The organism is Dactylosporangium vinaceum, assembly GCF_019904175.1.
In the GTDB taxonomy this organism is placed as follows: Bacteria; Actinomycetota; Actinomycetes; order Mycobacteriales; family Micromonosporaceae; genus Dactylosporangium; species Dactylosporangium vinaceum.
Window position 1 is genome coordinate 3773396 of the sequence record NZ_CP061913.1, and the last position, 56753, is coordinate 3830148.

Here is a 56753-nt window from a genome sequence, read left to right on the forward strand (position 1 = left end):
GGTGATGTCGATGATCGGCCTGAACCTCGACAGGTAAAGCCCACCGCACCGGCGGCGCTGACCGGCGCATGTACTGCCGGGCGATGTCCGTTGGGGCCGGCGTGCGTCATTGAACGGGTGTCAGCCAGGAGTCGTTCCGGAAAATATCGGGGCGGCGGGCCCGGGGCGGGCGCACTATGGTGCCGCAGATGACGACAAGCACGGCGATCGCCGACGCCAACGCACTCACGGCCTGCTGGGCGTCCAGATTGGAAGGGCAAGGGACGGTACTGTCCGGGGCCGGGGTGCACGTCCTGCTGGCGCTCCTCGCCCCGTTCGCCGGTGGGGCAGCCCGCGACGAGCTCATGGGTGTTGCGCCCGAGGCGTTTGAGCTGCCCGAGTCGCCCGGCATCCGGGTTGCCACCGGCGTGTGGATGCGCGACACGGTGCCGCCGACCGAGGCGTGGCAGGCGGCCGTGCCCGCTGGGTTGCGCGGGACGCTGACCGGGGACCCCCGCCAGGACCAGTCGGCGCTCGACGCCTGGGCAGCCGCGCAGACCGGTGGGCAGATCGCGGCGATGCCGGTCAGGGTCTCCGAGGAGTCTCTCATGGTGCTGGCCAGCGCCTTGTCGGTGCAGACCACGTGGGTGGAGCCGTTCCAGGAGGAGCGCGGGCTGATCTCGCGCGGGCCGTGGGCGAGACAGGACGTGGCGACGCTGTACCGGTACCTGGATGGCATCGAGGGACTGCGCACGTTGCGGGCCGTGGACACGGATGCCGGGGTCATTACGCTCGTCACGATCGAGGGGCGCGACGACGTCGACGTCGTGCTGGCCCTGGGCGAGGAGGATCAGGCCGCGTCCGCGGTGCTGCGCGCCGCCCTGCACGCGATCACCGGCGCCGCATCGGGCGGCGTGACCGGTCGCGACGGCTGTGTCCTGCGGGACAATGCCCGTCCGGACCGGGGCCCCCAGCCCGACTGGGACGACGACTGGACCGTGACGGTCGCACCCGGCGTCACAGTGCGGGAGCACAGAGCGCTGCATCAGGACACCCCCGGTCTGTCGATGAGCACCGTGCGGTTCCGGGTCGCCGGCGCACACGACCTGCTCCAACACGCCGAGCTCTTCGGGCTCACCGCGGCCACTGACACAACCCGCGGGCACTTCCCCGGGATCAGCCTGGAGCCGATGGCGGTCTCCCAGGCCCGCCAGGACGCGGTCGCCGAATTCACCGGCGCCGGGTTCAAGGCGTCGGCCGTCACCGCGATCGACGAGGCCGCCGGAGGGTTGGAGGGACCCGAGCGATACCACCGGGTACGGCACTTGAGCGTGTGCCTCGACCGGCCGTTCGGGTTCGCGGCCGTGCACCGCCACACGAAGCTGATTCTGGTCGCCGGCTGGGTGGCCGAGGCCTATCAATATTGAGCCGTGCCCGACCGCTCGTGCTGCCGACCGCGAGCGCGAGGCTGGCGGCGGATGTCACGTTCTGCAGTCACCAGTGTGCGGCCGGAGGCTCCGGAGTGGGGTGATCCAGCCGGGAAGAGTGATGGCCCGAACCGGTTTTGGAAGGCGTGAATTGCTGCGTGTCGTCCGTGGCGTCGGTGCGGTGTTGCTGTGGCTTCAGAGCTCCAGCTACCCGGGTCACGCGCCGTACTTCATCAACATCGGCGCTGCCTCAGAGCGTTGGATCGACTACCGGGGTGGCATCGAGCAAGGCCTGGGTCAGCTGTCCGGACGCGTGCACCCGCCGCCGGAGTTCGCGTTCGCTCCAGGCGCTGACATGTGGGTGCTGCGGACGGCGGAGGCCGCGGCTGAGCACGGCGCTGGGCTGTGTCAGACGTTCGACGAGGTGGTGTTCCCGCGGCTGGACGCGCACCTGGAATACAACGGGAGCGTCCAAGACGGCGAGGAGGGAGTGTGCTCAGGCCGGAGACCGCATAGGAGCCCGGGTCATGATGTCGCGTTATACGTCCACTGCAGGGTGACGTCGGGCTTCAAGCGCAGCCACAGCGTGGCCGCCTGCGCTTCTTCCGGGAACTCGATGCGCAGCAGTTCCCGCCCCTTCGTCCGGTCGACCCCGACGGTGCGAACACCAGCCAGTTGGAGATCGACGATGTCTTCGCCACCGGCCGCGGCCCGCATCCTCAGCCCGACCTGTCCGTAGCCAGGCTCCACATCCAGCTCGATCTCGTATCCGCCCCGCACCGCCAGAAATTTCACCGAGGTGTACGGCCACGGATACCGCCAACTCTCAAGACCGTCCGCGGCAAGGCCGCCTGCCGCATCTGTGTAGCGCGGCTCAGCCCCGAAGAGCCAGACCAGATCCTCAAAACTCGGGAGCGGCTCCATGACCACCACCGCATCTTCGCACTCGTGATCCGCGGCATAGCCCATTCATGCCGATTCGACGTGGCGGACACGAAGGTTGACCGTGGCCGGGACGGTGGAGCACAACGGGCGACGAGCTCAGTGTTGCAGCCAGGCGTCGATGCCGTGCAGTGCCGATTCGACCAGGGCGCGGGGCGCTCCGCTGTGACGGAGTGACGTTCGCGCGCACGTGGCCAGTTGTGCGGCGGTGAGGCCGAGGTGATCTCGCGCGAGGGTGTATTCATTGAGCAGATCCGTGTCGAACAGCAGCGGGTCGTCGGCGTTGATGCTGCAGGGCACGCCTCGGGCGAGTAGCGCCGGGAGGGGATGCTGGGCGATCGAAGGCACGACGGACAGCATCACGTTGCTGGTCGGGCACACGTCGAGCGCGACGCCGCCGGGCGCCAACCGGTCGAGCAGGCCAGGGTCGGCGATTGCTGCAACACCATGCATGATCCGGTCGGCGCGCAGCACCTCCATCGCGTCGCGCACCGACGATGGGCCGGTCAGCTCACCGGCATGCGGTACGGCAAGGAGGCCGCCCTCGCGGGCGATGGTGAACGCCTCGGCGAACAGCGGTCCTGGTGCCGCGGTCTCGTCGCCGTCCAACCCGAACCCGACGACACCATCATCGTGGCGGCGGACCGCGAGCCGTGCCAGCGCGACGGCCTCCTGCACGGGCCGGTCACGGTTGGCCGCCACGATGAGTCCGAATCCCACGCCGTAGCGATCCTGGGCGGCCCGGCCGGCGTCGAGCACGACGTCCAGGACGTCGGCGTCGGAGCCCAAGCGGCCGCCGAACAGGCCCGGCCACATCGACGGCTCGATCCACACCGCCCCGGCCAGCGCCGCGTCCTCGACGATCTCGTGGACCAGCCGCTGCGCGTCGGCCGGCGTGCGCAGGCACGCAGCCGCGGCGGTAATGGTGTCCGTGAACGCCGCGAATGAGCCGTACGCCGTGGGCAGGGTGGCGACCACTCCGGCCCGATCAGCCAGCTCCAGCAACGTTGAGCGACGCATCGCCCCATCGAGATGGATATGAAGGTGAGCCTTGGGCAACGCGGCGAGGGTCCGGCTGCCTGACATTCGGCCATGATCCCACGCCACATGTATCCACCGCGACCCTGCAACGGCAAGATGCCCGTCCGCCGTAGCCCAGACGGACCGGCGCCATAGCAGGTCGTGCGTTAGGGTCCGTCGACATTTGGGGCCAGCACTTGTCCGGTCACGTAAGAGGCTTGATCACGGTTGCGCTCATGCCGCTGATGGTGCGCGATCGCTGCCGACGCTCCTCGCTTGTGGCCCCGGCGTCGGCCTGATCGAGTCCTATTGCGGTGTCGCCCGCTGCGGCACCCAGCGCAGCAGGCAAGTCGACCCGTTTGGCCGGTGGACGCCGCTTGATGGGCGGGCCTGTTCGGGTGCTGGTTCGCTGCAGGAGGGCCACGGCCGTACCGGATGTCCCCGTAGAGTTTCGACATGTTCATGCTCCATGGCCGCCTCGGCGCGAAGCCCGGCAAGCGCGATGACCTTCTGAAGATCATGAGCGAGGCGGGCGAGTCCTTGCCAGGCAATCGGCTGTATGTGGTCGCGATCGATGAGACGGACGCTGACGGTGTGTGGGCGACTGAGATCTGGGAATCGCAGGAGGCTCACGCGGCGTCGTTGCGTCTGGACCACGTGCAGAAGCGCATCGCGCGAGCGATGCCACTGATCGACACCGGCGGCATTAGGCAGCAACGACTCGACGCCCGCGCAGGGATACCCGACTGAGCCGGCGGCCGAGTCCTCGACACTCAAACCCAGCGACCGGGCCACCGACCGCCCTCACCATGATGCGCGTTCCAGCCGCAACGTGTGGCCACCCCGATCCGGCCGCCCGTCAAACGTCGATCGCTGGTGGGACTGCCTGATCAGATTCACGCATATGCCGCGATCCGCGTGGGCGGTCGTCGTGTGGCGCGCTCGGCGGTGTTCACGGGCGTAGTAGTGCCGGCCGAGCGGCGAGTCGCCCGTAGGTCAAGATCCGTGCCAAGTACTCCCGGAATGTCGCGAGCGACTGCGGATCTACTGCCAGTTCGACGATGATCTCGGCGTCCTCCAGGCCGAGGTCGACGAGGGCGGCTTCGCTGACGACGACGCGCATACGGTTGCCGTCGATGCTCAGCTCACGGACGCACCCGTATGCGGTTCCGTGGCGCTCGGTGAGCAGGCAGTAGGTGTCCATGCCCAACCGGACGTCCTGGGCGTCAGGGGGATCGTCGCCGGCCTGGAAGATCAAGGCGCGGCCGGTGCCGTCGTCTCGTTCCGCGACGGCGGCGACCAGGCACTGCTCCTCATCGACGCCGGCCGGGGACGCGACGAACTCAATCGGCATGGCGCCGTTCTTACCACAGCCGGCCGAGGCGCCTACGGCGAGATCATCAGGACCTCCGCTATGCCGCCGATGGTGCGCGCGAGACGGAGCATACGTCTGTGGTGTGTGGAGGCTGTTGGCGATCCGAACGCGAACCACCGGGGCCTCGTTGGTGAAGCAAGCCACGGAGTCGGCCCGAGGGCGTAGTGGGACGTGACTCGAGCGCGCTGGTAGCCGAGCCACCTCAGAGGGCCGCCCCTGGCGATCGAAGTCGGCCCGAAACTGTGGGGGCCGAGCCGGCACGCTCTCGGGCCGTCGTGCCCGGCCCGGGACCGGGTGCCCGCGGGCGGCGCCGGGTAGCTGCACCGCTCCTCGCGGCGCGGTGCCGGATCCGTCCGGTACCGCCGCGCCTGTCGCCCGGTTGCGTTCCAGGTGGCCAGCCCGGCGCCGTCACGCTGTGGTGGTGCGCGGGGCGACGATGTCGGGGGTGCCGAAGCGCACCGGGACGCCCGGGGAGTAGAGCACGCTGTCGGGCGGGCCGACCGGGGCCGGCAAGCCCGCCGCCAGGATCAGGGTGTCGTCCAGGTCGAGCAGGTCCGCGCGGTACAGCGGCCAGCGCGGATGCTCGTTGGGCAGGTGCAGGGTGCGGCCCCACGCTCGGGTGTGCAGTCCCCAACGGGCGGTGACGAAGTGCTCCAGCGGCGTCGGCTCGGCGATCGGCGCGCCGATCCGCACCGCCATGGCGTTGCCCGCCGGGCGGGGACCCGGCCAGCGGCGGCGGCTGGTGTATGACACGACGTCGCCGTCCTTGCGCATGCGCATCCTCGCCCACTTGTAGGGCAGCCGCAGCGACACCTGGGCGGTCAGCACCGCCGGCAGCCGCTCCGCCTCCAGCGACAGGAACACCACCGCCCGCCGGCCCGACCCGTCGACGCTGTAGAGGCGCACGTTGGTCTCGCAGAACGTGCCCAGGTAGGGCAACCCCGGCCCGCGGAACAGGCCGAGCCCAACCATCCGGAAGCCGATCAGGCCGATATACGTGACTCCGCCGAGCGTGTCGGGCACCGCCCCGGTCGGCAGGAAGGGCGCGACGGTCTCCGGCGGCACTGCCCAGTGCAGAAACGCCAGGTCGTGCCAGCGCTGGACCAGCATCGAGCGGCGCACCGGGCGCAGCGTCTCCGGGGTCACGTCCTCGATCCTCACCATGCCATCATCGCTCAGCCGGCCACCGTGATCCGCGCGGTCCGGTCCAGGCCGGCGTCTTCGGTCATCGAGGCGAGGCTTGGCAGATCTCGCGCTCCAGGATGACCGGCAGCCGCCGACCCGCCTGCCCGTCGTCCCTTGTCGATCGGGTCACTCGGCCTCAGGCCGTTCGCCGGCGCCCCGCTCCGCGTACTGCCCGGGCGGGCGGGCGGGCGACGAGCATCGGCGAGCCGGCGGCCACGTCGCACCGATCGCTTCGAGCCCGAGTGTGTACGAGGCGCCGGCCAACGAGGACGGCACGATCCCGAGATCTGCCAGGGGCTGTACATCGACCCCGAGCGTCACCGGCCGACGGACCGCCCACGTTCGCGCGGCGATTTGGGGGCCCGCCGCGGCCGTGTTCGTTCGCGCCGCGGCTCGAACGGATTCTGGGCCGGTCACGAATGCCTGTCGCCGTTCGAGTACGACTTGGCGCTGTTCGCCGGCGGTCAGCCCTCTCCCGTCCTGGCGATTCGACGATCGACTGGTGGCGTCACTCCTGGGGCACATGGACAAGGAGCTCCCGAGCGTCATTGACGCTGGCCGCGATCGCCCACCCGTGACCGTGCCGCGCACAAGCTCGACGGCATCGCGACCACCACGGATGCCGGCATCCGCACATGCCGCCGACCGTGCGCTGGCGGCGACGATCGTCACGCTCTGTAGATCGCGTTGCGGCCTGATCGTCGGCTGGTGCGAAGTGATGCTGCGGCGTGGCAGTGATGTTGCGTCGGTACACGTCAAACATGGGCGACATCGTTCGAGGTTTATGGGTCAAGTGAAACATCGGTTTTCGGGACGATCGGGTCGATCGGTTGGGTGGGACCGTTCTCCGCTTCGTAGCTGTCGGCGAGAGGAAACCTGCACTCGCACGCGCTGCAGGTGGCGTGGCCGAACAGGTAGGTAATGCCGTTGGCGAGAACGGTGTCGCCGCCGGCGATTGCGGTGCCGTACATCCATCGGCCGATCCCGGTCAGCTGATCGGGATCGGCCGGGATGAGCGGGCGCCGACGGATGTCGCCGTCGTTGTAGTGGCGGATCGCCGCGTAGTGGCCGTAGTCGCCGATGACGATCGCCAGGCGGGTGGCGCAGCTGGGGCAGCCGAGGTGGTAGTGCTCGTCGGTGAAATTCAGGCTGATCTTGGCCCAGAAGGTGTAGCCGGCGAAGCCGAGCGCGTCCTGCATCACGTGCACCAGCGCAGATGCGGCCGAGGGTGCCCTGACACTGGCCAGACGGTCCTCGGCGAGACGGTACAGCGCGGCCGGGACGTGCCGGTTCGCGCGGACCAGGTCGTCGTGCTTGTGGTTGCGGTGCAGGCTCCGCACGATCACGGCGGCGAGATCCAACGCCCGATCACGGTCGGGCCGAGCAGCGGCCCGCGCGATGCCGGCCAGACCCGGCAGCGCGGCGAAACCGGCGGAACACCAGCACTCGCCTTCTACAACGAGCCGCCGTTCGAGGTCCTTCCAGGTCCTGGCATCCGGCCGCTGTTCGAGCCGGCCGAGCAACCGCTCGACGAACACGCCGGGACTACCCCAATGATCCTGCACCGACCACCAATCGATCACCGCGCTATCAAACACCGCCGAGGAGAACGCATACGCATCTGCGATGGTCATCCGCCGCCCTAGCCGGGCCGGTATCCCGGAGTGATGGACCTTGCGGCTTGCCGACGCGCTGATCTGCCGAATTGAGCGCACGTGATCAACGTGGTGGGCGTCGGATTTTCTGGCGGTGAACGCTTCATCCCCCGATCCTGCTGCCGAAAATCGGGGGGTATCGGTCAGGGTGTTGTGGCAGGGTATCGCGATGGCCTCCGAGGAGCAGATCGGTCCACCCGGACGACGTGCCGAGCAGCAGGTACGGATAGTGCATCTGACCGGGCCGGTGTTCCGGGCTCTGGCCGATGGTGACCTCGCCGCCGCGAACGCGGTGAGCCCGGTACCTTTGTCGCCGCTGTTCATCGATGCGTCGTCGAGATACGTGTGGCAGATGCGTGCAGAACAGATCGCGATGGATCCGGCCAGCGCGGACTGGGTCAACGGCGTCATATGGTGTGAGCGGGAGAGACTGGCCGTCGGCCATGCCGGCTACCACGGACCGCCCGATCCTTCCGGAATGGTGGAGATCGGCTATACGGTCGACCCGGTGTACCGACGACGCGGCTATGCCCGCGCCGCATTGGAGACGCTGCTCCGGCGGGCGTCCTGCGAGCCACGCGTACGTACGGCGCGGGTGAGCATTCGACCGGACAACGTCGCCTCCTTCCAACTCGCGTCGCAGTACGGCTTTGTCAGGGTCGGTGAACAGTGGGACGACGTTGACGGTCTGGAGATCATCTACGAAGTTGAGATCCAGCACCCCTAGGCAGACAGAAGGCGTTTGGACATGCCGCGATCCGCTTGGCACGCCGAGACGTTCTTCGTCGCCGGTCGCGTGCACAAGCGCCAGCAGCACCTCGGGCGCGTGCGGGCGGCCGGCGGCGCCGCGCACGAACCGGTCGGTGTCGGCATCGAGGCGGGACCACGCCTCGGCGGGCAGGTCCGAGGCGTTCCTCGTGTACCGTCATCTGGAGACGGGCAACGCCTCAGGCGGGTGCTCCGTTCGGGTCGATCTTCCACCGCTGCAGGAACTCGCGGACGGTCAGCACGTCGAGCTGGTACCGGATCTGGTCGGCCAGGGTGCCATCCGTCCACGCGGGCATACGCAGCAGCGTCTGACCCGTGTCGCGGCGCGTGACTACGAGGTGGCCCCGGACGGCCGGGGTGGTCGCATCGGTGTTGGGGCTGCCGTCAGCGGCGAGCAGGAGCGCATCGACCACCTTGCCGGCGAGCGCCCATCGCCCGGCTGCCGGTGTCGTGACCAGCTCCATTGCGAGTTTGCTACGGGCAGGTGCGTCGAGGTCCACGTCATCTCCCGCCGTCTGCTCCGGGGTTCGCAGACAATCAGGCTAACCAGCGACGGCAAGCTCGGCGGCTAGGGCGACCCGGCGGCCGGGAAGCCGAAGTCGTGCAACCACCGGACCTTGACCAGGTGCACACTCGGCCGGCCGGAGGGCACGGTGAAGTCGGACCTGTTCCACGCGAGGGCGCGAATCCGAGCAGAACGGGACGGCACCGATGACTGAGCCCGAGGACCGGTTCGACGGCTGCCTGGAACAGCACCGCATCGAGCCACTTGGTCCGCCGCAGGGCGCCTACGAGCGCATCGCCCGCACCGCGCGCCGCCGGCGGGTGGCAAGGGTCGCCGCCATCTCCGCCACCGCGGTCGTCCTGTTCGCGGGCATCACCGGCCTTACGTACCGGATCGTCACCGCCCCCGCCCCGGTGCCGCCGCCCGGCGCCTCCAAGTCACCGTAGGTGCCGTCCCCGAACAGTCCTCACCGCCGCCACCGGGCGTGACCGGTTCACCGTCTGCGGCCGGCTCGCCGCTGACCCCGACCGCCGGTGTCACGACCCCGCAGCTCGTCCGCTGCCACACCGGCGACCTGCAGGTGACGATCGGTCCGGACCGGGCGGCGGAGCGCAGGACAGCCGCTACGTGTGGCTTGTCTTCACCAACGTAAATGGCGTCAACGTCCCATCCGTCTCGCCGATCGTCGCCGGCCTCATCGAGTGGCGATCGGCAATACGACAGACCTCAACCGGAGCCCCTCCCAGGCGTCATAGCAATCGTTGCACTCGATATCGACGCAGGGAGAAGCACTGATGAAAAAGCACTTGGCGGCACTTGTACTCGTCCCGCTCCTGCTGGCCGCCTGCGACCCGGTCGACGAGGCGGCCGGCGGGCCGTCCACGGCCCCTGGCGCCCCCTCCTCCGGCGCCGCCAGCTCCGGCTCGCCGGTCCCGGCGCAGTCCGCCCCGTCCAGCTCACCACCGCAATCCGGGCCCTCCCCGTCCAGCCAGCCCCGGCCCACGCAGTCGTCCGGCCCCGGCCGCTGCAGGACCGCCGATCTCCAGATCACGGCTCAGGGCGCTCCCGGCGGCGGAGCGGCGGGCTCGCAGTACAACTGGCTGGTCTTCACCAACATCTCCGCCCGCACCTGCACCCTCAACGGCTACCCCGGCGTCTCCCGCCTGGCCGGTCCGACCGGTCCGCAGATCAACGACCCGCTCCGCCGCGAAACCGGCGTCACGGTGGCCGAGGTCGTGCTGGCGCCCAACGCCGCCGCTCACGCCACCCTCCGCGAGGCCAACGTCGGCCAGTTCGACACCAACTGCAACCCGGTCGACCAGGACGGCTTCCGAATCTTCCCGCCCGGCGAGACCACGTCGTTCTTCCTGCCCTGGCACGAGCGGGCCTGCTCGGTCAATGGCACCAACGTGGGCGCCGTCTTCCCGGTCGTGGCCGGCCTGAGCGAAACCTCCTGACCGGCCCGCGGGCGTCCCGGCATTCCCGAGGACGCCCGCCCCGGGCACCCGTGGGCTGCTCGGCGCGCGGTCGTGCAGCGCCTCGTGCACGAACGAGTACCGCACCCCCAGGAATTTTTGCGTCGCGCAGCACTCGATGCGGATCCGAACGTCCGATCGGGCCGAACAAGGCGTCCATCACTGCGCTCTCGGCCCGACGCACGTCCTCTTCGACCTCGACCGAGTCACCCGGTTGCTCAGCTGCCATCGCCACAGTGTGACTGCCCAGCCGGCTTTGGTCACGAAACTTCGCGACGGCCGAACCGGGCGGTCCGGGATACATACGTCTGCCGCTGATGGTGTACCGGGCCAGTGCAGCCTGTCACGTTGCGTATCGCTTGTAGGGTGCCGGTGTGCGCTGCCTGTCTGAGCTCGTCGACGCCGTCGATCCGGCGTGGCCGGAGGTGGAGGCGGCTGCGGCCGCCGCGCCGTACCAGGTCGTCGTTCTGGCCGCCGACCCGCGCCGGGCTGACGAGGAGCTCCAGTTGTTGCAGGTTACAACGCGGTCGTGGTTGGGGGCGGTGGTCCATAGCAGCGGCGGCCTGGTGCTCGATCATGGGTGGCTGCGTGTCTTTGGATCAGAGCACGACGAACGTCGCCTGGCCAGTCTGAGCCAGGTCAATGACCACGTCGCTGGCGCAATGATCGTGGCGCAGGACGTGCTGGGCGGTCACCGCGTCGGATCGTCGTCACAACGAGCGGCAGGGCGCTGGCAAACGCCACGGCTCCCGGTACTGCCGAGTCCGGTGAGCTACGTGGTAGGTGCGCGCTCGGCTTCATCGAGGAGCACCTGGAGCCGATCCCGGCAGCGCAGCAAGAGTCCGGCGATCTCGTCGAAAGTCGCCGCGTTGACAGTGCTGTTGTCGAACCACATCGCCGCACGGCGGCCTGACTCTGCGCCAAGTAGCCTCCTGCGGCCTCGACCAGTCCGATGAACTCGTCCCGGTTGCGTGGTGACGCGAACTGGACCGACCCGCGCGCCGCTCGCAACGATTCCCCGGGAACGGCGAAGACCGCCGCCTGGTCGCCGCCCGCCTGATCAGCTCCGATCCACGCCAAGACATACTCAAGCTCCGCCGCGGCCAACGTCAGCCTGCCGACAGCCAGAATCATTTCATCGGTGACCCGCCGCATAGGCCAACCGTATCGGAGACCCTCTGAGGGAGCTCGTGCGCCGGCCGGCCAAATATCGTCAGGCTTCGTGGCATTGCTCCGGCCCCGCTGGTGCGAGCCGACCGCGCTCGGAGTCGGTGAGCGGTGGGAGAGGGATGCCTGCCTGGCGGGTTTGCCGGCGCGGTTTCCCTTTCGATCTTCTTTGGTGTGTCTTACATGTCCCTGAGGCCCCCGGTACTGCTGAACCGCTTGCCGGTGGTCGCGCGTACGGGCTTGCGGAAGGGTCGAACCGAGTACAGGAGGTCGCCTTGAAGCATGCCGCACCGGTGCCTGCGACATCGCTCGCCGAACTGTCGAAATCGTCGATCCGCCGCCGGCAGATCCTGCCGCGCCGTCATGCCGCCGGCCCGCGACCGGCCGTACCCACCGGCGGGACCGGGCTGGCTGTCGCCGCATTCGCGGCCGACTCGGCGAGTCTCGACCCGGTCATGGCGAGTTGGCTGAGTGTGGAACTGGGTGAGGGCCCGCCGCCGGAGCAGGTGCTGGACCGTGTCCTCGAGGCCCTGTCGAGCCTCTGAGCCAAGCCTTCTGCAGGGCCCCGACATGCATTGAAGGCCGCGGCGACGCCAATGTGAGCACGAGCAGGACTGTCTCCAAGGCGAGGAGTCTGCGGGCCCGGCAGCAAGGTGACGGTGACCGGGTCGATGCTGAGCAGGCGCTGGACCAGCGATGCACAAGTCTGGAAGCCCACGACTGTGCGTGGCCCCCGGTGTGCCATGCCCGCCAGGGGTCAAGTCCCCGCCAGTCCGCCGGCATCCGGATCTGCTGCATGGCGTGCTCGCGTTCGGACCGTGTTGACCGAGTGCATCGGCCAACACGACAGCTACGGTGGTCTCGTGCTTGAGCTCAGTCGCGTTGACCTGGAGGAGATCGCCGTCGCGTTGGCCGATCAGTCCGCCTACGAGCACCGATACCTGATCAACCCGCAGACCGGGGAGATCGTGTTCTGGACCTCGGATACCGGCATCGATGGCGAGACGCCCGTTGCCCTCGAGGAGCTGGACCTGATCTGCATTGATCCATTGCCGTCGCACGTCTGGTACCAGGACATGGCGGACTTCGCCGGCCAAGTCGGTGATGAACAGGCCGGGCGACGGCTCGAGCGGGCCATTCGCGGCAAGGGCGCGTTCCGCCGGTTCAAGGACGAGCTGCACGAAAGATATCCAGACCTCCTCCCGGCCTGGACCGCCTTCCGCGACACCCGCGCCCGCCGACGCGCAGTCGACTGGCTGGAAAGCAATTCACTCATCGACAACAACACGGCGACGCGATACCGCGACGAGCATCCCGAACCCGACGTACCGGCAACCACCGCTTGATCACGCTCGCGCTCATGTCGCCGTTGGTGCGTGGCGGCCGGCCAGATCTCATCACCGACGGTGGCCGTCCTCGCCGAGGGCGCGGCCGCCTGCCCTGCTGATGAGGGCTCACTCGATCGGGTCGGCAGGCCGGCGTGCCATGCCTCTGCGGAGGCTCACTTCCCGCATCCTGGCCGACGTCGAGGGTTGCACGTACCGCCGATGTCGGGTCCACGGCGTCGGCGATGATAGATCTTCCATGGCGAGATCGACCGCCGGAACACGAGGGGCAGTGGCGCGATGAGGACGAGTCGGCTCGAAGCGTTCAGCGATGGAGTGCTGGCCATCATCATCACGATCATGGTGTTGGAACTGAAGCCGCCGGGCGGGCACGAACTTTCGGACCTGGTGCACTCGACCGGCATCGGGCTGTTGACGTACCTGCTCAGCTTCGCCTACGTCGGCATCTACTGGAACAACCACCACCACATGTTCCACCTGGTCCAGCGGGTCAACGGCGCGACGCTGTGGGCGAACCTCGCACTGTTGTTCTGCCTGTCGCTGTTCCCGCTCACCACGGCCTGGGTGGACGAATCGAGGTTCGCGCAGACCCCGGTTGTGATCTACGGCGTCAACATGCTGGCCGCGGCTGTGGCGTACTACGTGCTGCAGATGGTGATCATCCGCTCGCAGGGCGCCGAGTCCCCGCTCCGGCGGGCGGTCGGCAGCGACATGAAGGGCAAGATCTCACCGGTGGTGTACCTCACCGGGATCGTCAGCGCACTGGCGATTGACCCCGGTGGGCACGTCGGCGTGGGGATCGCCCTCGCCTGCTACATCGCGGTGGCAATCATGTGGATCGTGCCGGACCCCCGCATTGACCGTATCGTCCGCGACCACGAAACCTCCGACTGACGCATGCCCGCGAAGGAGACATCCGCATCTGCGCCGTTGGTGCGGGCGGTCGACCGGAGCTCGTCACCGCCAGTGACCCGCGTGGCGAGGTCCTAGCTCACGGACATCTTGCCCCGGGCATTGGGGCCTTTCGGTCGTTGGAGAAGGTTCCACGACCGCTACTTCTGGTCTCGGGTTCGGCGCCGCACAGCTGCTGCCACCTCCGGCGGTAGCTCGTCGGCTTGGTCCGTGGTCCGTCCAGGCCGTAGAAAATCGAACAGCAGCACCGTGCGCGTGTGCGCGGAATAGTTCCACGCCTCATGAACGACGGTGTCGTCGAACACGAGCAGGTCTCCTTCGCGCCAGAGCCGGGTCTGCGAGCCGACCCGCAAGGCGCAGTCGCCGTCTGGCACCACCAAGCCCAGGTGAGCGCGGTGGACAGTCGTGACCCAGCCCTGATGGGGCTTGATGTGAGTCCCGGCATCCATGCGGGAGAAGCCCGCGGTCGTGAGGCCCGGGATCTGACTCAGCGCATCTGCGGTGCGGGGGCAGTTCATCAGCGCCGCGTCGATACGGGTGCCGAACGCGACGAGTCCGTAGACGCTCCAGCCAGTTCCGTACATCTCGCGTTGGACCCACGGCTCGAACGATTCGTCGCCCAGCGTCAAACACTCCGCCCGGATGTCTCGCCAAGCTCGCCGAAGATCGGCCAGGAACGGAAACTGCTCACCGTCAACGAACACACCGAACCTCCACCACCCGCTGTTGGCGCACATCGAACGACCGGCGGCCAGCGCCCCCACTCGCGCGCTGGACAGTACCGCACCGTACCGACGTTCCCGGTCCAAGATCATCTGCGCGGACGTAGCTGCAGAGGTTGCCTCTCATGCCGATGTGTGTGCGCGCCGAAGCCGCTGCCGTCCGCAGAAACGATCGAAGATCAGGCGGTTGGCGGAGGCTCTGCACCGTGCGGTAACGACCGATAATCGCACAATGAAGTACAGTCATGCGTGTCCCAAATGTCATGCGTCGGACATCATTCGCATTCCGGGCCACACAGGTCCGTACGGATCCGGTAACAACATCCCGGTAGGCCCGTTCACAACGCCTGTCCCGGTCGCTCGCTATGTATGCCTGAACTGCGGCTTCGTCGAAGAGTGGATAGACGCGCCGCAGCATCTTGCCAAGCTTCGCGAAAAGTTCGGGCCGAGGAGCCCAGCCTGACGGCCTGGGTGTCCCGCCAGGTCGACCACTGGTGGCTGCACGCCCGCCCCTCTTGCCGCGACTAGGCAAATTCAGCGGTCCATACCCTGCCACCGGTGAGGCGCCTGGCAAGCGCTCTTGGTTTCCGCATCTGCCGCGATCCGATCGCTGCGGAGGGTGATGGTTGGCTCGCCGGCTTCGGCCGATGGATGCGGCGATGGGTCTGCACCCGAGTCCCCGGTCTCGCTTTCTCGGCAAGTGATGCTTGCTCAAGCCTTGATAATGCAGGAATGCAGGAGCCGGTCGGGGAGTTCACGTCCGCGGTGGACGGTGATGTGACGTCGGTCAAGACCGTGCCCGGGTGGGTGGGGCCGGTCTTCGCGTTGCTAGCGCTGGCCACGGTACCGTGGGTGGCCTTTCTGGCGGTCACATTGCCGAGACATGCCACCTTCGCACACTATCGCGGGGTTTGGGTGGGTTTCGATACGGCGCTGGTCGCGGTGCTCGCGCTGACCGGGTATATGGGGTGGCGCGGTCGGCCCTGGGTCGCGCTCGCGGCGACCGCGGCGGCCACGATGCTGCTGGTGGACGCGTGGTTCGACGTGATGACCACGCCGCTCGGCTACGGTTTGCTGTTGTCCATCGCGCTGGCGATCCTGGTCGAGCTGCCGCTCGCGGCGATCTGCCTGTGGATCGCCCTGCACGCCGAAATGGTCATCGCGAACCGATTGGTGATCCTGCGCCGCCGGGCGCGGCGGACCGGGGCGCGATCGGTCCGCGGGGCGGGTCGGCGTTAGGCCGTGTTTCGTAAGGCGTTGATGTTCCGGCGTGGCCGTGATCGATAACTGAGGAGGTCTCCGGTAGGTGGTTTAGCGACCAAGCAAAACCGAATACCAGACCGGAGACCTCGTGCCGAGCGTAGCGGTTGCGAGGCGTCATGACCTGACCGACGCGCAGTGGGCGGCGTTGGAGCCGTTCGCGCCTGCATGGCCCAGTACGATCTGGACCCGGACCGGAACTGATACGTGATCGCCGACCAGCGTCCATCGGTTATGGCTCGGGGTGCCGCCGTTGCCGACGCGGGTTTGATCCCATTAGCGATCGCGGCTGCGACCCGGTCGATGACATGCCTGGTCAGTTCGCCGTGCAGCCAGGTCTGGTCGCCGTCGGCGCGTTCGGCGGCCTGGAATTCGGCCATCCGTCGGACGCTGGCTCTGAAGCCAGGGTCCTGCAACAGCTCCGCCGGCTCGATCAGGCTTCGACGTGCTCGGCGGTGGGATCGTCAGGCAGGTCCGGCACCGCCGCACGCAGCAGCTCCACCAGCCCCGGGTTGGCGTCGACGGCGCCGAACGTGCTGTCGATGAAGTCGTGGATGAGCCGGTGACGTTCGGCCTCGGACTGTTGCACGATGCGGTGCATGAGTTCCATCTCCTCAGGACTGGAGTTACGTTTCGCCACTGCCCGCAGGACCGCCCGGCGCAGCCGGAGCACGCGGATCTGCACGTCGAGCGCCTCGGCATGGGCGGCTGCGGCGTGTGCCACGGTGAGCTCGTCGGCGAGCACCCGGTTGATACTGGCCAGGTCGACCCCGAGTTCACGCAATGTGCGGATGAGGTCCAGGCGGGCGCTGCGGCCGGGTCGTAGCGGCGATGGTTGGCGGAACTACGATGTGCGGGCGGTAGAACGCCGGCATCGGAGTAGAACCTGATCGTGCGGACCGGCAGACCGGTCCGCCGAGCCAGGTCCCGATCGAGTACAGCGCCCTGTGATCCGCGCCAACGATCCTCATACCTCCACCAGGTGGAGATGCAACCCGCCGGTCATCTCCCGGAACCCGTCGATTGAGCCGCCGTCGATCGAATCCGACCCCAGCACCCGAACTCGTGCCCAGGCTGCGATCCTCCGACCTGGACCCGACGAATTGTGCATCCGTTCACGGCTGCGGTTCGTTCGCCGCAGGTCGTCCGGTCAATCCACTTCTGGTCCCGCATGCCCCGACAGGCATTGCCAACCGGTCGCCGAGTTCACCCAGGTCTGGGTCAACCGCAGACGGTAGGTTTCCTGCGTGCCGTCGCGGCTCACCACGTCCACGACGAGTGCTGTCAGCACTGCGACCGCGTCTCCAACGATCTGTACATCGATGTCCTCCAGCATCTGATCGACCCACACCAGACCGCCGCCAACGTTGCCGGCCAGGTAGCCCTCGCGATCGAGAACGACTCCTCGGTACGTGGTTCACCGCAGCTGCGGATGCAACAGGGCCGCCAGCTGGCGCCGGTCACCGACCACGAGAGCCGCCGATCGTGCTCGCGCCGCTGTCATTACCGCCTGCATCGCTTCGTCAATGGCCATGCTGCTGATCCTGCCCGACGCACTCATTTGGCGCTGGCGCAGTGCGGATCTTGGTACGCGGTCGACGGACAGAGCGTGCGCTGCTGGGCGGCGGCCAATGGCTCGCACTGAGGCGGGCCGCAACGGGGCAGGTAGTGGCCGCGGTCAACAGGGTGGGGCGGGAGCCCGGCTCACGGGACGCAGCGGCGGGCGGCGCATGGCAGGATAGGCGCTCGCATGGAGCCATCTCCGTGCTTCGATCCCGCTGCCAGGCACCGGAACCGAAGTCTCACCATCGAACCCGGAAGTGAAGCCCCGATGCGCAACACCAAATCCGCCCTCCTCGGCGTCCTCGCCGGGGTGGCCATCCTCGCGTCCGGCTGCAGTGGCGGCGCCTCCAGTGCCCAGCCGGAGGGCCAGGCCACGACCACGACCACGACGGCGACGACGAGCTCCGCCAGCGCCAAGGCCGAGAGCAGCGCCGCCGCCGACGACACCAAGGCGGCCTGTGCCACCGTCAACGGCGACGTGCGAAGCACCCTGGCCAAGGTCGCCGATGCCGAGAAGATCGGGCCGCCGGCCGGTTACAACGCGGTCAGCGCCCAGTACTCCGCCGGTGCCGCCGTGCTCTACTCGCACGCGTTCAACACCAGCGCGCAGGTCAACGACGCCGCCAAGAAGGTCGCCGACGCCATGGGGGCGATCGCCGACGAGTGGGCGAAGAATCCGCAGCAGAAGCCCAGCACCGCCGGCCTCGACGCCGCGCTCGACCAGCTCAAGGCCGTCTGCGGAGCGGCCTGAAATTCGCGTGAGCCCGTCGATCACGGCACCCACCGCGGCGCGGCAGTCGGCCGGCCCGACAGGCGACTGGAAGAGCGGGCAGCACGAGCACTTCGCGACCGGCGGCGGCGCTCGGCAGCAGTTCTTCCCCGGACACCTGGGCTCCGTTGGTCATGAACGAAAGTCTGGCCTATGCCGAGGTGACCCCGTCAGGCGCACGCAAATGCCGCGAGGTGCCCTCCATGGCGTGCGCCGCTGACGCCCGGCGTCCCGCTTCGGACTGCACTTCGGCGAGGCCGGTTGTATTTTCTCGGCTGCCCGGTGCTCTGTCAGGAAGGAACCGATCGGAGGAACAGATCATGCAACCGTGGCAGCAGGCCCACCAGCAAGCCGCTCAACGCGCCCACAACCAGGCCGCCCAGCACGCTCAACAGGCCCATCAGCACGCCGCGCGCCAGCACCACGAATCGTCGCGGCGCTTCCGCGACAATGGCCACCCGTACCCGGTGAACACAGACTATCGGCCCCGCACAGCCGCCGGCCGCTTCGCCGCCGGGGTGTTCACAGTCATCGGGGTGCTCTTCGCCCTTGCGGTGGTCGGCTTCATCGGCACCATCGCCTATCTGATCATCACCGGGCGCTGATCCGCCCGCGCAGTCAACCAGCTCGGCCAACATATCGGTGCTGCCCATGACGAGCCTGGCGCTACCGTGCTGTGGTGACGGAGCCGGGCCCAGTACTCGTCGAACTACCGCAACCAAGGTCGCTCACCGAAGCGGAGCGTGCCCTGGTGATTCGCCTGGTGGAGTTCGCTGCTGTCGCCGACCTCGTCGAGCAGGTCACGACGGTGCGTGTCGTATCGACCTGCCGCTGTGGCTGCGCATCGGTAGGCCTGCGCAGCGATGGACCGCCGGTCCCCGCGACCGTGGTTGCGCGGCTGAGCGCCACCGGACGCGACGACTACTTCGCCATAGCGGCATCCGGCGACGATGTTCGCGTCGTGCTGCACATCCTCGGCGGGTTCGTCGAAGAGCTGGAGATGTTCGCGGGTGAGGGGGTCCAGGTCGCCGCGCCGCACGTCGACAGCGTGACCCGCCTCTGGATCGGATGACGTTCACGCCGAACCGTGCCGCCGATCGTGCGCGTCGGCCGGTTCTGGTGGGGGACGGGCCGAACCTCCTCGCCGGGCCCCCGGATGCGGGTTGTACCCCAGCACCACCCTGAAGCCGGATGGGAGCGCTACTGCCTCTGGGGCGGTGCCCGAACGGCGGCCGCGGGAGGGAGTCAGGTGTCGCCGGCTGACCGGCCAGTACCGCGCTCTGCGCGGCTGAAACCGCCGGGGACGAGCTAGGGTGGGTGGTGGTGCGCCGGGAAGTCTGGTCGGCAGTCGGACGATGCTGCCTGGAGGACACTCGTGAACGCCACCTCACCCAGCCGGTTCACCGTGTTCGGTCGCGGCTCCTGGCTCGAAGCCCGCCGTATCGGGGACGTCCTGCGTACCGAGACCATCGGCGGCGCGCTGCTGCTGGCCGCCGCGGTCGTCGCCATGATCTGGGCGAACTCGCCATGGTCGGCTTCATACGACACGGTCCGCGGCTACCGCGTCGGCCCGGCGGGTCTGCACCTGGACCTGTCGATCGCGGCGTGGGCCGCCGACGGCCTGCTGGCGATCTTCTTCTTCGTCGCGGGCCTCGAGCTCAAACGCGAGTTCGTCGCCGGCGATCTGCGCGACGCGCGCCGCGCTGCGGTGCCCATCGCCGCCGCGGTCGGCGGTGTCATCGTCCCCGGGTTGTTGTACACCGCGATCGCCGCAGGCGCCGGGGCCGACGCAGTGCGGGGCTGGGCGATCCCGACCGCGACCGACATCGCGTTCGCCCTTGCCGTCCTGGCGGTGATCGGCCGGCACCTGCCGACCGCGCTGCGCACGTTCCTGCTCACCCTCGCCGTCGTCGATGACCTCATCGCGATCGCGATCATCGCCGTGTTCTACACCACCAGCCTGGCCGTCCTGCCACTGCTGGCTGCGGTGGTGCCGCTGGGCGCGTTCACGGTCCTGGTCCAGCGCCGGGTCCGGTCGTGGTGGATCCTGCTGCCGCTGGCCGCCGTCACCTGGGCGCTGGTCCACGCCTCCGGCATTCACGCGACCGTCGCCGGTGTCCTGCTCGGCTTCGCCGTGCCCGTGCTGCGCAGTGAACGGGCCGGCGGCCCCGACGCTGGACCGGGGCTGGCGGAGCACTTCGAGCACCGCTTCCGCCCGCTGTCGGCCGGGCTGGCCGTGCCGGTGTTCGCACTGCTGTCCGCCGGCGTGACCATCGGCGGGCTGTCCGGACTCGTCGACGCCTGGACCGACCGGGTCGCGATCGGCATCATCGTCGGGCTCGTCGCCGGCAAGGTCATCGGGATCGTCGGCGGCACCTGGCTGGTCGCCCGGTTCACCAAGGCGCGCCTCGACGAGGGACTGAACTGGGCCGACGTCGTCGGTGTCGGGCTGCTCGGCGGCATCGGCTTCACCGTGTCCCTGCTCATCGGCGAGCTGTCGTTCGGGCCCGGCAACGACCGGGAAGGCTACGCCAAGATCGCGGTGCTCAGCGGATCGCTGCTCGCCGGACTTCTCGCCGCGGTCCTGCTGCGGCTGCGGAACCGTACCTACCGGCGGCTGCACGAAGCGGAAACGGTCGACGCCGACCACGACGGCGTCCCGGACGTCTACGAGGCGACATAGGCGTGCCTCCGCGGCTTGGCCGCAGCAATGACCCGGTGCACGAATCCCTTGGCGCCTCAGTCGGCTCCTGGACAGGACGCTACCGATGTCGGTGGCACGCTGTGCGGTATCTCGCGATCGGAGGCCGAATTGAAGATCAGCGTGCGGGAAGTGCTGAGCCTGATGATCGGCCTCGGCGGCGTCGCTCTGCTGGCAAGCGGGATCTACCACCTTCTCGACGTCGGCACCTGCGGGACGGGCGGCCCCCACGTGATCGCTCGCGAGTGCCCGCAGGGCTCCGGGATCTGGGGCGTGCTTCTGCCCATCGGCCTGTTCCTGTGGTTCATCGGCCTGTTCGTGAGCAAGCAGGGGCTGGTCAAACCCGGCGCCGGGCAGATCGTGTGGAGCGCGCTGTTCGCCGGCGGCGGCTTCGCCCTGCTGTACCTGGTCCTCACACAGCCGGACCTCGGCCCCGGCGCGGAGCTCGCCGCCTACATCATGGCCGCGGTGTTCCTCCCCCTCGGCGTCGGCATCTGGATCCCCAGCCTGCTCAAGCTGCGGCGCAAGCCGCCCGGCGGCCCGGAAGCGCAGACCACCGAGGCCACGGTCGCCGGCGACCGCACGGCCTGGATGCAGCAACTGCACCGGCTGCTCGGCGACGAGGCGCTGACGCGGGCCGAGTTCGATCGGCTCGCGCGCGATCCCGCCGGGTCTGGCGGCCGGGTTGCTCTGATCCAGCAGCTGGCCGACCTGAGGGCGTCGGGCCTGCTGTCCGCGGAGGAGTTCACTGCCAAAAAGCACACCGTCCTGCTCGGCGATTCCGGCCGAGCGGCCGGATGACGCACAGACCACGCAGCCGCGGGTCGGATCGGCGGAGGTACCCATGCCCAAGCTCCATCGAGAGCCGTTCGGAGCGGGAGTTGCGGCCCTGGTCGCCGAGGCTGCAGCCCGATTTGCCCGCGGCCGGCAGCGCGATCTGTGGAAACGAGGTGGCGGCGTGAAGGCTCCGGTGGATTGCCGGTCCGCGGGGCGGGCCGGGGATCCGGCGCATCGGCGTGCGCCCGAGTGCCGGGTGGGCACCAGATGACCCGGCGCAGTACGTCCCGGCTCGGACGCTGGATGATCAACATTGTGCTGTTCGGCGTCGCGTTCATGGTCGCGTGCATACCGGTCGGCATTCTCGGCTCGTCGAACATCGTCTGGGGCGAGGACAACCAGTACGGCCGAGTCCCCATTCCCGGCAACACTGTGCTTCATCTGCCGGCCGGCTCCGTCCGGGTGAGCGTGGCGATCGCCCTGCCGGGCCGGGGCAACGCGACGCCGGATCTGCCGTTCCCGCCTGACCTGGCGCTGACCCTGACCCCGCTGGACACCACGAGCGGACAACCGGCCGTGACTCGGATCGACGCGACAAGCAGCAACGCCGACGACAACTCGGTCAACACCCAACGGCAGGCGTGGACGGTGCACATCCCGCAAGACGGGTCCTACCGGGTGACGGTGCAGGGCAGCTTCGACCGCGTCGGCGTCAACCCCCAACTGTGGTTCGGGCACGGGCCGCCCCTGCCTGGCCGGTTCGTGCCGCTGGTCGGCCTGGGCCTGGTCATCGTCGCGTACACCCTCTGGTTCGTCGTGGTGCGGCCACGCCGCCGGTCGTCCTCGCCGGCGACAGCGGGGCCGGCGGCCGGGCTCACCACCTGGCGCCGGCCGCTGCGGTCCGCCGCCGGCCCGGCGCGTGAGCCCCGTCCGTCCGGCGAGCCTCCCGAGCGAGGAGCACGGCCCGACCCCGCCATCGCGCCGGCCGATTCAGTCGACCGCCTGGCGAAGCTGGCCGACCTCCACGACCGGGGCGCACTGACCGACGCCGAGTTCGCCACCGAAAAGGCGAAGATCATCAATGGTCCGTGACGCCACCCCGCTGGGCGCGCACGTGGTGTGCCTGGGCGGCAGACCGCGATGCGGCCAGCCGCCGAGCCCTCAGCAGCCGGACGTCAGGCCAGGCGGGCCGGGAAGCCGCCGGTCGCCACCGGACCCCAGCGCTCGATGGTGACGCGGATCAGCGATTTGTTCTGGTCGCGCATGGCCTGGCGGTACTCGTCCCAGTCCGGGTGCTCACCGGAGATGCACCGGAAGTACTCGACGAGGGGCTCGAGGGCCTCGGGCATGTCGAGGACCTCGGCGGTGCCGTCGACCTGCACCCAGGCGTCGTTCCACTCGTCGGACAGGACCAGCACCGACACCCGTGGGTCGCGGCGCAGGTTGGCGGCCTTGGCGCGCTCCGGATACGTCGAGATGACGATGCGGCCCTCGGTGTCGACGCCGCAGCTCACCGGCGACGCCTGCGGGCGGCCGTCGGTGCGGGTGGTGATAACGATGCCGTGGTGTCGGGTGCTGAGGAATTCGACGAGCGCGGCCCGGTCGACGGTGTCGTTCGTCGCGATTTTGCGTGCCATGCCTGTGACGGTACCCAAGCAGCGATCTGGCTCTTGAGAGGGAGGCTCTTCCCCGGCCGGCCGGTACAGAATGACGGCATGCGTGTGAGGGCCGTCGACCTGCTCATCGCCGTGGCCGTGGCCGCCGCGACGACGTTCCCGCCGCTGTGGTATCTGCCGTTCGACTGGCGCACCCTGGCGCTGGGGCTGCTGGCGTCGCTGCCGCTGATCTGGCGGCGGCAGGCGCCGATCGTTGTCGCGTCGCTGATCGGCATCGGCACGACCTGGCTGTCGGTGCTGCACCTGCTGCCCGACATGCCGTACGGGCAGCTCGTCGCCACCTACACCTGGGCCGAGCTGGCCACGCCGCGCTGGCGGGTCGCGTCGATCGCGGCCACCACTGCCGGCGTCGTGTTCTCCCTGGTCGTGCCGCAGGAAAACCCGCCCTCCTTCGGGTACGTCGGTCTGATGTTCGTCACCGCCTACGCCCTCGGCGCCGGGGTGCGGGGCCGCCGTGACCGCATCGCGTTCCTGGAGGAGCGCACCCGCCGCCTCACCGAGGAGCAGGCGGCCGCGGCGACGAACGAGCGGGCCCGGATCGCCCGCGACATGCACGACGTCCTCGCCCACTCGGTCGGGCTCATGGTCGTGCAGGCCGAGGGCGGCGCGTCGGTGGTGCGATCGGACCAGGACCGGGCCGAGGCCGCCTTCGACGCCATCGCCGAGACCGGCCGGGAGGCGCTCGTGCAGCTGCGGCACGCACTCGGCGTCTTGCGGGAGCAGGCCCCCGAGGCCGCCGGGCTCGACGCCATACCGTCGCTCGTCGAACGGGCCCGCCGCACCGGCCTCGACGTGCGCCTCGAACGGGGGCCGGTGCTGGCGCTGCCGGAGGAGACGGGCGCGACGGCGTTCCGGGTCGTACAGGAGGCGCTCACCAACGTGGTCAAGCACGCCGGCGCCCAGCGGGTCCTCGTGACCCTGCACGGCGGCGACCGGGCCGTCGAGATCACCGTCCGCGACGATGGCCGGGGCGGGACAGCGGTCTACGGGCACGGCCTGTCCGGCATGCTGGAGCGGGTCCAGGCCGCCGGCGGCACCCTGCGCACCGGGCCGCGCGGCGACGACGGGCCCGGCTTCGAGGTGGCCGCAACCCTGCCGATCGGTGGCCGGCAGTGACCCTGCGTGTCGTCGTCGCCGACGATCAGGACCTGGTCCGCGGCGGGCTGTGCATGATCCTCGGCTCGCAGCCGGACATCGCCGTCGTCGGTGAGGCGTCCGACGGGCGGCAGGCAGTACACACCACAATGACCGAAATGCCGGATGTGGTACTCATGGATGTCCGCATGCCCGTGATGGACGGGATCGCGGCGACCCGGGAGATCTGCGCGGCGACACCGGCCCGGGTGCTCGTGCTGACCACGTTCGACCTCGACGAGTACGTCTACGACGCCCTGCAGGCCGGGGCCAGCGGCTTCCTCCTCAAGGACATGCACCGCACCGCCCTCGTCTCGGCCGTGCGCACCGTCGCCGCCGGCACCTCCCTGCTCGCCCCGGCCGTGACCCGCCGCCTCATCGCCGACGTCCTGCGCCAGCGCTCGGCTCCGGCCGCCCCCGACCGCCGCCTCGACGCCCTCACACCCCGCGAACGCGACATTCTGCGCGAGGTCGCCCGCGGCCAGTCCAACGCCGAGATCGCCGCCGCCCTGTTCGTCACGGAGCACACGGTGAAGACGCACGTGTCGAATCTGCTGGCCAAGCTCGGTCTGCGCGACCGGGTCCAGGCGGTCGTCCTCGCGTACGAGTCCGGGCTGGTCCGTCCGGCCGGATAGTCAAGTCTTGCCGCTGCCGGGTTTCGTGCCGATCCTGAGCCGCATGACTGTTCCGAGCCGGATGACCGTGACGCGCGTCGAGGTTCCGTTCGCCGCACCCGACGCCGGGGTCGCCGAGCTCACCTGGGGTCAGCGCGCGATGGTGCAGGCGATGCGGCGCGAGGACTCCTGGCTGCCGATGGGCGGGCACCGGCCGGTCGCACCCGGCACGACCATCGCGGACGTGGCGGCGGAGCTGCGGTACACCATGCAACGCTGGCAGTCCTTCCGCACCCGCCTGCGGCCCGGCTTCACGGCACAGGAGGTCTTCGCCTCCGGCGTGGCCACCCTCGACGTCGTCGCCGCTGAAGGTTCGGACCCGGACGAGGTCGCCGCCGCCGTGGAGGCCGGCTACCGCGCCACCCCACCCGACCTGACCGCCGACTGGCCCATGCGGATGGCCGTCGTCTGCGACCGCGACACACCCCTGCGTCTCGTCGCCGTCATGCCCCACATCGTCACCGACGGACTCGGCGCCGCCGTCATGGTCGACGAGGCCACCCGCCGCGTCACGACCCCCATCGCCGGCCTCGACCCACTGCAGATCGCCGCGTGGCAGGCGTCCCCGGCGGGCGTCCGTCAACATGCCGGCGCCAGCCGGCACTGGGACCGCCGCGCCGAGGGCCTGCCACAATTCTCCAATCCCAACACCCTGCCGCGGTACCGCAAGTGCGTCCTCGAGTCCCCGGCGCTCGCCGCCCACCTGCCGCAGGCCGCCGCCCGCTCCGGCACCGACCAGTCCACCGTCCTGCTCGCCGCCTACTTCGTCGCCCTGTCCCGCGCGACCGGCGCGACCACGCTCGGCGTACGCCAGGTCGTCAGCAACCGGTTCCGCAGCGGACTGTCCGATGTGGTCAGCCCCATCACCCAGCTCGGCCTGTGCGTCGTCGACGTCCCACCGGACTTTCCCGGCGCCGTCACCGCCGTCGCCCGGGCCGCGCTGCCCGCCCGCAAACACGCCTACTACGACCCGTACGCCGTCCCGGCCCTGGCCACACCGTGCTTCAACGACCGCCGCACGGTCACCACCACCGCGTTCGGCGCCGAACCCTCGTCGAGCGTCCTGACGTGGAGCGAGCCGCCGGGCCCGACCGAGCCGCTCTTCCTGCACGCCGACGACGTCCCGGGCGCCGTCCGCCTGATCCTCGACGTCGACACCGCCTGCTTCTCGCCGTCCACTGTGGAGAGCATCGTGCACACCATCGAGTCCGTCGTCGCCTGACCCGGCCCAGCCGGTCGCCGCCAGCCGCCGCGATCAGGCTCTGCGCTCGCGATCCTCCGCCTGGACCGGGGGAAGGGCCGACACCGAATCAATCATGGAGAATGTGGAGTCGAGGCGCGTCAGCTCGAAGACCTTCATCACCGGCGGGGCCGGGCGGACGACGTGGAGCGACCGGGCGGGGACGGCAGCTACCCGTTTCAGCACATTGACCATGACCCGCAGCCCCGACGAGTCGATGAAGCCGGTATCGGTAAGGTCGATGACCAGGCTGGATGCCCCGTCGAGCAGCGCTTGGTACGCCGCGTCCTGCAGCTGCGGGGCGGTAGCGATGTCGATCTCGCCGGCCACCGCGATCACTGTACGGCCGGCGTCCTGACGTACCGTGATGAGCATCGAGCGTGCCGTCCCTCCCGGCCGGCAGCTGCGGCCGTCTCCACGCCAACTCGACACGCGATGTGCGCACGCCACGGTCAACCACGAACGGCCGGTCGCCGCGCCACGTGGCGTTCGACCAGCCTTGACGAAACCTAACCGGCCTGCCGGGCCCGCTCATAGGGCCGGGCGACCGGACCAACTGGTGTCCTTCGGCCCTTGTGTCAGGCCGGAAAATGATCTAGCGAGAGCCCCGTCTGTCACATCGGGCCGGCAGTCCACGGCGTGGCTCTGCCGCAACGCTGGGCCGGGGCGCTGCGCCCGACCTGGTCAGTCTCCCGCCGCATGGCTCCGCGACGCCGCAACGATGCGCAGGGTCGCCGCCGGGATGTCCTGCTCGTCGGCCGTGAAGTCCTTGCCGAAGCGCCGCCGGTCGGGCAGCAGTTCGGCGATCTGCGCACTGAAGCCGGCCAGGGCAGCTCGGATGCGCAGCTGCGACAGTGCCTGACCGGTGGCGAACCACGCGTCGGGCCGGTTTGCCCGTGCGCACAGGACGAGCCGTTCGGCGCCCGGCGACTCGCCCGGCGACGGGTGCGGACTGCGACCCGGCAGTGGGTGGGCGACAGCATCGCAGCCGCGCGCCGCCTCCCGGAGCTGCTCGATCATCGAGCTCGGCACAACGCGGAGCCGGGTCGGAGTGCCGGACCGGTAGATCGCCCGGTAGAGCGACCAGTCCATCGGTCCGGGGTCGCCGCGCCGCAGGACGGCAAGCGGTTCGCTGCGGTCGAAGCGGTGGCCGCATTCGACCCGTGGCTCGTAGCCGCTGCAGCGCAGCACGGCGGATGCGTGGTGCACCGCGAAGCCACCGGCGAGCATCGTGAGCCGGCTGGTGCCGTCCGCCCGGCCGGGCCGGCTCAGCCACAGCTCGGCCGCGTCCTCGTGCAGGAGCCAGTGCACGCCGGCATCGAGCAGTTGGCGAGGTGTCGTCGCGGTGGGGATGACCGCTTCGGCGAGCAGGTCGAGCCGGTTCGGTTCGTACGTCGTCATCAGTGGCCTCCATGCGCTATGACCGCTACTGAGCGTCATGGATCAGTTGCCCCGAGTGAAAGTGCCGGTGGGCCCGATGTGGGGGGTCGAAGGTCCCGATCCGGTCGGTTCCACCCGCGAGTGCCCGGTTCGGGACCTTCGGCCCGCAAGGTCGGGACGTTGCGTGACTCAACCGGCGGGGGGCGACGACCGATTGACGACCGGCGGCACCTGAAAGTGCCCTCGGTCGGATCGCAAGGACCTGACCGGCCGCCGGCCGGCAAACCACGTGGAATCGGGGGAACGCAATGCGAAGCGCCGCAGTGATGCCGAGCGGTCAGGTCCGCACGTTCGGCCTCGACGAGGTGATCGTGACCAAGACCGACCTGCAGGGACGGATTTCGTACGCCAACGACGTCTTCCTGCGCGTCTCCGCGCTCGGCGAGCACGACGTCCTGGGCAAGCCGCACAACATCGTCCGGCACCCGGACATGCCCCGCTGCGTGTTCAAGCTGCTCTGGGACTCCCTCGGCGCGGGAACGGAGATCTTCGCCTACGTGCTGAACCTTGCGGCCGACGGCGCGGAGTACTGGGTCCTGGCCCACGTCACGCCGAGCCGGGACGCCTCGGGTCGCGTGTGCGGGTACCACTCCAACCGGCGGGTGCCGGCACCGGCCGCGCTGCACCGCATCCGGCCCCTGTACGAGCAGCTGCGCGCCACCGAGCAGGGCGAGCGCAGTGCGGACGCCGGGCTTGCGGCATCCGCTGCGGCGCTGACCCGGGCGGCGGACGGCGACTACGACGCGTTCGTGTGGTCCCTGAGCTCGGACCGGGCAGCATGATGGGCCGCCGGAAGACGGCCGAGCCCGGCGACCGTACCGTGGCCATCTCCACCGCGGTCCTGGCGGAGCTGATGCGGGTGTGCACCGCGGTGGCCTCCGGTGACTTCGAGGCACGGGTCCAGGACGTCGCCGGGATGTCCGAGCACGACGACACGATCCGCCTGCGGCACGAGCTGAACCGGATGATCGACCGCACCGACGCCTACGTGCGCGAGTCGGCGGCGGTGCTGCAGGCGGCCAGCGACGGGCGGTACTACCGCCGGTTCCTCACCGGTGGCATGCCGGGCATCTTCGGCGCGGCGGCCGCGGCGATCGACCGCGGCCGCGAGGCGATGTCCGCGCAGGCCGACCAGGTCGCCGCCGCGAACCGCCGCCGGCTGGAGCTCGCCGACGCCTTCGAGACGCGGGTCATGGCGGTCGCCGAGCACGTCGCGGCCGCCGCCACGGAGCTCGGCGCGGCCGCCGCCGGACTTGCGGCGTCCGCGGCCGCCGCGGTCGGGCAGGCCGACGACGCCCGGGCCGGCATGTCGGCAATGCAGGACAGCGCCGTGGCGATCCACGACGTCGTCGGCGTCATCACGGCCATCGCCCGGCAGACCAGGCTGCTCGCGCTCAACGCGACCATCGAGGCCGCCCGGGCCGGTGCGGCCGGCCGCGGCTTCGGGGTGGTGGCCTCGGAGGTCAAGCAGCTCGCCGGGCAGACGGCCGATGCGACAGGGACGATCGGCGGGCAGGTCGAGCAGGTCCGAGCCACCTCGGAACGGGCCGCCGAGGGCGCCGACGGCGTGGTGGCCACGGTGCGGGAGATGGCCGCGACCGTGCACGGCATCGCCGTCGCGGTCGACGGCGACGCGGCCGGCGGCCCCGGCGACGGGCTCGCCCGGCTGGCCGAGCTGATGCGGGCCGAGGTGACCGACTTCCTCGAGGTCATGCGCAGAGGCTGACGGCTCCTGACACGCTGCTCGATGGTCCGCGTCGAACGGTTGATGCGCGGCAGTGTCGCGTCGTGCGTACCGGGGGAGCGGCCGCCCTGGACGGTGCCGGGCGGGATGCGGGCCGGCTGCCTCACTCGCCGGCGGGCAGGGGCAGCCAGTGCAGCCGGTCGCCGAGGCCGTCCGGCGCGGCGGCGAACGCCCGCTCGACCTCGGCCCGGCCCTCGCGGAAGTGCTCCCAGCCCTCGTAGTGCACCGGGATGATCGTCCGGGGCCGGACGAGTGCGCACAGCTCGACCGCCCGCCGCCCGGTCAGGCTGTACCGGATCGGGCCGGTCAGCGGGAACCGGACCCCGCCCAGGTGCAGCAGGACCGTGTCGACGGTCAGCCGGCGCGGCACCTCCCGCAGCGCCGGGGCCAGGACGGTGTCGCCGGTCATCCACAGCACGCCGTGCTCCTGGCCGGGCCACTGCAGCGCGAAGCCGACGACCGGGCCGACGATCGGCCGGCTCAGCGGCGGACCGTGCCGGCACGGCGTAGCCGTCACCGTGATCGGCGCCCGGCCGGGCGCCCGCAGCACCGACTCCTGCCACGGGCGCAGGCCGCGCACGTCGGCGGTCGCCCCGGCCAGACGGCGGGCACCGGCCCGGGTGGTCAGCAGCACCGGCACCCCGGCCAGCACCGCGCGGCCGGCCTCGTCGAGGTTGTCGGCGTGATGGTCGTGGCTGAGCAGCACCGCGTCGATCGGGCCGAGGTCATCGGCCCGCCGGGCCGGGCCCGTCCGCTTGCGGGAGCCGGTACCCCACCCGAACGAGTACCGCCGCCCGGGCGGGTCGAACGTCGGATCGGTGAGGATCCGCCAGCCGCCCACCTCGATGAGCGCGGTCGGTCCTCCGATGTGCATGACGCGAACGTCCTTCAACGGCCCGGTCCTCACCTGCGGGTCGCGCACCCGTGTGTGCGCTGCCGTCCACGGTGCACCACCGGCGCGGTTCCCGCAGTCGTGGACGTTACGCCGACTCGCCGGCCAGCAGCGGGGCGACCAGGAGCTTCGGGTGGTCGTTGGTGACCGAGCGCAGCCGCCACTGGTCCAGGAACAGCGCCAGCCGGGTGTCGTCGCGGGCCCGGACCAGCACCTCGACGCCGACGGCGGTCCGCAGCATCTGCTCACCCTCGGCGTCGGTGCGCCGGGCCAGCCGATACGGCAGGTGCTCGATCGCGGTCGGCACCCCGAACTCGACGTCGAGGCGGTGCGTGGCCACCTCGAACTGCATCGGCCCGACCGCGGCCAGCACCGGCGCCTGGTCGCCGCGGCGGTTGGAGCGCAGGACCTGCACGACACCCTCGGCGTCGAGCTGCTCGATGCCGCGGCGGAATCGCTTGAACTTCGACGAGTCGGTGGCCCGCACGACCGCGAAGTGCTCGGGGGCGAACGACGGCAGCGGCGGGTAGCTGACCGGCGGCGGCCCGGCGTGCAGGGTGTCGCCGATGCCGAGGGCGTGGGCGTTGACCAGGCCGATGACGTCGCCGGGGAACGCCTCGTCGACGGTCTCGCGTTCCCGGCCGAAGACCTGGTGTGCGTACTTCGTGGCGAACGGCTTGCCGGTCGCGGCGTGGTTGACGACCATCCCGCGCTCGAACCGGCCTGAGCAGACCCGCACGAACGCGATCTGGTCGCGGTGGGCCCGGTTCATGTTCGCCTGGATCTTGAACACGAACCCGGAGAACGGGGTGTCGAGGGCCCGCTCCCGGCCCTCGGTGTCCGGGCGGGGCGCCGGGGCCGGGGCGTGGTCGACGAGCACGTCGAGCAGCTGCCGGACCCCGAAGTTCGCCACCGCCGCGCCGAACATGACAGGTGTGGTGGTGGCGCCCAGGAACGTGTCCCGGTCGTAGTCGGCGCCGGTGAGGCCGAGCAGCTCCAGCTCCTCGGTGGCCCGGACCCAGTCGCCGCCGAAGCGGGCCGCGGCCTCGTCCGGGGTGAGGTGCTCCTCGATCGCGGCGCCGGACCCGCCGCCGCTGCGCTCGAAGCGCACCATCTCGCCGGCCTGCCGGTCGATGACGCCGTGGAACTCGCCGCCGGGGCCGACGGGCCAGGTCAGCGGCGTGCACTGCAGCCCGATGCGCCGTTCGATCTCGTCGAGCAGGGCCAGGGGCTCGATGCCGGGCCGGTCCCATTTGTTGATGAACGTCACGACCGGCACCCGGCGGGCCCGGCACACCTCGAACAGCTTCAGCGTCTGCGGCTCCAGGCCCTTGGCCGCGTCGAGGAGCATGACGGCGCAGTCGACGGCGGTCAGGACCCGGTAGGTGTCCTCGGAGAAGTCGGCGTGGCCGGGCGTGTCGAGCAGGTTGATGACGGTGTCGCGGTATTCGAACTGCAGGACGGTGGAGCTGATCGAGATCCCGCGCTCGCGCTCCATCGCCATCCAGTCGGACACGGTCGCGGATCGTCCGGCTTTGCCGTGGACCGCCCCGGCCTCGCCGATCGCCCGGGCGTGCAGGGCGAGCGCCTCCGTGAGCGTGGACTTGCCGGCGTCGGGATGGCTGATGACGGCGAACGTCCGCCGCCGGGCCGCCTGGGTGGCGATCGGTGACCGGCCCTCCGCGGCGCGATCTCGTGTGACTGCCGCCTCTGACCCCTGCACTGCCGACCCGCCCGTTCTCGTACCCGACCAAGATTTCGCTCCAACGTAACAGCCGCGCCGCGGAACCTCCGAGCCCGGCCGGGTCACGCGGGGTCAGGCGATCAGGGGCAGGGTCATCGCGTAGGCGACAAGCAGCAGCCCGGCCTCGACCCGGGTGACCCGGTACCCCCGGTACAGCACCAGCCAGGACAGCAGCGCCACGGCGACCATCGCGGCCAGCACCGGGTAGCCCAGCCTGGCCGGCTCGCCCCGCCCGGCCAGGCCGACCAGGGCGCCACCGGCGACGCTGTTGAACAGGTTGCTGCCCAGCAGGTTGCCGACGAGCAGGTCGCCGTCGCCGCGGCGCTGGGCCTGGACGGTGGTGAACAGCTCCGGCAGCGACGTGCCAAGCGCCACGACGGTGAGCCCGATCACGGCCGGTGCGACGCCGAGGCGGGCGGCGACCGTCGAACCGCCGACCGTCAGCAGTTGGGCCCCGCCGAGCGTGGCGCCGAGCCCGAGCAGGGTGCGGACCGCCTCCCGGCCGGTCCGCACCGCCGGCGGCTCGGCGGCCAGGAACGCGGCGACCTCGCCCGGCATCGGGTCACCGGCCTGCACCCGGGCGTTGCGCAGGACCAGCACCAGCGCACCGGCGGCGGCCACGGCGAGGAGCGCACCGGCGACCCGCCCGAGGCCGGCGTAGGCGGCGACGGCGAACAGCACGACGGCGGCGACGGCCAGCGGCGCCTCCCGGCGGAGCACCGACGAGCGGACCGCGACCGGGGCGATCAACCCGGCCACGCCGAGGACCAGCGTCAGGTTGATGATGTTCGAGCCGGCCAGGTTGCCCACGGCGAGGCCGGCGTCACCGCGGTAGGACGCGATCGCGGACACCACGAACTCCGGGGCGCTGGTCCCGATCCCGATGATGACGACACCGACGACGATCGAGGAGACGCCGTAGCGGCGGGCCAGCCGGCCCGAGCCGACGACGAGCTGGTCGGCGCCGGCGGTGAGCAGCACGAGGCCGGTCACGATGGCGAGCAGGGCGGTGAGCACGGGCGGGCTCCTGTCGTCGAAGGGCTAGCGCACTTCGCCGACCAGACTTCCCGGCACACCGGCCGCCACTGTATCGACCCGCGTCAAGACCGGCCCGCCCGTCCCCGTGGGTCAGCCTTTGACCGCGCCCGCGGTGAGGCCCTCCGTCAGGTATCGCTGCCCGAACGCGTACATGATGACCACCGGGATGCTCACGAGCAGCGACGCCGCGGCCAGCTGGCCCTGGGGCACGACGTCACCGACGATCATCGACTGCATCCCGACCGGGAGCGTCTTGTACTCGTCCTTGGTGATGAAGACCAGCGCGAAGAGGAACTCGTTCCAGGCGTTGGTGAGCGTGAACATGCCGACGGCGAGCAGACCCGGCCGGGCCAGCGGCAGCACCACCCGGCGCAGGGCCTGCAGGCGGGTGCAGCCGTCGACGAGGGCGGCCTCCTCGAGCTCGACCGGGATCGACGAGAAGTAGCCGGTCAGCAGCCACGTCGCGAACGGCAGCGTGAACGTGGGGTAGGTGACGATCAGCGACCACAGGGAGTCGGTGAGCCGGAACCCGATGAGCAGCTGGTAGAGCGGGATGAACAGCAGCGCGCCCGGCATGACGTAGGTGAGCAGGACGGTGACGGTGAAGCTCTGCGCGCCGCGGAACTTCAGCCGGGCCAGGGCGTAGCCGGCGAGGGCGGCGCACACCAGCGCGACGAGCGTGGACGCGGCGGAGACGACAAGCGTGTTGACGTACCACTGGCCGAAGGGTTTGGTCGTGAACAGATCCCCGAACTGCTGCAGTGTCCAGGGCGTCGGCCACAGGTCGTGGTCGCGGATGACGATCTGGTTCTCGGACTTGAACGCCGTGACGAAGATCCAGTAGAGCGGCGCGAGGACGAACAGCAGCAGCCCGGCCAGGCCGAGCGCGGAGCCGATGCCCTTCGGCAGCAGCGAGACGAGGCGCACGACCGCGGCCCCGAGCAGCAGGACGACGGCGGCCTTCCAGAAGATGTGCGGTGACGCCCAGGCCAGCAGGCCGGTGACAACGGCGGCGAGGATCCACGGCAGGGCCTTGCGGATCGGGCCGGGTGGGCGTGACGGCTCGGTGTCTTCCTCCTGGCGCAGCTTGCGGACCAGGAAGTACACGACGGCGCCGATGACGGGCAGCATGACGAGGGTGACCGCGGCGCCCGCGCCGTACTGCAGCTGCAGGATCGCTTTGGAGTAGGCGACGAGCACGTACGGGGTGGTGGCGTCGCCGGGGCCGCCCTGGGTGAGCAGCCAGATCAGGTCGAAGTTGTTGAACGTCCAGATCGACGACAGGGTCACGGTCACGGTGATGACGTGGCGCAGCCCGGGCAGCGTCACGTGGATGAAGCGCTGCCAGGGGGTGGCGCCGTCGACGGTCGCCGCCTCGTGCCGATCGGCGGGGATCGACTTGAGCCCGGCGAGGAACGCGATCGTGAAGAACGGCACGCCTTTCCACACGTTGACGAGGATGACCGACGGCATCGCGAGGGCCGGATCGGACAGCCAGCCGGCGGGCCACTCGTCGACGAGGTGCAGCGAGGCCAGCAGCGGCCCGATCCCGGAGCCGGTGAGCAGGGTGTTGACGCTGCCGAAGATCGGGTCGAGCAGGGAGCGCCAGCTGAACGCGGTCACCACCGTGGGCACCACCCACGGCAGCAGGAGCAGCCCGGCGAGGACGGCCCGGCCGCGGCGGCGGTGGTGCAGCAGCAGGGCCGCGCCGAGGCCGAGGATCACCTTGAACACCTCGGCGTAGGCGGTGAAGACGAACGAGTTGACGACGCCGGTGTGGAACTGCGCGTCGCCGGCGAGGGCGGTGTAGTTGTCGAGGCCGACGAAGACGCTCTGCGATCCGTGCCGCTCGGTCAGGCTGGTGATGACCGAGCGGGCGATCGGGACGAGCACGAGCGCGCCGACCAGCAGCGCCGTGGGGGCCAGGAACAGCGCGGCGAGGCGCCAGTCGCGGCCCAGCCGGCGCTGGGTCGTGGTACGAGAACCGGGCCCCGGCGGCTCCGCCAGTGTCGCCGGGGCCGGCGCGGGGCGCACCGACGTCACTGCGGCTGCCCCTGCTGGTTGAAGATCTGCACCATCTTCTGGTGGGCCGCCTGCACGGCCTGCGCGGCCGGCGTGCCCTGGACGACCTGCTGCATCATGTCCGTGAGGACGTAGGCGCTGTTGGTCGCCTGCTGCCCGGCGCTGGCCTTCTGCGGGAACTCCAGGCCGTTCTTCGTCTTCAGCGGCAGCGACAGCTGCGTGATCTTGCGCATGATCGGGAACGCGGGGTCACCGGAGGTGAAGAACGGGTCGGCGTCCCACACCTTCTCCCACGCGGGCAGGGCCAGGCCCGGCGCCTCCTTCGCCACCCCGAGCAGCGCCGGCGCACTGACCAGGTACTGGGCCAGCAGCTTCGCGAGGGCGGCGTTCTTGGCGCTCTTGAACACGACGAAGCCCTGGGACTGCCCGAGCAGTAGCGGCTGCTCGGTCGCCGGGCCGGTGCAGTCGGCGAAGACGTGGGTGTTGTCGTAGACGGGGTTCTTCTTCGTCTTGGAGTCGGCGTAGACGCTGAACTGGTTGCGGGTGTAGCCGAGGATGCCGGCCAGCCAGTTCTCGTTGTTGCTGGAGTCGGTCCAGGCGGCGACGCCGGGCGGGAGCATCGCCTTGTACTTCGGGTTGGTGTAGATGTCGCCGAGGAACGCCACCGCCTGCACGGTCTCCGGCGAGTTGAACGTGACCTTCCGGCCGTCGTTGGAGGCGATCGACCCGCCGTAGGCGTTGATCAGCGCCTCGATCATGCCGTTGGCGTCACCGGACCGGTTCACCGTCATGCCCCACCCGAACCGGCGCTTGCCCGGATCGGAGATCGCCAGGCACAGGTCCCGCAGCTCCTCCCAGCTGTAGGAGTCCTTCGGCGTGATGCCCTTGTCCTTCATCCAGTCCTTGCGCAGGAACGAACCGATGCCGATGAAGTGATAGGGAATGGCGTACCACTTCCCGTCGAACACGCAGTAGTTCTTCGACTCGGCCGTCGGCTCGCCGTACTTGGCCGTCAGCGCCTTCACCACATCACTGACGTCCTCGAGGTCACCGAGCGCCTGGAACTGCGCGACGAACCGCGAGTCGGTCATGAACGCCAGATCCCGGGCCACGCCACCCTTGACCTCGGCGTCGATTTTCGCGACCACGTCACCGGCGTCGGCCTGCACGAGACTGTTCTCAATCTTCGTGCCGGTGGCGTCGGCGAACTTCTTCACCGAGGCGTCCAGGGCCTTGTTCGCGGCTTCCGAGTACAACTTCTGCGACAGCATCCCGAGCGCGGAGCCCTTCATGGACGCCGCAGCGTCGATCAGCTCCTTCGGCACCTCAGCCGGCGCGGCCGGGGCCGGCGTGGACGTGTCCCCGCACGCGGCCAGGCCGGCCGCGCCGAGCAGCCCCACGCCCATCCCCAGAAAACCACGCCGGGACCACAACGGGCTGTCCTCCACGAGCGCCTCCCGTATGTTGTTCGAAATCTCGAACGTAATTCGATATTTCGATCCGAGTGGTGGCGACGGTAAAGGACCTAGTGGTAGGTGTCAATGCTGCCGACGCGGCCGCAGTCGGCCGGGCTGCGCTGCCGTGATCGGACTGATCCGCGGGCTGACACTGCGCATTGCAGCGATGCTTGACGAGCGTTACTGGATGTAAGTGGTTGATTCCGAACAGTGTCATCCGTCAGGATTCGTCGTGATGAACGCAGCGACGAGTGACGATCCGGACCACATTCACACGCGCGCCGAGTTCGCCGAAGCGCTGACCCGCATGCGGGAAGCGGCCGGGCTGACGATCCGCGACCTGGCCGAGGCAACCGGTCTGCGGCACTCCACAGTCGGCGGCTACTGCAGCGGCCGGCACCTACCCAGCAGCGGCCAGACCGAGGTGCTGGTCCGGGTGCTGCGGGCGTGCGGCGTGGACCGGGCGGACGATCTCGATCGCTGGGTGGCTGCGGTCGGCCGGGCGAGGCGCGCACCCGGACCGCGCCCGGTCGACGCGCCGGCGCCGTTTCGCGGACTGGAGAGCTACCAGATCGCCGACCGTGACTGGTTCTTCGGCCGTGAGGACCTGACGCACACACTTGTCGAGCGGGTCGTTGCCGGCACCGGACTGCTGTTCGTCGTCGGAGCGTCGGGTTCGGGCAAGTCCTCGCTGCTGCGCGCCGGCCTGCTGGCGTCGCTCACCGACATGCCTTCGCCACCCGCAACGGTGCTGCTCACGCCGAGCGCCGTACCGCCGGCCGAGGTGGCCGCGGTACTGGCCGGCAAGCCTGCGGTCGTCGTGGTCGACCAGTTCGAAGAGGTCTTCACCGACGCCGCCGCCGACGGCGACGCGCTCATCACCGCACTGACCGAGGCGGCCGCCGACATGAAGGTCGTGCTCGGTATGCGCGCCGACTTCTACGCCCACGCCGCGGCCCGCCCGGCACTCGTCGCGGCGCTGCAGCACGCTCAGGTGCTGGTCGGCCCGCTGACCGAGCCACAGCTGCGGCGAGTGATCACCGAGCCGGCGAAACGGGCTCAGGTGGACATCGAAGAAGGCCTGGTCGAGCTGATAATGCGCGACCTGGTTCCGGCGGAGACGGGAACCCTGCCACTGCTGTCCCATGTCCTGCGGACCGCATGGCTGCGCGGCCACCGCCGCCGCCTGACGATCGCCGACTACCGCGACAGCGGCGGGCTTCGCGGGGCCGTCGCGCAGAGCGCAGAGGAGGTTTTCGCCAAGCTCGACCCGCTGCACCAGCGACTGGCCCGCCGGCTGTTCGTCCAGCTCGTCCACGCCCCCGAGGGCATGGCCGAGACCCGCCGCCAGGTCCACCTCGACGATCTGCGCACCGGTGTAGATCCTGACGACGAGGCGCGTGACGCCGTCCTCGACCGGTTCATCGAGGCCCGCCTGGTCACCAGCGATGCCAACGGCGTGCGCATCACCCACGAGGCACTCGTGCAGGCGTGGCCGCGGCTGTGCGAGTGGATCGAGGCCGATCGAGCAGGTCTGCGCGTGTACCACCGGCTGCGTGACGCGGCGCGTTCATGGCACGACACCGGCCGCACCGGCGATGGCCTGCTGCGGGGAACCAACCTGGAGATGGCCCGCGAGTGGTCGGCGAACCCGGCCAGAGCGGCCGACCTGAACCGCACGGAGCGCGCGTTCCTGGACGCGAGCGTCGCCCTCGACGCCGCCGAGCGGCGCACTGCCCACCGCCGCGCCCGTGTGCAGGCCCGTCTGCTCGTAGCGATGGCAATCCTGCTGGTGATCTCGGCGGCCTCCGCCGTGTTCGCGTTCGGGCAGCGTCGAATAGCCGACGATGTGCGCGACACGGCCGTGTCGCGGCAGGTGGCAGGCGACGCCGACCGGTTGCGGGCCACCGACCCGGCGCTCGCCCGGCAACTGGCCCTCGCGGCGTACCGGGTCAGTCCCACTCCCGAGGCGCGCTCGACGCTGTACGGCCTGACCGCCGACCCGGCCGTAGCCCGGTTCCGCGCCTCGCAGGGCACCGTGGCCGTGACCACCGAGCCGGCCGCAAGGCTCGTGGTCACCGGCGACAACGTCGGCGGCATCCGGCTGTGGCACGTCACAGCGGGCGGCGCGCTGACCGCCGGCGCCTCGGCAACGGCACTTGACGGCAGTATCTTCACGCTCGCCGCCAGCCATGACGGGCGGCTGCTCGCGGTGGGCGGCAAGGCCGGTGTAGTGACCCTGTGGCGGCTCGGCGCGGCCCTCCAGCGGCTCGCGACCATACCGGTGGACGCGGCTACCGTCTTCAGCCTTGCGCTGAGCCCCGACGGCCGCACGCTTGTCGCCGCGACGGCCGGCCGAGGGCTGCGCCGTTGGAGCATCGGCGACCCGGCGCACCCGGAGGTGCTGGCCGATCTGCCGGCGAATCCGGCCGGCGATGTCCACGCCGTCATGTACGCAGCAGATGGCCGGCTGCTGGCCGGCACACCCGAACACACGGTGCGGGTCTGGCGGGCCGACGCGACCGCCGTCGACGGTCTCGACCTGACGGGCCCCACGGGGCAGGTGAACGGCATTGCTGCCGATGCGGCCACAGGTGCGGTGGCGGTCGCGTCGAGCGACCGGGCCGTCTACCTGTGGCCGCCGGGACGAGCGCTCGTGACCCTGCGCGGCTTCACCAGCTTCGCCAACGCGGTCAGGTTCAGCCCCGACGGTGCCCTGATCGCCGCGACAAGCGCGGACGGGTCGGCCCGCTTCTGGACTGTGGCGGGCGGCCGGGAGGTCAGGAACCTGCCGCACCCGGGCCCCGTGACAGATCTGGCCTACCTCGGGCCCGACATGGTGCTCACCGCGGCCGCGGACGGATACGCTCGGACCTGGGCGCTGCCCGGCGCGGTGATCGGGCCGACCAGCAACCAGGTGTTCACCGTCATGTTCGACACCACCGGCCGGCTGGCCGTCAACGCGGAGTCGACGACCGCCGGGGCCGGCGAGGTCACCCTGTGGGACACGCACGACTCCGCCCACCCCCGCTCCGCCGGGCCGCCGTTGCACGCGGATGGGCTGTCGGGGTCGTCGGCCGTCAGCCGGTCAGGGCGTCTGCTGGCGGCCGGCGCCGCCGACGGCAGCACCACGCTGTGGGACACCCATGACCCGGCCGCTCCGCGCCGGTTCGGCTTGCTGACCGGCCCGACCGAGCAGATCGAGGCAGTCGCGTTCAGCCCCGACGAGCGGCAGCTCGCGATCGGCGGCGATGACCACAGAGTATGGCTGTGGGATGTAGCGCGCCCCGATGCGCCCCGATTGCGAGCGACGCTCGAACAGCCGACGAACCTGGTGCTCAATCTGGCATTCAGCCCGTCCGGGGAACTGCTGGGTGCGGCGAGTGCCGACCGTCAGCTGTACCTGTGGGATGTCCGCGGCGCCGGCCCGGTGCACCTCGACAGCGTCACCACAGTGTCCGGCACCTACGCGTACGCCCTCGCGTTCAGCCCTGACGGCGGCACGATCGCGATCGGCAGCGCCGACAAGACGGTGCGCCTCTTCGACGCCCGCGATCCGGCCCGGCCGCGTGCCGTCGGGAGCGCGCTGACCGGGCCCACGAACTATGTCTACGCGGTGGCGTTCAGCCCCGATGGCCGGACATTGGCCGCCGGGAGCACCGACGGGACTGTCCGGCTGTGGACCCGCGGCCGCGGCGATACGTTCACCCGAGCCGCGACCCTGGCCGCGCACGGTGCCGTCTTCACGGTCGCGTTCAGTCCCGACGGGCGCATGGTTGCCGCCGGTACCGGCGAAGCTCAGGTGTGGCTGTGGCAGGTGACCGACCCGGGGGCCCGTGCGGCCCTCTGCGGCGCCGTGGGCGACACGATAACGCTGCCGGAGTGGCAGCAGTATCTGCCGGCGACACCGTTTCGGAAACCCTGCTGAGCACTGGCTCATCGCGAGATTGCCGGTACACCGGAGGGTGACGCTGCGCGCGGCCACGTCACCCTCCGGCCGGACTACGGCAGCCAGATGCCAGTGGGAGACGACACGCAGCGGGGAACGGACGGCTGGTTGTACACGTACGAGGCGTGGACGAAGAGCCATCTCGGCACGCTGTAGCCGTCGTAGGACTCCCAGACCAGGACATCGAACCATCGGTTCGTCGAATAGTTGCCGGTCGCCCAGTCCCCGTCCCACCAGCAGCCGACCGCGACGGTCTGCCGGGCGGTGCTGTTGGGCGCCTGACGCAGCGCGTAGCCCCAGTACGTGTCCTGGCCGTTGATGGCGAGGTACGGCTCTGTCCTGGTCGAGGCCATGTATTCGACGAGCGCGTTGGGGTAGCCGGATGCGGGGGCGGCTTGCGCCGGGGTGACGGTGGTCAACAGTGCTGTTGCGGCGGTGAGCATCAGCACGAGTACATGGGCAAGTCTGTGTCGTCGCATGTGTGGCTCCAGTCCTCTCAGATCGGTGTGGGCGCCGCCGGGGTCAGCCGCAGCGACACGGCATGGTCGGTGCCGAGGCTGGGGGGACAGGCGTGCCGTCAAACCCTCGCAGGCCGCGCCGACGGCAGTCGACGGCGCGCCAGATGTCCGTACAAGGCCGGACGGCGACGGCGCGCGCCGCGCTGACCTGGCTGAACGGGGTTGTCCGGACATCTGGCGCGGCACTGGCGCGGGTAGCCGTCCGGGCGGCACAGTCGGCGCACCCACGAGTGAGAGGACGGTGCCTGTGACCGACGCGAAGGTGCTCGCGGCACAGCAGTGGGTCAACGCAACCTACGGCGGTGTGGCAGGTTACGAGCGATGCCCAGAGGACGGCCGCACCGGCTGGACGACGATGTTCTCCCTGATCGAGGGCTTGCAGCACGAGTTGGGCATCTCGCCGGTGGTGGCGAGCTTCGGCCCGACCACGGCCGCTCGGTTCGATGCGCTCGGGCCGATCGGCATCGACTGGACCGGGACCACCACCGTCAGTGGCAACATCGCCAAGATCCTGCAGCACGGACTGTTCTGCAAGGGCTACTGGGGTGCCGACGAGACCGAAACGGGGACGTTCACCGGGGCGACGCGGCAGGCGGTGATACAGCTTCGGCTGGACATGGGCATTCCGACCGGTGACGGTGTGATCAACGTGGACATCGCTCGATGTATCCTCAACATGGACGCATACGTGGTGGTCGCCGGTGGTACCAGCAAGGTCCGAGACATCCAGCGCTGGCTCAATGGCCGCTATTGGCAGCGCGACGCGTACAGCATCGGGCCCTGTGACGGTATCTACTCCCGGGACGTCCAGCGAGCGCTGATGATCGCGATCCAGTACGAGCTGGGGCTCAACCCGACAGGCACCTTCGGCCCGGGAACGCAGGCGGGACTGCGGGCACACACCCTGCAGCCGGGCGACACCGGCATATTCGTGCAGTTGTTCTCTGCGGCGTGCGTGTTCAACGAACCGGTCGGTGATTATCGCACCGATCAGCGGGACAGCTACGACGCGAACCTCGCCGCGTTCGTCCGCGCCTTCCAGGAGTTCTCCCTGCTGCCGACGAGCGGTGCCGGGGACTATCCGACCTGGGCTCAGCTGCTCATTTCCACGGGTGATGCGGACCGGTCGGCGTCGGGGTGCGACACTCGCTTCGAGATCACCGCAGCGCGCGCCGCGTGGTTGCGCGCCAACGGCTATACGGTGGTCGGCCGTTACCTTTACGATCCGCCGGAGTCCACGCTCGACAAGGAGCTCAAACCAGGCGAGCTGGCGACGATCTTCGCGGCGGGCCTGAGAGTCTTCCCGATCTATCAGGACAACGCCCGCGACGTCACCGACTTCACCTTCGCGGCAGGGCTGCAGCACGGGCGAAACGCCCACGATCTGGCCGTCGGCTACGGATTCAACCAGAGCACGGTGATCTACTTCGCGGTCGACTACGACGCCACTCAGGACGAGATCGACTCGGCTGTCGTGCCGTACTTCCGCGGCGTCGTGGCTGGTCTGATCAGCCAGGGCAAGCGGTACCTGCACGGTGTCTACGGCTCGCGTAACGTCTGCGCGAACGTCACCGCCGCGACATTCGCCCGGTTCTCGTTCGTCTCCGGTATGTCCTGGGGATTTTCGGGCAACCTCGGCTTCCCCCTGCCGGCCAACTGGTCGTTCAATCAGATCAAGGAGTTCACGGTCACCACCGGATCCGACGTCTTCGATCTGGACCGGGACGTTGCGCGATTGAACGACAAGGGCGCCGCAACTGTCAACGAGCCGGCCGGCCCGGCCGGCGGGTTCATCGCGTATGTCCAGCAGCTCCACGACCGGGCGATCGCCTACGGCGGCGACCGCCCCGCGGACCAGCTGGTCATGGAGTACATCCGGCACGTGGCCTACGGCGGCGGCAACCCGGTTACCGCAGAGGGCTGGAGCGTCCTGATCGGCGACTACGATCACGGATTCGTCACCTACGTCGACGGTCATCCCGTGACCGTCCAGAACTGGTTCGCAGACCCGTTCACGGGCTACCAGCTGGGCGCGGAGCACATGATGGCGACGGCCAATGCCGCCTATCTCAAGCCGTAGAACGCCGACCGTGGGCTCGCCGGCGACGGCGACATCGGCGGATGGGCCGGTGATCTGATGACGTTCTACGCCGATTGGTTCAACTCTGCCGAGCAGTACGCCTCCGGCCTGGCGTTCTGCGAGGCCAAGCTGGCCAAGCCCGGCGTGTGGTCGTCATTCGGCTTCGACGACATGATCACCGATGCGGACGGCTACCTGATCGCGCAAGCGGTCCGCAGCGGCCGGACGATCGTGCAGGCGGTGACCGACCACTACAGCGGTGGTGGGGGCACGCACCGGTTCACCGACTGGTTCACACAACGCTGGGGCACGGCACCGAACTGCAAGGCCGCGGCCCATCACGCCCTGACCGCGGACACCGTCAAGCTCGATCTGGCCCGCACCAAGCTCATCGGCCTCCGCGCGCTGACCGCGCCGTTCCCGGCCGACCTGGCCCTTCTCCCCGGCGGGGCCGCCAAGCTCGACGGGTTCGAGCAGGGGTTCGTCGAGGCTGTCCGAGCCCGCGCCGACCTCGAGTCCACCGGCAACGTAGGGAGCATGTGATGGATCGTCGCCATCTGCTGCGCGCCGCCGCGCTCGTCGGCGGCGCGGCCACGGTCGGTGTCCTCGTGCCGGCCGGTGCCGCGCAAGCTGCTCCGCAGACCTGGAGGAGCAGCCGGTCGGCCAACGGCTGGCCAGTGCTCCCACACGCCGCCACCCACACGGTCGAGGGGAGCGGTGTCACGGTCGCCTTGGCCGACGGTGATCCGGCGACCATCCTCACCTATGTGGCTCGCCGCTTCCATTACGAACTGCAGCGGCTGCGGACCGGAGACATCCGTGGGCACTCCACGTCCCGGCAGATCGCCACGGCCTACGAGTCGAATTACCTCTCGGGCTCGGCCATCGCCATCAGGCCGCTGGCCTACCCGATCGGTGTACGCGGCGGCTTCTACCCGCACGAGCTGGTAGTGCTCCAGGACATCCTGACCGATCTGGACGGCGCGGTCGTCTGGGGCGGCGAACTCGATCCGCCCAAAGAATCGCACGTCCAGATCGCCGCGCCGCCGGGGCACCCGACGGTGCGCGGTGCGGCACGGCGCATCGCGTCCTGGAACGCGGGGCCGAAGGGTGCCGGCACCATCGACGCGTTCGACCCTGCACGGCTGGCGAGGGCGCAACGGCGCCGATAACCAGCTGGTGACCACCGTGCACCCGCAGCCCGGCTCGGCAGGCATGTACGAACCTGTACGGGCGTCTTGGCACCCCGGGCCACGATCGTCGCGGCCCCGGTTGTCGACACATGGCCGGGCATGTAGCCCGGCCTAGTCTCTGAAGGAGAATCAATGATCACAAACCGGCTCACGGCGGCAGTGTCACTCGCCGCCACCATGATCGTCTTTGCGGTCGGCGGCGTGACGCTGACCGCCACGCCCGCGGCCGCGAGTGCGTCGGTATGCGCGAGCTCCACCGACCAGTCGTGCGCCGGTCAGAACCCGGCGAACTGCGCGAATCCGGGAACGGTACGACCCGACGGAGTGTGGATCTCGGACGCGAGCAACGACGGAACCGTCTGGGGTCTGCAGATCTTCGCGCCCGACTTCAGCGGCAGCCAGACCGAGGTCGGCTGGCTCCAGTTGCGCTGGAGCCCCACCTGCAAGATGAACTGGGCACGCATCATCTTCACCCACGCGTTCCACGGCGAGATCTCGGCATGGAATCCGAACCGGCCGTCGCAGACGAGCTGGATCGGCTACGACGGCAGCGGCAACCACTTCACCCCGACGGTCAACGGCATCGCTCAGGCGTGCGTGGGCATGCAGGTGTACCTCCAGGGGGTCTACCGCCAATGGGACTTCGGTTACTGCGTGTAACCCGTAACCGCGAAGCCGGGCCGACGCCCTCCAGGTCGGGGGGCGGCCCGGGACTGGGCGACAGACCGCGAGCGGTCAAGACCGGCAGTCCCGGGCACGTCCCGCGGCCGCACACCGGACCGGCTACGCTGCGGCGGATGGGGGCCTGGTACCGCGGTGACTGCCACGTGCACTCCGCCGTCTCCACCGGCGCCGACCTGACCCCCGAACAGGTCGTCGCCGAGGCTCGCGCCGCCGGCCTCGACTTCATCGCCGTCACCGAACACAACACCGACAGCACGTACGAGCACTTCCAGGCGGTCGCCGGTGACCTGCTCGTGCTGCGCGGGCAGGAGCACACCACACCGGACGGGCACTGGCTGGAGATCGAAGGCGGCCTGCGCGTCGCGGCCCATCCGTTCGCGCCCTACCCGACCGGCACGCTGCGCCGGCCCTGGGACGACTTCGACCTCATCGAGGTCTGGAACGGGTTGTGGACCTCCGACCGGCCCTGGAACGCCGACAACGAGGCCGCCCTCGCCGTTTGGACCCGCCGCCTCGACCGGGGCATTCGCCAACCGGCCATCGGTTGCAGCGACACGCATCTGACAGGCCAGGTGGGTGTACCGCACACCGTCGTCTGGGCCGAAGAGCGCTCTGTGGCGGCACTCGCCGCGGGGCTACGGGCCGGGCACAGCTGGATCGCCGCCGGACCCGGTGCCGAGCTGAGCCGCGCCGATCGCCGTCCCCGGCACGCGGTGCGCGGCCCGGGCGGCGACATGATCGCGTTGACGAACCTTTTCAACCTGGCGTAGTCGCTGGGCCGGCCGGTGGGGTGACGGCCACCGACGGAACCGCATGATCATGAGTGCCGGCCGCTGTCCGTCCTTGGGCTGCGCACGGTCCTGGCCAGGCGCGTGAGCAGCGTGCGCAGCTGCGCAGACTCGGCGTCATTGAGGTCGGCGAGGAGCTGCCGCTCGGCCTCGTCGCTGGCGCGGACCGCTTGCCCGAGTGTTGTATGCCCGCTCCCGGTCAGCTCGACGACGTTGCGTCGCCGGTCCCCGGCGTCCGCGTGGCGCGCCACGAGCCCTTTTGCCTCCAGCCCGTCAAGGAGCGCGACCATCGTGGTCCGGTCGACGCCGAGGCGTCCGGCCACCTGCTGCTGCGACTCGGGGCTATGGCTGTCGAGGAGCAGTAGCACGGCCAGCTCGCGCCCGCTGACCCCGACCGGTGCCAAGTACTCGGCGTGCAGGTTCTCGAGGTCGATGAGGGCGCGCTTGAGGAGGTAGGTCAGTCGCGCGCTCAGCTGTGGCCCCAGATCCCGCTCGGTCGTCATCCTGCAAGGTTACTGGTACGCTGATCGTCAGTGTTGCTGACGATCAGTTGAGGGGAAAGTTATGCCATCACTGTTGCTTACCGGTGCCACGGGCCTCGTGGGCTCGCGGCTGCTGCCGCGCCTCGTGGAGGCCGGATTCGAGTGCCGAGCGCTTGTCCGTGGCGACGTGGCACTGCCGGCGGCGGTCACTGGCGTCCGCGGCGACCTGGACGACCCGGACACGCTGCAAGCGGCGGTGGAAGGCGTCGACGCGGTGGTCCACCTGGCGGCACTGTTCCGCACGCGGGACGAGGATGCGATCTGGCGCGCGAACCGCGACGGCACCCGCAACCTGATCGCCGCCGTCAAGCGGCACGCGCCCGACGCCCGGCTCGTCATGAGCAGCACCGGCAACGTCTACAACCCGGACGCCACGCGCCCGGCGCTGGAGACCGACGAGTGCTCGCCGAAGACCGCCTACGGGGCGAGCAAGGTGGCGGCTGAGCAGTTGCTCCGCGACAGCGGGCTGACCTGGGTGGTCCTGCGGCTGCCGTTCGTGTACGGCGAAGGCGACGGCCACCTCGCGTCCATGCACACGCTTGCCCAGCAGTTCGGCCTGCACCCCGCGCACGCCTACGCCGTGGCGCACCACCGCGACATCGCGGCCGCCGTGCGCCTCGCGCTGACCGGGGTCATGGACGGGCGGATCGTCAACGTCGCCGACGGCGCACCCCCGGTCACCGTCTACGAGATGGCCCGCCTCGCCGGCAAGCCGATCGAGGGGTCCGCCGAACCGCTCGTCAACCCGTGGTCCGGGCACCTCGACAGCACACTCCTGCACGAACTCGGCTTCACCCCGAGCGTGCCCACCGTCTACGCCGCCGCCCGCGACGGCATCCTCTAGCCACCGGCCATGCGATCCGGCTGATGGTCCGGCCTTAGAGTTCCTAACAGAGTCTTACGACGTGTCGGTACGTGATGATGCAGGTGGCAAGGCTGAGGAACGCTTCGTGGATGTCGTCGCGGCGTTCCCGGCGGATGCGGAGCCGTTTCATGCCGTGGTACCAGGCGATCGTCCGCTCGATGACCCACCGGTAGACGCCGAGTCCGGAGCCGTGTGGTGTGCCGCGCCGGGCGATGCGGGGGCGGATGCCCTTGGCGCGCAAAGCCCGGCGGTACTTGTCGTAGTCGTAGGCGCGGTCGGCGAACACCTCGTCGGGGCGTTGACGGGGTCGGCCGCGGCGGCCCCGTACCGGTGGAACCTTGTCGATCAGGGGCAGGAGCTGGGTGACGTCGTTGCGGTTGCCGCCGGTCAAGGAGACGGCCAGGGGGATGCCGGCGCCCTCGGTCAGGACGTGGTGCTTCGAGCCCGCTCGGGCGCGGTCGACCGGGCTCGGACCGCTTTTGGGCCACGCCGGGCGGCGCGGACGTGGGAGGAGTCGATGACTGCCCGGGACCAGTCCAGCTTCCCCGCGCCCTGCAACTCGGCGAGGAGGAGTTCGTGCAACTGCTGCCACACCCCGGTGCGGTTCCACTCCTCCAGCCGCCGCCAGCACGTCATCCCGGAGCCGAACCCGAGCTCCTGGGGCAGGAACTCCCACTGGATCCCCGTGTGCAGCACGAACAAGATCCCACACAGCACCTGCCGATCCGGGACCCGGTTCCGACCGGGACGCCGCGGATCGCGTGGGACATGTCTGGGCAGCAACGGCTCGATCCGCTGCCACAACCCATCAGGCACGATCCACGGCGGCTGCTCACCACGCCGCACAGCTCAGCATGGTAGACGATCGTCTACAAAGGACGCCAGAGGGGTCATCGACCATCTTTGTTAGGAACTCTTAGCGCGATCGACGACGCGCTCGGCCCGGTAGCCGAGCGCGTCCCGGCGAAGGCGGTCAACCCGCCTCGCCGGCCCTGACATCCACGGGCCCGATAGCCATTACCTGATCGTGGCGGCCATCTGCTCGATTTCCTTGAGTACCAGGGCAGGGTTGTCCGTCGGGATCTCGTGCGAACTTCCCTCGGCGGTGACGAGTGTGCGGTCGGGCCCGGCCTTGACGAACGCGGCTGCCGCATCGCGCCACAGCTGCACGTCGGGCGGGGATCCGTCGAAGGGCGTCTTCTCCGACACGATGTAGATGACCGGGATGCTGTCGGGCCAGGAAACCTTGTGGAACGCATCGTGCGTGGGGCCGAAGTTGTCAGCCGTGGCGATGAGCTGGCGGTTCGCTTTGGTCGAGGGCGCCTTCTTGAGTTCTTCGATCTTCGGTGCGTTCAGCGCGACGAGACGTTTGTTCTCCGTTTCGGTGAAGAACTGCGGCAGGTTCGCGTCGATGAGGACCGCCCCGGAGACCACGCCGGGGTTCGCGAGGACGAAGTAGTGGGCGACCTCTCCGGCCTGTGAGTGCCCGGCAAGGACCACGTTCCGGGTGACGCCGAGTTCACGCAGACCGGCCTGCAGATCAGCGGCGGCGGCTTGGCCGTCCCAGGGGCTCTGCACCTCGTCACTGTCACCGAGCCCCGCCCGGTCGTACGTGATGATCTGCGACCCGGTCGCCTTCGACAGCTGCGGGACGATGTCGTTCCACTGCGTGTGGTCCTCGCCGCCACCGGAGTCCAACACGATGGCCGGCGAGTGCCCCGGCGTGACGTAGAACGCGAGCCGGTGCCCGTTGTTGCTGATCATGTGCAGGCCCGCCGCCGGAGCCGAGCTTGCCGGCCCGGCTGCGTTCGCCGACGCCGAAGCTGCCGAGCCGGCGGGCGCCGCTGTCGGCGCCGACGAATCGCCACACGCAGCGACCGTTACTACCACGGCGAGAGGCACGGCGAGGGTAAGGGCGGCCCGGCGAAACCGGGAAATGCTCTGCGCGGTCAGGGGATCATCCTGGGTGGTCATGGAGATCATCCTCTGCGGTTTACCGATTCCGCTCGATCCCGCTGACCACCCAGACCGCTCGGGGGTTGCCCCTACCCGGGCTCCAACGCGATCTTCCGGTGCCTCGGCTACCAGCCCAACGGGTTCGACTGGGCGACCCGGCGCGGCGAACCCGCTCTCCACCGGTGGCGGCTCTGCCGCGCCGGCTGGCTGGCACGACGCTGCGCCGGCATCCCGGTCCACAACCTCGAGGCCTGCCGCATTCGCCGGCCCTTGTGCTGACCCGGTCCCGCGACGCGTGGGAGCCCGGCGGTGCGCGCCGGCAGCGACGGGCGGCCCCGAGCCGGTCCGGCCGGTCCCGACCCTGAGGCGCACCTCCGGGAATTCCCCCGGGCCTCGCTCGACTGATCTACGACCCAGGGCGGACGCGGGCACGGGTGCGGCCGGTGACGATGGGCGGGTGCTGCATGTGGCCCTCAAGGGAACGTTCTCCCGCTGGCGTCGGCTGGTCCTGTCCGGACTGGCGGTCGTGCTCGGCGTCATGTTCGTGTCCGGCGCGCTGGTGCTCACCGCGACGCTCGGCGGCTCGTACACCGATGTCGCCCGCCGCGCCCACGCCGGCACCGATGTGGCGGTGAGCTCCACCGACACGATTTCCGCCGCCGGCGTGCCCGCGGCGCTTGTCGAACGGCTGGCGGGAGTCGACGGCGTGGCCCGGGCGACCGGTGTCGTGTCCGCCGACGGCGCCCGGCTCGTCGACGCCCGCGGCAAGGTCGTGCCGTCGCCCGATCGGCCCCGCCTCGGGGTGAGCTGGCCGGGCCAGCTGCCGGGCCGGGACGGTTCCGTGCAACTGCGCGCCGGGCGGGGCCCGCAGCGCGACGACGAGGTCGCGATCAGCACAGCGCTCGCCGCGGCGGCCGGTGTCCGGGTCGGCGACCGGGTCGCGGTGCTCACACTGCGGCCGAAGCAGACGTTCACGCTCGTCGGCACCTTCGCCTACGCCGACCCCGAGCAGCAGGTCGTCGCGTTCACCGAGCCCGTGGCGCAGGCGCTGATGCTGGGCACGCCCGGTGCGTTCTCATCCGTCGCCGTCACGGCCCGCCCGGGCGTCAGCCCCGCGCAGCTGCGCGAGCGGATCGCCGCCGCGCTCGGCCCCGGCTACCGGGTCCGCACCGGTGAGCAGCTCGCCCGAGCCGAGGGCGCCACGCGCGGCCGGTCGCTGGGCCTGACCGGCGACCTACTCCTCGGCTTCGCCGGTGTGGCGCTGCTCGTCGGCGCGTTCCTGATTTTCAACACGTTCTCGATGCTGGTCGCGCAGCGTACCCGCGAACTGGCGCTGCTGCGGGCCATCGGGGCCAGCCGCCGCCAGCTCGTCGGGTCGGTGCTGACGGAGGCGGCCGTGGTCGGGCTCGGCGGCTCGGCCGCCGGCCTGGCCGCCGGGGTGGGCGTGGGCGCGCTCGTCGCCCGCGAGCGGGTGGTCGTGCCGGCGAGCGCGGTGCTCGCCGCGTTCGCCGTCGGGCTGCTCGTCACGGTGGCCGCCGCGCTGCTGCCCGCGGTACGCGCCGCGCGGGTGCCGCCGATGGCGGCGCTGCGCGACACCGCCGCACCCGAGCGGCAGCTGACCCGACTCAGCATCGCCGGCGCCGTCGTGCTCGCCGCCGGCGCCGGGCTGCTCGGCTTCGGCCTCGCCGCCGCCGCACAGGGCGCCGCCCCGCTGATCCTGAGCGGTGTGCCGGTCGCGTTCATCGGTGTCACGCTGCTGACGCCGGCGCTCGCGCGCCCCGCCACCGGGCTGCTCGGCCGGGCATTCGCGTGGTCGGTGTCCGGCCGCCTGGCCCGGCTCAACGCCGGCCGAAACCCGCGGCGCACCGCGGCGACGGCCGCCGCGCTCATGGTCGGCGTGGCACTGCTCGCCGGCATCTCCACCGTGTTCGTCTCGGCCACGACGAGCGTGGGCCGCCTCGTCAACGACCAGTTCAAGGCCGACCTGGTCGTCAGCGGCGACGCCAACGGCGTGAGCCGCACCGGCTTCGACCCGGCCGTGCTCACCCGGGCCGCGGCGCTGCCCGGCGTGCTGGCCGTCACCGGCCTGGGCGAGGGCGGCGCGGTCATCGACGGGCAGCCGGCCTACGTGCAGACCGTTACCGACGTGCCGGCCCTGCGCGACATGCTGAGCCTGACCGCGGCCGAGGGCACGATCGGCGCGCTGGCCGACGACCAGATCCTGGTCGACCAGCGGGCCGTCACCGCAGCGGGACCGCACGTCGGCGACCGGGTCACGGTGCGGCTGCCCCGCGGAGAGCCGCACCAGTTCACCCTGGCGGGCATCTACACCGACACCGACCTGCTCACCGGCTGGCTCCTGCCGGCCTCGGCGGCCGGCGGCCTCAAGCAGCCGCTGCCGAGCCGTGCCTTCGTCCGGCTGGCGCCCGGCACCGACGTCGCCACGGCCCGCGGCCGGCTCGACGGGCTGCTCGCCGACAGCCCCGAGGTGGGGGTGAACGACCGCGCCGAGTACACGGCCCAGGAGAACGCCAAGGCCGACCGCCTCCTGCGGATCGTGCAGGTGCTACTCGGACTGGCCGTGGTCATCGCCGTGCTGGGCATTGCCAACACCGTCACCCTGTCAGTGCTGGAGCGCACCCGCGAGCTGGGCCTGCTGCGCGCCGTGGGCCTGCGCCGCTTTCAGACGATGATGATGACCGCCGCCGAGGCCACCGTGATCTCCGTCTTCGGCGCGCTGCTGGGCGTCGCGGTCGGCGTGGCCCTGGGCGCCGCGACCGTGCGCGCACTGCAGGCCCAGGGTGTGACCGAGCTGTCGGTGCCGATCGACCAGCTGCTGGCTTACCTGGGCCTGGCCGCCCTGGCCGGGACCCTGGCCGCGATACCCCCGGCGGCTCGCGCCGCCCGCCTGAACATCCTGACCACCATCGCCCACGAATAGCTTTAACGCGACATCGGCGGCCAGTTGTTGCCCATCCGACGCGGGCTCGCCGAGGCCGACCTTCTCAACGACTGGATACCCCGATCGGCTCCGCCGTCTTGGCCATTCCACCCGGCTGCTCCGAGAGCAGCTGGATCGGCCAGACCGTCCTGCAGTGGGCCGCGCGCCGCGACCGGCACCACTACTTGGTCTGGTTCGTGATGTTCACCTCAGGTGTACCGGCACGGCATGTGACGATCATGCGGAACCGTTGGTCGCCGTTGGTGAAGACCGCGCCCGCCTTGCGGGCCGGTCCGGCGTCGACTTGGCCCAGCCGAAATGACTCCCTGGGCGCCCACGACATCAGCTCGGCGAGCCCGTCGGCCGTGCAGGTGGCTCGGACCGAGCCGCCCTCGGACGTGAACGTCATGTTCGCGGCTGGTTCGGCGGTCGTTGAGTTCGGTGGCGGTGGCGCTGCCACGACCGCGTCGGCCACGGCGCCGCCAGTCGTGGCCGGCGCGGCGCCGGTGCTGGCCGGCGATGTCACGACGGCGACCCGTCCGGCGGTCGTCCTAGAGGTCGGTGCGGGCGGAGCCGACATCGATGTGGCCCGGGCCTCGGCCGCAAACGGTGAAGGGACGATGTTGTCCGCGTCGGCCTGCTGCGGCCGGCCCGGCGCGGCGGCGGTCACCCAGACCACCACGGCTCCGGCCGCGACGACGGCCAGCCCGGCGGCGACGAGCCCGATGCGGCGCGCGGCCGACCGGGCCGGAGCGGTGGGTACGGCCACCCGGACGCCGGCCGCGGCGGCCAGGCCGGTCGCGAGCTCGTGCGCGGTCGGCCGCTCGCCGGGGGATTTGGCCAGGCAACGCGAGGCGAGGCGGGCCACGCCGGCCGGCACGCCATCGCGGGCTGGCAGCGGGTCCGGCGCGACGTGCAGGTGCGCCCGGATCAGGTCGGCGGGAGAGTTCGCCGCCCACGGCAGCCCGCCGGTGAACAGCTTGAACAGCAGCACACCGAGGGCGTACACGTCGGAGGCGGGTGTGACCGCATTGTCGGTGATCCGCTCCGGTGCCAGGTACGCGGGTGTGCCGAGGACCGCCCCGTCCGGGGTGAGTTCGCTTGCCGGCTCGGCGGCCGCCGCGATGCCGAAGTCGACGACCTTGGCGCCGGTCGGGGCGAGGATGACGTTGGCCGGCTTGACGTCACGGTGCACCAGGCCCCGCGCGTGGGCGGCCGCGAGCCCCGCGGCCACTTCGGCGCAGATGCGCAGCGCCTCGGCCGCGGAGATCGGGCCGGCGGCGACCCGATCGCCGAGCGTGGGACCGGGCACGAGCTCCATGATGATGTACGGCGTCGGCTGCCGGTCCCTCCCGGTCTCGCCGAAGTCGTACACGTGAGCGACGTTGGGGTGGGCGAGCCCAGCGGCGGCGCGCGCCTCGACCCGGATCCGCTGCCGCGCGAGGGGGTCAGTGGCATACCGGCCGGAGAGCACCTTGACGGCGACGTCGCGGCCGAGCACCTCGTCGCGGGCCCGCCAGACCACCGACATGCCACCGACGCCGAGCACCTCGTCCAGGTGGTACCGGCCGCCCAACACCCGCACGTCCGCGCTGTCCTCCGCTCGCATCGATGCCAGCTTCCCATCACCAGCCCGGTGCCGCACAAGCCCCCGATCGAGTACGTGTAAGGCGCCATTCGGGCCGTTTCGACTCCCGGCGCCTTTCATCTCGGGCTGGAGCCGCCGATGTCACTCAGCCCGATGAGAGGCAGGGTCATCACGGCGAGCACGGGGTAGCCGAGCGCGACGGCGGCGAAGCCGATGGCGGCTGGCGGCGACGCCGAGGCGGCTGGCCACCGCGGCGCCGCCGACCGTGAGCAGCAGCGCTCCGCCGAGCGTGGCGGCGTACTTCGCTACCCTCGGCACCTTCCGATCGCTCACGCAATCAAGCACGGCGGGTGAGGTTCCACGCACTCCGGTACTGTCCGACCTCCGCCCCCGAGCAGGCCAGACTTCGCTGCGCTGTACGGGATTGACGACCGAGCAGTTGAGCCACAATTCACCCCGAGGACCGCGTCTGCGTTGTACACGGCGCTATGGGTACTGGCGGATGGGGCGCACCTCGATGCCGACGACCATGAGGACGAGCCGATCCTGCGACGTACTCGGGGGAGTCGAGGGTGCTTGACAGGCTTCCTCGCATCCCTTGGCGATCGGACGGGTCATGGCGACGGCGCGCGGGCCAAGCACGTAGGTACAGGCCCACTCTCTACCGCGCCGTCATCGCCCGCATGCAACACCACCAACCCACCCGCGCCTACGTCGCCCGCCGCACCACCGAAGGCAAGACCAAACCCGAAATCAGCCGCTGCTTCAAACGACTCCTCGCCCGCGAATCTGGGCCCTCCTACGACCCCTCCGCAACACCGCGCCGGTACTTGACAAATATAGGAGCGTCAACGCCGTCGCTGAGTCATGCTTCGCCAGCCTCAAGGCCGAGATCGGCACCCGGATCTTCACCACCCGCGCCGAGGCCCGCCGCACGGTATTCGCCTACCTCAACTACTACAACCGCAACCGTCTCCACTCGACACTCAACCGGCAAACCCCATAGGAAGTCCGTGTCTGCTACCGTCCGACCATCGCCCTCGCGGCATAAACCCCGCTGTCCGATCCTGGGGTGGAACTTCACTGTTCAGCGATGCCGGCACGCTCGGCAGTCGGCACGGCCTCGTGGTCGACCCTGCGCACCAGCGACATCCGGCACGAGACCGTAATCTCCCTGCGCTGATTCGCTGGCTCTGTCTGGCCTGGTGTTACAGCAGTTCCGGGTCGGACAGGTCCTCGGTGATCGTCAGGCCGGCCGCAGCCACGACCGGGCCCGCCGTGTCGGCGAGCTCGAAGCGTACGAACATTGGAGGTTTTATGATGCCGCTCTGCTCGGCTGGGAGCACCGTCACTGTGAAGGTCTCCGGTCCGGACGCAAGCGTCCGTTCCGGGCGGTCGATGCGCAGCGACGTGAGATACCCGGGGTCTTCATAGTAGGGGTCCTCGCGCGGGTTGACCGGGGGAAACTCCACATCCTGGGTGAAGGTCCGCGCGTCCAGTCGGACTCGCCGCCCGAACGGCCCGGCCGCGGTGACGGCGACCGGTGTCGGTCCCCATCCAATCGCCAGCACGAGTTCGCCGGGCTCGGCTGCGAGCTGCCACGGCGTGTCCGGCCGGACTACGATCACCACCGGTTCGCTGACAGCCCCGTCCACGGCCGCTGTGAGCTCGATTGTCACCGGTGTCGTCAGGTCGGGGCGGATCAGCACCTCGAACGTGATCGTGGCTCCGGGCGGACAGTCGCGGACCGGCTCGGCGAGGGTGAACCAGCTCCGCTGCGCGGCGGGCGCTCCGAGGGTGACCGCGGCCCGGTGGGTGACCGCGTCAGTGTGGGATACGCGGAACGTCACCGTGGCCGGCCCGTCGGCGGCGACGAGGAATACGGACGGCCGGATGCGCCAGCTCACGGCCACGGCGACCATTCCGGCGGGGGAGGGTTGGCCCGGATCACCTTGATCGTGCCCTCGGTGAACTCCCCGGGAAACGTCTCGGCGATCCAGGCCCGCAGTCCGGTCGTCGCCGGTGTCGCGCCGCCCTCGCCGAGCGCCTCGGTGACCACGTACCGGATGCCGCCGAGCTCGAGCTCGCTGTTGAGCACCAGCAACCGGTTGAGCTGGTCCACGAACTTGACCCCGGCCTGCACTTGCCACCAGCTTTGCGGCCGCATGATGTCGAGCAGGACCGAGTCCATCTTGTGCTCGACGATGAGCAGGTCCTCGAGCTTGGACACAACGCTGAGACCGTTGCGCTCGACCAGCCCGTCAACGTAGGTCAGCGTCCCATCGACCGTGAACACCTGCTCCATGAGCTGCCCGGTGTTCCAGACCTGGGTAAGGACGTTCGCCTGGATGCTGGGCTGAATGACCTTGATCCCGACCCAGTTGACCCGCCAGGTGAGCACGATCTCGCGCCCGGCGATGGCGGCGCTGCGGGCGATGGGCAGCACCACGAGCACAGCGGCGGCCGCCTCGGCGAGCTTCGCGGTCGCCTTGAGTCGATCCTCTGCGGCCTCGGCCACGTCCCCGGCTGCGAGTGCCTCGTTGCTGGCGACGCTGAGGTTCACCGCGTCCACGAAGTTCGCTGGCGCGGCGAGCAGCGGATTGACGAAATACCGCTCGACGAGCCCGCCGATTTCAGCCACTGGCAGCAGCCCGAGCAGCACGTAGCGCAGCAGCGCCGGCGTATTCTCATCGGCCGCGTCCCGCCAGCCGGCCGACACGGTGTCGGTGAAGAATGTACTGACGTATCGCGGAGCGTCCTCGACCCCATGCGGCGGCACCTGCGGCAGCTCGTCCCGCGTCGGGAGCCGCCCCACCGGCCAGCCGGGCGCGACTTCTCCCGACGGCAGCAGGTTCGGCGGCAAAGCCTGGGAGTCGGGGAACACCCACAACTGCAGCCGGGAGTTGAAAGTGGGAATACCCGTGAGCTCCGGGTGGCCGTTGCGCTGGAAGTACCCGAGGGCGTCGAGCGCTGACGCCGTGCCGTCCTTGACTCGCGGCGCGAGCGCCTGGTCGGCCGCGGTGACCGGCGGATTCGTCCC

53 protein-coding genes and 3 pseudogenes (1 of these 56 cut by a window edge) are annotated in these 56753 nt (G+C 70.2%); 30 read left to right on the forward strand and 26 right to left on the reverse strand.

Features of this window, described 5'->3' with window-relative positions; genetic code table 11:
- The first annotated feature begins 188 nt into the window (after positions 1-188).
- The gene (locus Dvina_RS16915; RefSeq protein WP_223103432.1) at positions 189-1406 is read left to right on the forward strand and encodes a serpin family protein; all 1218 of its coding nucleotides are present in this window, start codon (positions 189-191) and stop codon (positions 1404-1406) included.
- 525 nt (positions 1407-1931) lie between these two features.
- Here the strand turns inward: Dvina_RS16915 and Dvina_RS16920 are convergent.
- Both Dvina_RS16920 and add read right to left on the reverse strand, forming a co-directional pair.
- A complete protein-coding gene (locus Dvina_RS16920; protein ID WP_223103433.1) occupies positions 1932-2375 on the reverse strand; it encodes a hypothetical protein in 444 nt (147 codons plus the stop codon).
- A 72-nt stretch (positions 2376-2447) separates the two neighbouring features.
- Positions 2448-3434 (reverse strand): adenosine deaminase, encoded by a 987-nt coding sequence (add, locus tag Dvina_RS16925; RefSeq protein WP_223103434.1) that lies wholly within the window; start codon positions 3432-3434, stop codon positions 2448-2450.
- A gap of 390 nt (positions 3435-3824) precedes the next feature.
- Here add and Dvina_RS16930 point away from each other — a divergent pair, with 390 nt between their 5' ends.
- Entirely contained in the window at positions 3825-4118 is a 294-nt protein-coding gene (locus Dvina_RS16930; protein WP_223103435.1) for a putative quinol monooxygenase, read from the forward strand.
- Between the two features lie 202 nt (positions 4119-4320).
- On the opposite strand, the gene Dvina_RS16935 is transcribed toward Dvina_RS16930, so the two are convergent.
- From Dvina_RS16935 to Dvina_RS16945, 3 genes are all read right to left on the reverse strand, one after another.
- Positions 4321-4722, reverse strand: a complete 402-nt coding sequence (locus Dvina_RS16935) for an Imm10 family immunity protein (RefSeq protein WP_223103436.1) — start codon at positions 4720-4722, stop codon at positions 4321-4323.
- Between the two features lie 429 nt (positions 4723-5151).
- Positions 5152-5904 (reverse strand): YqjF family protein, encoded by a 753-nt coding sequence (locus Dvina_RS16940; protein ID WP_380030651.1) that lies wholly within the window; start codon positions 5902-5904, stop codon positions 5152-5154.
- 806 nt (positions 5905-6710) lie between these two features.
- Positions 6711-7562 (reverse strand): hypothetical protein, encoded by an 852-nt coding sequence (locus Dvina_RS16945; protein ID WP_223103438.1) that lies wholly within the window; start codon positions 7560-7562, stop codon positions 6711-6713.
- 190 nt (positions 7563-7752) lie between these two features.
- On the opposite strand from Dvina_RS16945, the gene Dvina_RS16950 reads away from it, so the two are divergent.
- A complete protein-coding gene (locus Dvina_RS16950) occupies positions 7753-8310 on the forward strand; it encodes a GNAT family N-acetyltransferase (protein ID WP_223103439.1) in 558 nt (185 codons plus the stop codon).
- A 220-nt stretch (positions 8311-8530) separates the two neighbouring features.
- On the opposite strand, the gene Dvina_RS16955 is transcribed toward Dvina_RS16950, so the two are convergent.
- Complete coding sequence (locus Dvina_RS16955; protein ID WP_223103440.1) at positions 8531-8815, reverse strand: hypothetical protein; 285 nt, start codon at positions 8813-8815, stop codon at positions 8531-8533.
- 247 nt (positions 8816-9062) lie between these two features.
- Between Dvina_RS16955 and Dvina_RS16960 the strand changes: the two genes are divergently transcribed.
- From Dvina_RS16960 to Dvina_RS16985, 6 genes are all read left to right on the forward strand, one after another.
- Positions 9063-9302, forward strand: a complete 240-nt coding sequence (locus Dvina_RS16960; RefSeq protein WP_223103441.1) for a hypothetical protein — start codon at positions 9063-9065, stop codon at positions 9300-9302.
- A gap of 348 nt (positions 9303-9650) precedes the next feature.
- Complete coding sequence (locus Dvina_RS16965; protein WP_223103442.1) at positions 9651-10313, forward strand: DUF4232 domain-containing protein; 663 nt, start codon at positions 9651-9653, stop codon at positions 10311-10313.
- 443 nt (positions 10314-10756) lie between these two features.
- Positions 10757-11287: a DUF2625 family protein gene (locus Dvina_RS55720; protein ID WP_425516565.1), complete on the forward strand. Its 531-nt coding sequence runs from the start codon at positions 10757-10759 to the stop codon at positions 11285-11287.
- Between the two features lie 504 nt (positions 11288-11791).
- Positions 11792-12043, forward strand: coding sequence for a hypothetical protein (locus tag Dvina_RS16975; RefSeq protein WP_223103444.1), 252 nt, complete (start codon positions 11792-11794; stop codon positions 12041-12043).
- 318 nt (positions 12044-12361) lie between these two features.
- Complete coding sequence (locus Dvina_RS16980) at positions 12362-12844, forward strand: UPF0158 family protein (protein WP_223103445.1); 483 nt, start codon at positions 12362-12364, stop codon at positions 12842-12844.
- 279 nt (positions 12845-13123) lie between these two features.
- Complete coding sequence (locus tag Dvina_RS16985; RefSeq protein ID WP_223103446.1) at positions 13124-13738, forward strand: TMEM175 family protein; 615 nt, start codon at positions 13124-13126, stop codon at positions 13736-13738.
- A gap of 158 nt (positions 13739-13896) precedes the next feature.
- Here the strand turns inward: Dvina_RS16985 and Dvina_RS16990 are convergent, their stop codons facing one another.
- Positions 13897-14460, reverse strand: coding sequence for an aspartyl/asparaginyl beta-hydroxylase domain-containing protein (locus Dvina_RS16990; RefSeq protein ID WP_223103447.1), 564 nt, complete (start codon positions 14458-14460; stop codon positions 13897-13899).
- A gap of 750 nt (positions 14461-15210) precedes the next feature.
- On the opposite strand from Dvina_RS16990, the gene Dvina_RS16995 reads away from it, so the two are divergent.
- Positions 15211-15717, forward strand: coding sequence for a hypothetical protein (locus Dvina_RS16995; protein WP_223103448.1), 507 nt, complete (start codon positions 15211-15213; stop codon positions 15715-15717).
- Between the two features lie 454 nt (positions 15718-16171).
- On the opposite strand, the gene Dvina_RS54265 is transcribed toward Dvina_RS16995, so the two are convergent.
- The 3 genes and pseudogenes from Dvina_RS54265 to Dvina_RS17005 form a co-directional block, all read right to left on the reverse strand.
- Complete coding sequence (locus Dvina_RS54265) at positions 16172-16483, reverse strand: hypothetical protein (protein ID WP_246656264.1); 312 nt, start codon at positions 16481-16483, stop codon at positions 16172-16174.
- Positions 16484-16602: 119 nt separating this feature from the next.
- Positions 16603-16728, reverse strand: a pseudogene (locus Dvina_RS55725) (hypothetical protein); the annotation flags it as partial.
- Positions 16729-16888: 160 nt separating this feature from the next.
- Entirely contained in the window at positions 16889-17089 is a 201-nt protein-coding gene (locus Dvina_RS17005) for a nuclear transport factor 2 family protein (protein WP_246656265.1), read from the reverse strand.
- A 480-nt stretch (positions 17090-17569) separates the two neighbouring features.
- Here Dvina_RS17005 and Dvina_RS17010 point away from each other — a divergent pair, with 480 nt between their 5' ends.
- Positions 17570-18052 carry a hypothetical protein gene (locus Dvina_RS17010; protein WP_223103449.1) on the forward strand — a complete coding sequence of 161 codons (483 nt, stop codon included), beginning with the start codon at positions 17570-17572 and terminating at the stop codon, positions 18050-18052.
- Positions 18053-18360: 308 nt separating this feature from the next.
- Here Dvina_RS17010 and Dvina_RS17015 read toward each other — a convergent pair whose 3' ends face one another.
- Positions 18361-18723, reverse strand: coding sequence for a hypothetical protein (locus tag Dvina_RS17015; RefSeq protein WP_223103450.1), 363 nt, complete (start codon positions 18721-18723; stop codon positions 18361-18363).
- Positions 18724-18821: 98 nt separating this feature from the next.
- Between Dvina_RS17015 and Dvina_RS17020 the strand changes: the two genes are divergently transcribed.
- The 4 genes from Dvina_RS17020 (at position 18822) to Dvina_RS17035 (ending at position 22640) form a co-directional block, all read left to right on the forward strand.
- Positions 18822-19142: a hypothetical protein gene (locus tag Dvina_RS17020; RefSeq protein WP_223103451.1), complete on the forward strand. Its 321-nt coding sequence runs from the start codon at positions 18822-18824 to the stop codon at positions 19140-19142.
- Positions 19143-19475: 333 nt separating this feature from the next.
- The gene (gene nhaA / locus Dvina_RS17025; protein ID WP_246656544.1) at positions 19476-20753 is read left to right on the forward strand and encodes a Na+/H+ antiporter NhaA; all 1278 of its coding nucleotides are present in this window, start codon (positions 19476-19478) and stop codon (positions 20751-20753) included.
- A gap of 129 nt (positions 20754-20882) precedes the next feature.
- Entirely contained in the window at positions 20883-21572 is a 690-nt protein-coding gene (locus Dvina_RS17030; protein ID WP_223103453.1) for an SHOCT domain-containing protein, read from the forward strand.
- 279 nt (positions 21573-21851) lie between these two features.
- Positions 21852-22640, forward strand: a complete 789-nt coding sequence (locus Dvina_RS17035) for an SHOCT domain-containing protein (RefSeq protein WP_223103454.1) — start codon at positions 21852-21854, stop codon at positions 22638-22640.
- Between the two features lie 83 nt (positions 22641-22723).
- Here the strand turns inward: Dvina_RS17035 and Dvina_RS17040 are convergent, their stop codons facing one another.
- Entirely contained in the window at positions 22724-23185 is a 462-nt protein-coding gene (locus tag Dvina_RS17040) for a PPOX class F420-dependent oxidoreductase (RefSeq protein ID WP_223103455.1), read from the reverse strand.
- A gap of 78 nt (positions 23186-23263) precedes the next feature.
- On the opposite strand from Dvina_RS17040, the gene Dvina_RS17045 reads away from it, so the two are divergent.
- From Dvina_RS17045 to Dvina_RS17055, 3 genes are read left to right on the forward strand one after another with little or no spacing between them, the layout of a single operon-like run.
- Positions 23264-24340: a sensor histidine kinase gene (locus tag Dvina_RS17045; protein WP_223103456.1), complete on the forward strand. Its 1077-nt coding sequence runs from the start codon at positions 23264-23266 to the stop codon at positions 24338-24340.
- Positions 24337-24993, forward strand: coding sequence for a response regulator (locus tag Dvina_RS17050; protein WP_223103457.1), 657 nt, complete (start codon positions 24337-24339; stop codon positions 24991-24993). The genes Dvina_RS17045 and Dvina_RS17050 overlap by 4 nt, the downstream gene beginning before the upstream one ends.
- Before the next feature lie 43 nt (positions 24994-25036).
- Positions 25037-26254, forward strand: a complete 1218-nt coding sequence (locus Dvina_RS17055) for a condensation domain-containing protein (protein ID WP_223103458.1) — start codon at positions 25037-25039, stop codon at positions 26252-26254.
- A gap of 33 nt (positions 26255-26287) precedes the next feature.
- Here Dvina_RS17055 and Dvina_RS17060 read toward each other — a convergent pair whose 3' ends face one another.
- A complete protein-coding gene (locus tag Dvina_RS17060; protein ID WP_246656266.1) occupies positions 26288-26602 on the reverse strand; it encodes an STAS domain-containing protein in 315 nt (104 codons plus the stop codon).
- A 354-nt stretch (positions 26603-26956) separates the two neighbouring features.
- Positions 26957-27673, reverse strand: coding sequence for a hypothetical protein (locus Dvina_RS17065; protein WP_223103460.1), 717 nt, complete (start codon positions 27671-27673; stop codon positions 26957-26959).
- Between the two features lie 287 nt (positions 27674-27960).
- On the opposite strand from Dvina_RS17065, the gene Dvina_RS17070 reads away from it, so the two are divergent.
- Together Dvina_RS17070 and Dvina_RS54270 are read left to right on the forward strand one after the other, a co-directional pair.
- Positions 27961-28494 carry a PAS domain-containing protein gene (locus Dvina_RS17070; protein WP_223103461.1) on the forward strand — a complete coding sequence of 178 codons (534 nt, stop codon included), beginning with the start codon at positions 27961-27963 and terminating at the stop codon, positions 28492-28494.
- The gene (locus Dvina_RS54270; RefSeq protein ID WP_246656267.1) at positions 28464-29438 is read left to right on the forward strand and encodes a methyl-accepting chemotaxis protein; all 975 of its coding nucleotides are present in this window, start codon (positions 28464-28466) and stop codon (positions 29436-29438) included. Before Dvina_RS17070 ends, Dvina_RS54270 begins: the two co-directional genes overlap by 31 nt.
- A 121-nt stretch (positions 29439-29559) precedes the next feature.
- On the opposite strand, the gene Dvina_RS17080 is transcribed toward Dvina_RS54270, so the two are convergent.
- The 5 genes from Dvina_RS17080 to Dvina_RS17100 form a co-directional block, all read right to left on the reverse strand.
- A complete protein-coding gene (locus Dvina_RS17080) occupies positions 29560-30330 on the reverse strand; it encodes an MBL fold metallo-hydrolase (RefSeq protein WP_223103462.1) in 771 nt (256 codons plus the stop codon).
- Positions 30331-30436: 106 nt separating this feature from the next.
- A complete protein-coding gene (locus Dvina_RS17085) occupies positions 30437-32071 on the reverse strand; it encodes a peptide chain release factor 3 (RefSeq protein ID WP_223103463.1) in 1635 nt (544 codons plus the stop codon).
- Positions 32072-32164: 93 nt separating this feature from the next.
- On the reverse strand, positions 32165-33109 hold the full coding sequence (locus tag Dvina_RS17090) for a sodium:calcium antiporter (protein WP_223103464.1): 945 nt from the start codon (positions 33107-33109) through the stop codon (positions 32165-32167).
- Positions 33110-33220: 111 nt separating this feature from the next.
- Positions 33221-35173 (reverse strand): ABC transporter permease, encoded by a 1953-nt coding sequence (locus Dvina_RS17095; RefSeq protein WP_223103465.1) that lies wholly within the window; start codon positions 35171-35173, stop codon positions 33221-33223.
- On the reverse strand, positions 35170-36558 hold the full coding sequence (locus Dvina_RS17100; RefSeq protein WP_223103466.1) for an extracellular solute-binding protein: 1389 nt from the start codon (positions 36556-36558) through the stop codon (positions 35170-35172). The genes Dvina_RS17095 and Dvina_RS17100 overlap by 4 nt, the downstream gene beginning before the upstream one ends.
- 286 nt (positions 36559-36844) lie before the next feature.
- On the opposite strand from Dvina_RS17100, the gene Dvina_RS17105 reads away from it, so the two are divergent.
- Positions 36845-40537, forward strand: coding sequence for an nSTAND1 domain-containing NTPase (locus tag Dvina_RS17105; RefSeq protein ID WP_223103467.1), 3693 nt, complete (start codon positions 36845-36847; stop codon positions 40535-40537).
- Between the two features lie 74 nt (positions 40538-40611).
- On the opposite strand, the gene Dvina_RS17110 is transcribed toward Dvina_RS17105, so the two are convergent.
- Positions 40612-41037, reverse strand: a complete 426-nt coding sequence (locus Dvina_RS17110) for a hypothetical protein (protein ID WP_223103468.1) — start codon at positions 41035-41037, stop codon at positions 40612-40614.
- 286 nt (positions 41038-41323) lie between these two features.
- Here Dvina_RS17110 and Dvina_RS17115 point away from each other — a divergent pair, with 286 nt between their 5' ends.
- From Dvina_RS17115 to Dvina_RS17135, 5 genes are all read left to right on the forward strand, one after another.
- Positions 41324-43156 (forward strand): glycoside hydrolase domain-containing protein, encoded by a 1833-nt coding sequence (locus Dvina_RS17115; protein ID WP_246656268.1) that lies wholly within the window; start codon positions 41324-41326, stop codon positions 43154-43156.
- Positions 43157-43213: 57 nt separating this feature from the next.
- Entirely contained in the window at positions 43214-43699 is a 486-nt protein-coding gene (locus Dvina_RS17120; RefSeq protein ID WP_223103469.1) for a hypothetical protein, read from the forward strand.
- Positions 43699-44328 (forward strand): hypothetical protein, encoded by a 630-nt coding sequence (locus Dvina_RS17125; RefSeq protein WP_223103470.1) that lies wholly within the window; start codon positions 43699-43701, stop codon positions 44326-44328. The genes Dvina_RS17120 and Dvina_RS17125 overlap by 1 nt, the downstream gene beginning before the upstream one ends.
- Positions 44329-44481: 153 nt before the next feature.
- Complete coding sequence (locus Dvina_RS17130; RefSeq protein WP_223103471.1) at positions 44482-45009, forward strand: hypothetical protein; 528 nt, start codon at positions 44482-44484, stop codon at positions 45007-45009.
- Between the two features lie 137 nt (positions 45010-45146).
- On the forward strand, positions 45147-45803 hold the full coding sequence (locus tag Dvina_RS17135) for a PHP domain-containing protein (RefSeq protein WP_223103472.1): 657 nt from the start codon (positions 45147-45149) through the stop codon (positions 45801-45803).
- 47 nt (positions 45804-45850) lie between these two features.
- Here the strand turns inward: Dvina_RS17135 and Dvina_RS17140 are convergent, their stop codons facing one another.
- On the reverse strand, positions 45851-46324 hold the full coding sequence (locus Dvina_RS17140) for a MarR family winged helix-turn-helix transcriptional regulator (RefSeq protein WP_246656269.1): 474 nt from the start codon (positions 46322-46324) through the stop codon (positions 45851-45853).
- A gap of 61 nt (positions 46325-46385) precedes the next feature.
- Here Dvina_RS17140 and Dvina_RS17145 point away from each other — a divergent pair, with 61 nt between their 5' ends.
- Entirely contained in the window at positions 46386-47207 is an 822-nt protein-coding gene (locus tag Dvina_RS17145) for an NAD-dependent epimerase/dehydratase family protein (RefSeq protein ID WP_223103473.1), read from the forward strand.
- A 43-nt stretch (positions 47208-47250) separates the two neighbouring features.
- Here the strand turns inward: Dvina_RS17145 and Dvina_RS17150 are convergent.
- Positions 47251-48074, reverse strand: a pseudogene (locus Dvina_RS17150) (IS5 family transposase).
- Between the two features lie 171 nt (positions 48075-48245).
- A complete protein-coding gene (locus Dvina_RS17155) occupies positions 48246-49202 on the reverse strand; it encodes an alpha/beta fold hydrolase (protein WP_246656270.1) in 957 nt (318 codons plus the stop codon).
- Between the two features lie 439 nt (positions 49203-49641).
- On the opposite strand from Dvina_RS17155, the gene Dvina_RS17160 reads away from it, so the two are divergent.
- Positions 49642-52125 (forward strand): ABC transporter permease, encoded by a 2484-nt coding sequence (locus Dvina_RS17160; RefSeq protein ID WP_246656271.1) that lies wholly within the window; start codon positions 49642-49644, stop codon positions 52123-52125.
- A 9-nt stretch (positions 52126-52134) separates the two neighbouring features.
- Positions 52135-52277: pseudogene (locus Dvina_RS17165) on the forward strand (Dyp-type peroxidase); the annotation flags it as partial.
- Positions 52278-52306: 29 nt separating this feature from the next.
- On the opposite strand, the gene Dvina_RS17170 reads toward Dvina_RS17165, so the two are convergent.
- The gene (locus Dvina_RS17170) at positions 52307-53734 is read right to left on the reverse strand and encodes a serine/threonine-protein kinase (RefSeq protein ID WP_223103474.1); all 1428 of its coding nucleotides are present in this window, start codon (positions 53732-53734) and stop codon (positions 52307-52309) included.
- Between the two features lie 883 nt (positions 53735-54617).
- Here Dvina_RS17170 and Dvina_RS55730 point away from each other — a divergent pair.
- A complete protein-coding gene (locus Dvina_RS55730) occupies positions 54618-54719 on the forward strand; it encodes an integrase core domain-containing protein (RefSeq protein WP_425516566.1) in 102 nt (33 codons plus the stop codon).
- A gap of 202 nt (positions 54720-54921) precedes the next feature.
- Here Dvina_RS55730 and Dvina_RS17180 read toward each other — a convergent pair whose 3' ends face one another.
- Both Dvina_RS17180 and Dvina_RS17185 read right to left on the reverse strand, forming a co-directional pair.
- Positions 54922-55620, reverse strand: a complete 699-nt coding sequence (locus tag Dvina_RS17180) for a hypothetical protein (RefSeq protein ID WP_223103475.1) — start codon at positions 55618-55620, stop codon at positions 54922-54924.
- On the reverse strand, positions 55617-56753 hold the 3' portion of the coding sequence (locus Dvina_RS17185) for a hypothetical protein (protein ID WP_223103476.1). Its footprint extends 441 nt past the window's final position; only the last 1137 of its 1578 coding nucleotides appear in the window; its start codon lies off the right edge, out of view; the stop codon is at positions 55617-55619. Before Dvina_RS17185 ends, Dvina_RS17180 begins: the two co-directional genes overlap by 4 nt.

Excerpts from the sequence above, each read along its gene's own strand:
- Dvina_RS16915 (WP_223103432.1), top strand. The coding sequence starts at position 189 with ATGACGACAAGCACGGCGATCGCCGACGCCAACGCACTCACGGCCTGC.
- Dvina_RS16920 (WP_223103433.1), bottom strand. The coding sequence starts at position 2,375 with ATGGGCTATGCCGCGGATCACGAGTGCGAAGATGCGGTGGTGGTCATG.
- add (WP_223103434.1), bottom strand. The coding sequence starts at position 3,434 with ATGTCAGGCAGCCGGACCCTCGCCGCGTTGCCCAAGGCTCACCTTCAT.
- Dvina_RS16930 (WP_223103435.1), top strand. The coding sequence starts at position 3,825 with ATGTTCATGCTCCATGGCCGCCTCGGCGCGAAGCCCGGCAAGCGCGAT.
- Dvina_RS16935 (WP_223103436.1), bottom strand. The coding sequence starts at position 4,722 with ATGCCGATTGAGTTCGTCGCGTCCCCGGCCGGCGTCGATGAGGAGCAG.
- Dvina_RS16945 (WP_223103438.1), bottom strand. The coding sequence starts at position 7,562 with ATGACCATCGCAGATGCGTATGCGTTCTCCTCGGCGGTGTTTGATAGC.
- Dvina_RS16950 (WP_223103439.1), top strand. The coding sequence starts at position 7,753 with ATGGCCTCCGAGGAGCAGATCGGTCCACCCGGACGACGTGCCGAGCAG.
- Dvina_RS16955 (WP_223103440.1), bottom strand. The coding sequence starts at position 8,815 with ATGGAGCTGGTCACGACACCGGCAGCCGGGCGATGGGCGCTCGCCGGC.
- Dvina_RS16960 (WP_223103441.1), top strand. The coding sequence starts at position 9,063 with ATGACTGAGCCCGAGGACCGGTTCGACGGCTGCCTGGAACAGCACCGC.
- Dvina_RS16965 (WP_223103442.1), top strand. The coding sequence starts at position 9,651 with ATGAAAAAGCACTTGGCGGCACTTGTACTCGTCCCGCTCCTGCTGGCC.
- Dvina_RS16985 (WP_223103446.1), top strand. The coding sequence starts at position 13,124 with ATGAGGACGAGTCGGCTCGAAGCGTTCAGCGATGGAGTGCTGGCCATC.
- Dvina_RS16995 (WP_223103448.1), top strand. The coding sequence starts at position 15,211 with ATGCAGGAGCCGGTCGGGGAGTTCACGTCCGCGGTGGACGGTGATGTG.
- Dvina_RS17010 (WP_223103449.1), top strand. The coding sequence starts at position 17,570 with ATGCGCAACACCAAATCCGCCCTCCTCGGCGTCCTCGCCGGGGTGGCC.
- Dvina_RS17015 (WP_223103450.1), bottom strand. The coding sequence starts at position 18,723 with ATGGGCAGCACCGATATGTTGGCCGAGCTGGTTGACTGCGCGGGCGGA.
- Dvina_RS17035 (WP_223103454.1), top strand. The coding sequence starts at position 21,852 with ATGATCAACATTGTGCTGTTCGGCGTCGCGTTCATGGTCGCGTGCATA.
- Dvina_RS17040 (WP_223103455.1), bottom strand. The coding sequence starts at position 23,185 with ATGGCACGCAAAATCGCGACGAACGACACCGTCGACCGGGCCGCGCTC.
- Dvina_RS17045 (WP_223103456.1), top strand. The coding sequence starts at position 23,264 with ATGCGTGTGAGGGCCGTCGACCTGCTCATCGCCGTGGCCGTGGCCGCC.
- Dvina_RS17055 (WP_223103458.1), top strand. The coding sequence starts at position 25,037 with ATGACTGTTCCGAGCCGGATGACCGTGACGCGCGTCGAGGTTCCGTTC.
- Dvina_RS17065 (WP_223103460.1), bottom strand. The coding sequence starts at position 27,673 with ATGACGACGTACGAACCGAACCGGCTCGACCTGCTCGCCGAAGCGGTC.
- Dvina_RS17070 (WP_223103461.1), top strand. The coding sequence starts at position 27,961 with ATGCGAAGCGCCGCAGTGATGCCGAGCGGTCAGGTCCGCACGTTCGGC.
- Dvina_RS17080 (WP_223103462.1), bottom strand. The coding sequence starts at position 30,330 with ATGCACATCGGAGGACCGACCGCGCTCATCGAGGTGGGCGGCTGGCGG.
- Dvina_RS17100 (WP_223103466.1), bottom strand. The coding sequence starts at position 36,558 with ATGGGCGTGGGGCTGCTCGGCGCGGCCGGCCTGGCCGCGTGCGGGGAC.
- Dvina_RS17105 (WP_223103467.1), top strand. The coding sequence starts at position 36,845 with ATGAACGCAGCGACGAGTGACGATCCGGACCACATTCACACGCGCGCC.
- Dvina_RS17110 (WP_223103468.1), bottom strand. The coding sequence starts at position 41,037 with ATGCGACGACACAGACTTGCCCATGTACTCGTGCTGATGCTCACCGCC.
- Dvina_RS17120 (WP_223103469.1), top strand. The coding sequence starts at position 43,214 with ATGACGTTCTACGCCGATTGGTTCAACTCTGCCGAGCAGTACGCCTCC.
- Dvina_RS17125 (WP_223103470.1), top strand. The coding sequence starts at position 43,699 with ATGGATCGTCGCCATCTGCTGCGCGCCGCCGCGCTCGTCGGCGGCGCG.
- Dvina_RS17130 (WP_223103471.1), top strand. The coding sequence starts at position 44,482 with ATGATCACAAACCGGCTCACGGCGGCAGTGTCACTCGCCGCCACCATG.
- Dvina_RS17135 (WP_223103472.1), top strand. The coding sequence starts at position 45,147 with ATGGGGGCCTGGTACCGCGGTGACTGCCACGTGCACTCCGCCGTCTCC.
- Dvina_RS17140 (WP_246656269.1), bottom strand. The coding sequence starts at position 46,324 with ATGACGACCGAGCGGGATCTGGGGCCACAGCTGAGCGCGCGACTGACC.
- Dvina_RS17145 (WP_223103473.1), top strand. The coding sequence starts at position 46,386 with ATGCCATCACTGTTGCTTACCGGTGCCACGGGCCTCGTGGGCTCGCGG.
- Dvina_RS17155 (WP_246656270.1), bottom strand. The coding sequence starts at position 49,202 with ATGACCACCCAGGATGATCCCCTGACCGCGCAGAGCATTTCCCGGTTT.
- Dvina_RS17170 (WP_223103474.1), bottom strand. The coding sequence starts at position 53,734 with ATGCGAGCGGAGGACAGCGCGGACGTGCGGGTGTTGGGCGGCCGGTAC.